The sequence below is a fragment of the Pseudacidovorax sp. 1753 genome (assembly GCF_040544975.1).
Lineage (GTDB): Bacteria > Pseudomonadota > Gammaproteobacteria > Burkholderiales > Burkholderiaceae_C > Xenophilus.
Window position 1 is genome coordinate 111709 of sequence record NZ_JBEPKY010000009.1, and the last position, 55166, is coordinate 166874.

55 protein-coding genes and 1 tRNA gene (1 of these 56 running past the window's edge) are annotated in these 55166 nt (G+C 70.4%); 34 read left to right on the forward strand and 22 right to left on the reverse strand.

What is annotated here, in order from left to right; genetic code table 11:
- Positions 1–709, reverse strand: partial view of a redox-regulated ATPase YchF gene (gene ychF / locus ABIC63_RS12940; RefSeq protein WP_294372840.1) — the 5' portion only. Its footprint begins 386 nt before the window's first position; only the first 709 of its 1095 coding nucleotides appear in the window; it begins with the start codon at positions 707–709; its stop codon lies beyond the left edge, outside the window.
- A gap of 227 nt (positions 710–936) precedes the next feature.
- Between ychF and ABIC63_RS12945 the strand changes: the two genes are divergently transcribed.
- The 6 genes from ABIC63_RS12945 to rbsD all read left to right on the forward strand — a co-directional run bounded on the left by ABIC63_RS12945 (position 937) and on the right by rbsD (position 6964).
- Positions 937–1890, forward strand: a complete 954-nt coding sequence (locus ABIC63_RS12945) for a sugar ABC transporter substrate-binding protein (RefSeq protein WP_354320043.1) — start codon at positions 937–939, stop codon at positions 1888–1890.
- Between the two features lie 16 nt (positions 1891–1906).
- Entirely contained in the window at positions 1907–3469 is a 1563-nt protein-coding gene (locus ABIC63_RS12950) for a sugar ABC transporter ATP-binding protein (RefSeq protein ID WP_354320044.1), read from the forward strand.
- Positions 3466–4461: an ABC transporter permease gene (locus tag ABIC63_RS12955; protein ID WP_354320045.1), complete on the forward strand. Its 996-nt coding sequence runs from the start codon at positions 3466–3468 to the stop codon at positions 4459–4461. The genes ABIC63_RS12950 and ABIC63_RS12955 overlap by 4 nt, the downstream gene beginning before the upstream one ends.
- Positions 4462–4489: 28 nt before the next feature.
- Entirely contained in the window at positions 4490–5500 is a 1011-nt protein-coding gene (locus ABIC63_RS12960) for a LacI family DNA-binding transcriptional regulator (RefSeq protein ID WP_354320046.1), read from the forward strand.
- Positions 5501–5609: 109 nt separating this feature from the next.
- Positions 5610–6569 carry a ribokinase gene (gene rbsK / locus ABIC63_RS12965; RefSeq protein WP_294372850.1) on the forward strand — a complete coding sequence of 320 codons (960 nt, stop codon included), beginning with the start codon at positions 5610–5612 and terminating at the stop codon, positions 6567–6569.
- Entirely contained in the window at positions 6566–6964 is a 399-nt protein-coding gene (gene rbsD, locus ABIC63_RS12970) for a D-ribose pyranase (RefSeq protein ID WP_354320047.1), read from the forward strand. Before rbsK ends, rbsD begins: the two co-directional genes overlap by 4 nt.
- Before the next feature lie 27 nt (positions 6965–6991).
- Here rbsD and ABIC63_RS12975 read toward each other — a convergent pair whose 3' ends face one another.
- Positions 6992–7891: an MOSC domain-containing protein gene (locus tag ABIC63_RS12975; protein ID WP_294372853.1), complete on the reverse strand. Its 900-nt coding sequence runs from the start codon at positions 7889–7891 to the stop codon at positions 6992–6994.
- A gap of 159 nt (positions 7892–8050) precedes the next feature.
- Here ABIC63_RS12975 and ABIC63_RS12980 point away from each other — a divergent pair, with 159 nt between their 5' ends.
- The 7 genes from ABIC63_RS12980 to ABIC63_RS13010 all read left to right on the forward strand — a co-directional run bounded on the left by ABIC63_RS12980 (position 8051) and on the right by ABIC63_RS13010 (position 15160).
- Positions 8051–9220, forward strand: a complete 1170-nt coding sequence (locus ABIC63_RS12980) for an FAD-dependent monooxygenase (RefSeq protein WP_354320048.1) — start codon at positions 8051–8053, stop codon at positions 9218–9220.
- Positions 9221–9314: 94 nt separating this feature from the next.
- The gene (locus ABIC63_RS12985; RefSeq protein ID WP_294372858.1) at positions 9315–10016 is read left to right on the forward strand and encodes a DsbC family protein; all 702 of its coding nucleotides are present in this window, start codon (positions 9315–9317) and stop codon (positions 10014–10016) included.
- Positions 10016–11899 carry a M61 family metallopeptidase gene (locus ABIC63_RS12990; RefSeq protein ID WP_354320049.1) on the forward strand — a complete coding sequence of 628 codons (1884 nt, stop codon included), beginning with the start codon at positions 10016–10018 and terminating at the stop codon, positions 11897–11899. The genes ABIC63_RS12985 and ABIC63_RS12990 overlap by 1 nt, the downstream gene beginning before the upstream one ends.
- A 132-nt stretch (positions 11900–12031) precedes the next feature.
- Positions 12032–12811, forward strand: a complete 780-nt coding sequence (locus tag ABIC63_RS12995; protein WP_017761397.1) for an enoyl-CoA hydratase — start codon at positions 12032–12034, stop codon at positions 12809–12811.
- 52 nt (positions 12812–12863) lie between these two features.
- Positions 12864–12940: transfer RNA gene (locus tag ABIC63_RS13000), tRNA-Met, on the forward strand.
- 165 nt (positions 12941–13105) lie between these two features.
- Complete coding sequence (locus ABIC63_RS13005; RefSeq protein ID WP_354320050.1) at positions 13106–13780, forward strand: response regulator; 675 nt, start codon at positions 13106–13108, stop codon at positions 13778–13780.
- A gap of 24 nt (positions 13781–13804) precedes the next feature.
- A complete protein-coding gene (locus ABIC63_RS13010; protein WP_354320051.1) occupies positions 13805–15160 on the forward strand; it encodes an ATP-binding protein in 1356 nt (451 codons plus the stop codon).
- A 27-nt stretch (positions 15161–15187) separates the two neighbouring features.
- On the opposite strand, the gene ABIC63_RS13015 is transcribed toward ABIC63_RS13010, so the two are convergent.
- The 6 genes from ABIC63_RS13015 to ABIC63_RS13040 form a co-directional block, all read right to left on the reverse strand.
- Complete coding sequence (locus ABIC63_RS13015; RefSeq protein WP_354320115.1) at positions 15188–15823, reverse strand: tetratricopeptide repeat protein; 636 nt, start codon at positions 15821–15823, stop codon at positions 15188–15190.
- Positions 15824–15987: 164 nt separating this feature from the next.
- On the reverse strand, positions 15988–16869 hold the full coding sequence (locus ABIC63_RS13020) for an SDR family oxidoreductase (RefSeq protein ID WP_294372867.1): 882 nt from the start codon (positions 16867–16869) through the stop codon (positions 15988–15990).
- Positions 16866–17558 carry an iron-containing redox enzyme family protein gene (locus ABIC63_RS13025; RefSeq protein WP_017761392.1) on the reverse strand — a complete coding sequence of 231 codons (693 nt, stop codon included), beginning with the start codon at positions 17556–17558 and terminating at the stop codon, positions 16866–16868. The genes ABIC63_RS13020 and ABIC63_RS13025 overlap by 4 nt, the downstream gene beginning before the upstream one ends.
- Before the next feature lie 40 nt (positions 17559–17598).
- On the reverse strand, positions 17599–19056 hold the full coding sequence (locus ABIC63_RS13030; RefSeq protein ID WP_354320052.1) for an AMP-binding protein: 1458 nt from the start codon (positions 19054–19056) through the stop codon (positions 17599–17601).
- Positions 19053–19706: a thermostable hemolysin gene (locus tag ABIC63_RS13035; protein ID WP_294372874.1), complete on the reverse strand. Its 654-nt coding sequence runs from the start codon at positions 19704–19706 to the stop codon at positions 19053–19055. Before ABIC63_RS13035 ends, ABIC63_RS13030 begins: the two co-directional genes overlap by 4 nt.
- A gap of 132 nt (positions 19707–19838) precedes the next feature.
- Complete coding sequence (locus ABIC63_RS13040) at positions 19839–20660, reverse strand: transporter (RefSeq protein WP_354320053.1); 822 nt, start codon at positions 20658–20660, stop codon at positions 19839–19841.
- A gap of 207 nt (positions 20661–20867) precedes the next feature.
- Between ABIC63_RS13040 and ABIC63_RS13045 the strand changes: the two genes are divergently transcribed.
- Positions 20868–21845, forward strand: coding sequence for a tripartite tricarboxylate transporter substrate binding protein (locus tag ABIC63_RS13045; protein ID WP_354320054.1), 978 nt, complete (start codon positions 20868–20870; stop codon positions 21843–21845).
- Positions 21846–21909: 64 nt separating this feature from the next.
- On the opposite strand, the gene ABIC63_RS13050 is transcribed toward ABIC63_RS13045, so the two are convergent.
- Complete coding sequence (locus ABIC63_RS13050) at positions 21910–23352, reverse strand: NAD-dependent succinate-semialdehyde dehydrogenase (RefSeq protein ID WP_354320055.1); 1443 nt, start codon at positions 23350–23352, stop codon at positions 21910–21912.
- Positions 23353–23549: 197 nt separating this feature from the next.
- On the opposite strand from ABIC63_RS13050, the gene ABIC63_RS13055 reads away from it, so the two are divergent.
- The 8 genes from ABIC63_RS13055 (at position 23550) to ABIC63_RS13090 (ending at position 31566) form a co-directional block, all read left to right on the forward strand.
- Positions 23550–24197, forward strand: coding sequence for a TetR/AcrR family transcriptional regulator (locus tag ABIC63_RS13055; RefSeq protein ID WP_017761386.1), 648 nt, complete (start codon positions 23550–23552; stop codon positions 24195–24197).
- Positions 24198–24342: 145 nt separating this feature from the next.
- Positions 24343–25419, forward strand: coding sequence for an NAD-dependent epimerase/dehydratase family protein (locus tag ABIC63_RS13060; protein WP_294372887.1), 1077 nt, complete (start codon positions 24343–24345; stop codon positions 25417–25419).
- Positions 25406–26293 carry a GNAT family N-acetyltransferase gene (locus ABIC63_RS13065; RefSeq protein WP_354320056.1) on the forward strand — a complete coding sequence of 296 codons (888 nt, stop codon included), beginning with the start codon at positions 25406–25408 and terminating at the stop codon, positions 26291–26293. The genes ABIC63_RS13060 and ABIC63_RS13065 overlap by 14 nt, the downstream gene beginning before the upstream one ends.
- A gap of 4 nt (positions 26294–26297) precedes the next feature.
- Entirely contained in the window at positions 26298–27362 is a 1065-nt protein-coding gene (locus ABIC63_RS13070; protein ID WP_354320057.1) for a dihydrodipicolinate synthase family protein, read from the forward strand.
- 22 nt (positions 27363–27384) lie between these two features.
- Positions 27385–28155, forward strand: coding sequence for an ABC transporter permease (locus ABIC63_RS13075; RefSeq protein WP_114802329.1), 771 nt, complete (start codon positions 27385–27387; stop codon positions 28153–28155).
- A gap of 64 nt (positions 28156–28219) precedes the next feature.
- Positions 28220–29236 carry an ABC transporter substrate-binding protein gene (locus ABIC63_RS13080; protein WP_017757526.1) on the forward strand — a complete coding sequence of 339 codons (1017 nt, stop codon included), beginning with the start codon at positions 28220–28222 and terminating at the stop codon, positions 29234–29236.
- 98 nt (positions 29237–29334) lie between these two features.
- The gene (locus ABIC63_RS13085) at positions 29335–30114 is read left to right on the forward strand and encodes an ABC transporter ATP-binding protein (protein ID WP_476347803.1); all 780 of its coding nucleotides are present in this window, start codon (positions 29335–29337) and stop codon (positions 30112–30114) included.
- A 12-nt stretch (positions 30115–30126) separates the two neighbouring features.
- A complete protein-coding gene (locus ABIC63_RS13090) occupies positions 30127–31566 on the forward strand; it encodes an enolase-like domain-containing protein (protein ID WP_354320059.1) in 1440 nt (479 codons plus the stop codon).
- 5 nt (positions 31567–31571) lie between these two features.
- Here ABIC63_RS13090 and ABIC63_RS13095 read toward each other — a convergent pair whose 3' ends face one another.
- From ABIC63_RS13095 to ruvB, 5 genes are all read right to left on the reverse strand, one after another.
- Positions 31572–32381: an HAD-IIB family hydrolase gene (locus tag ABIC63_RS13095; protein ID WP_354320116.1), complete on the reverse strand. Its 810-nt coding sequence runs from the start codon at positions 32379–32381 to the stop codon at positions 31572–31574.
- Positions 32382–32395: 14 nt separating this feature from the next.
- Complete coding sequence (locus tag ABIC63_RS13100; RefSeq protein WP_354320060.1) at positions 32396–34030, reverse strand: peptide chain release factor 3; 1635 nt, start codon at positions 34028–34030, stop codon at positions 32396–32398.
- Positions 34031–34121: 91 nt separating this feature from the next.
- A complete protein-coding gene (locus ABIC63_RS13105) occupies positions 34122–34997 on the reverse strand; it encodes a UDP-2,3-diacylglucosamine diphosphatase (protein WP_294370428.1) in 876 nt (291 codons plus the stop codon).
- 136 nt (positions 34998–35133) lie between these two features.
- Entirely contained in the window at positions 35134–36114 is a 981-nt protein-coding gene (gene dmeF / locus ABIC63_RS13110) for a CDF family Co(II)/Ni(II) efflux transporter DmeF (RefSeq protein ID WP_354320061.1), read from the reverse strand.
- A 36-nt stretch (positions 36115–36150) separates the two neighbouring features.
- Positions 36151–37215, reverse strand: a complete 1065-nt coding sequence (ruvB, locus tag ABIC63_RS13115) for a Holliday junction branch migration DNA helicase RuvB (protein WP_294370431.1) — start codon at positions 37213–37215, stop codon at positions 36151–36153.
- 109 nt (positions 37216–37324) lie between these two features.
- On the opposite strand from ruvB, the gene ABIC63_RS13120 reads away from it, so the two are divergent.
- From ABIC63_RS13120 to ABIC63_RS13145, 6 genes are read left to right on the forward strand one after another with little or no spacing between them, the layout of a single operon-like run.
- On the forward strand, positions 37325–37933 hold the full coding sequence (locus ABIC63_RS13120; protein WP_354320062.1) for a CDP-alcohol phosphatidyltransferase family protein: 609 nt from the start codon (positions 37325–37327) through the stop codon (positions 37931–37933).
- A 45-nt stretch (positions 37934–37978) separates the two neighbouring features.
- Positions 37979–39736, forward strand: coding sequence for a bifunctional alpha/beta hydrolase/class I SAM-dependent methyltransferase (locus ABIC63_RS13125; RefSeq protein WP_354320063.1), 1758 nt, complete (start codon positions 37979–37981; stop codon positions 39734–39736).
- A complete protein-coding gene (locus tag ABIC63_RS13130) occupies positions 39733–41061 on the forward strand; it encodes a phosphatase PAP2/dual specificity phosphatase family protein (protein ID WP_354320064.1) in 1329 nt (442 codons plus the stop codon). Before ABIC63_RS13125 ends, ABIC63_RS13130 begins: the two co-directional genes overlap by 4 nt.
- The gene (locus ABIC63_RS13135) at positions 41058–41543 is read left to right on the forward strand and encodes a hypothetical protein (protein WP_354320065.1); all 486 of its coding nucleotides are present in this window, start codon (positions 41058–41060) and stop codon (positions 41541–41543) included. The genes ABIC63_RS13130 and ABIC63_RS13135 overlap by 4 nt, the downstream gene beginning before the upstream one ends.
- Positions 41540–42244: a lysophospholipid acyltransferase family protein gene (locus ABIC63_RS13140; RefSeq protein WP_502935871.1), complete on the forward strand. Its 705-nt coding sequence runs from the start codon at positions 41540–41542 to the stop codon at positions 42242–42244. Before ABIC63_RS13135 ends, ABIC63_RS13140 begins: the two co-directional genes overlap by 4 nt.
- A complete protein-coding gene (locus ABIC63_RS13145) occupies positions 42241–43188 on the forward strand; it encodes a phosphatidate cytidylyltransferase (protein WP_354320066.1) in 948 nt (315 codons plus the stop codon). Before ABIC63_RS13140 ends, ABIC63_RS13145 begins: the two co-directional genes overlap by 4 nt.
- A 141-nt stretch (positions 43189–43329) precedes the next feature.
- On the opposite strand, the gene ruvA is transcribed toward ABIC63_RS13145, so the two are convergent.
- A complete protein-coding gene (ruvA, locus tag ABIC63_RS13150; RefSeq protein ID WP_017761470.1) occupies positions 43330–43911 on the reverse strand; it encodes a Holliday junction branch migration protein RuvA in 582 nt (193 codons plus the stop codon).
- Positions 43912–43959: 48 nt separating this feature from the next.
- On the opposite strand from ruvA, the gene ABIC63_RS13155 reads away from it, so the two are divergent.
- Both ABIC63_RS13155 and ybeY read left to right on the forward strand, forming a co-directional pair.
- Entirely contained in the window at positions 43960–44916 is a 957-nt protein-coding gene (locus ABIC63_RS13155; RefSeq protein ID WP_294370447.1) for a PhoH family protein, read from the forward strand.
- Positions 44916–45377 (forward strand): rRNA maturation RNase YbeY, encoded by a 462-nt coding sequence (ybeY, locus tag ABIC63_RS13160; protein WP_354320067.1) that lies wholly within the window; start codon positions 44916–44918, stop codon positions 45375–45377. Before ABIC63_RS13155 ends, ybeY begins: the two co-directional genes overlap by 1 nt.
- 62 nt (positions 45378–45439) lie before the next feature.
- On the opposite strand, the gene dtd is transcribed toward ybeY, so the two are convergent.
- Positions 45440–45880, reverse strand: coding sequence for a D-aminoacyl-tRNA deacylase (gene dtd, locus ABIC63_RS13165; RefSeq protein ID WP_354320068.1), 441 nt, complete (start codon positions 45878–45880; stop codon positions 45440–45442).
- Positions 45877–46839: a cation diffusion facilitator family transporter gene (locus ABIC63_RS13170; protein ID WP_354320069.1), complete on the reverse strand. Its 963-nt coding sequence runs from the start codon at positions 46837–46839 to the stop codon at positions 45877–45879. Before ABIC63_RS13170 ends, dtd begins: the two co-directional genes overlap by 4 nt.
- 91 nt (positions 46840–46930) lie before the next feature.
- On the opposite strand from ABIC63_RS13170, the gene ABIC63_RS13175 reads away from it, so the two are divergent.
- Both ABIC63_RS13175 and ABIC63_RS13180 read left to right on the forward strand, forming a co-directional pair.
- Positions 46931–47404, forward strand: a complete 474-nt coding sequence (locus ABIC63_RS13175) for a FecR domain-containing protein (RefSeq protein WP_294370455.1) — start codon at positions 46931–46933, stop codon at positions 47402–47404.
- Positions 47404–48021 carry an OmpA family protein gene (locus ABIC63_RS13180; protein ID WP_354320070.1) on the forward strand — a complete coding sequence of 206 codons (618 nt, stop codon included), beginning with the start codon at positions 47404–47406 and terminating at the stop codon, positions 48019–48021. Before ABIC63_RS13175 ends, ABIC63_RS13180 begins: the two co-directional genes overlap by 1 nt.
- A 102-nt stretch (positions 48022–48123) precedes the next feature.
- On the opposite strand, the gene tyrS is transcribed toward ABIC63_RS13180, so the two are convergent.
- Positions 48124–49356: a tyrosine--tRNA ligase gene (gene tyrS / locus ABIC63_RS13185; RefSeq protein WP_354320071.1), complete on the reverse strand. Its 1233-nt coding sequence runs from the start codon at positions 49354–49356 to the stop codon at positions 48124–48126.
- 164 nt (positions 49357–49520) lie between these two features.
- Between tyrS and ABIC63_RS13190 the strand changes: the two genes are divergently transcribed.
- A complete protein-coding gene (locus ABIC63_RS13190) occupies positions 49521–50873 on the forward strand; it encodes a M23 family metallopeptidase (protein ID WP_294370763.1) in 1353 nt (450 codons plus the stop codon).
- 104 nt (positions 50874–50977) lie between these two features.
- Positions 50978–52093, forward strand: coding sequence for an anhydro-N-acetylmuramic acid kinase (locus ABIC63_RS13195; RefSeq protein WP_294370460.1), 1116 nt, complete (start codon positions 50978–50980; stop codon positions 52091–52093).
- An 87-nt stretch (positions 52094–52180) separates the two neighbouring features.
- On the opposite strand, the gene mdtD is transcribed toward ABIC63_RS13195, so the two are convergent.
- From mdtD to rplM, 4 genes are all read right to left on the reverse strand, one after another.
- The gene (gene mdtD, locus ABIC63_RS13200) at positions 52181–53608 is read right to left on the reverse strand and encodes a multidrug transporter subunit MdtD (RefSeq protein WP_294370462.1); all 1428 of its coding nucleotides are present in this window, start codon (positions 53606–53608) and stop codon (positions 52181–52183) included.
- Positions 53609–53698: 90 nt separating this feature from the next.
- The gene (erpA, locus tag ABIC63_RS13205) at positions 53699–54073 is read right to left on the reverse strand and encodes an iron-sulfur cluster insertion protein ErpA (RefSeq protein ID WP_294370464.1); all 375 of its coding nucleotides are present in this window, start codon (positions 54071–54073) and stop codon (positions 53699–53701) included.
- Between the two features lie 113 nt (positions 54074–54186).
- Positions 54187–54579, reverse strand: coding sequence for a 30S ribosomal protein S9 (gene rpsI, locus ABIC63_RS13210; protein ID WP_017761458.1), 393 nt, complete (start codon positions 54577–54579; stop codon positions 54187–54189).
- Between the two features lie 11 nt (positions 54580–54590).
- Positions 54591–55019, reverse strand: coding sequence for a 50S ribosomal protein L13 (gene rplM / locus ABIC63_RS13215; protein WP_114802320.1), 429 nt, complete (start codon positions 55017–55019; stop codon positions 54591–54593).
- Between the last annotated feature and the right edge of the window lie 147 nt (positions 55020–55166).

The following is a 55166-nucleotide window of genomic DNA, read 5'->3' on the forward strand; positions in this document are numbered from 1 at the left end:
TGGCCACCACGGGCGCGTTCTGGCTGGCGGCGTACTCTTTCAGGCGGTCCAGCAGCGGGTTGTTCTCGAAGCCGTCCTCGCTCACGTTGCCGACGAACATGGCCGGCTTGGCGGTGATCAGGCACAGCGGCTTGAGCAGCAGCTGGTCGTCCGCCGACAGGCCCAGCGCGCGTGCCGGCTTTCCTTCGTTCAGCGCCGCCTGCACCGGGCCCAGCAGCTTGACCATGGCGATGGCTTCCTTGTCGTTGCCGCTCTTGGCCGCCTTGGTGTAGCGCTGCAGGGCCTTGTCCACGGTGCCCAGGTCGGCCAGGCACAGCTCGGTCTGGATCACCTCGATGTCGGCGATGGGGTCGACCTTGCCCGCCACGTGGATGACGTTCTCGTCCTCGAAGCAGCGCACCACATTGACGATGGCGTCGGTCTCGCGGATGTGGGCCAGGAACTGGTTGCCCAGGCCTTCGCCCTGGCTGGCACCCGCCACCAGGCCGGCGATGTCCACGAATTCGACGATGGCCGGCAGGATGCGCTCGGGCTGGACGATCTGCGCCAGCTGCGCGAGGCGCGGGTCGGGCACCTCGACCACGCCCACATTGGGCTCGATGGTGCAGAAGGGATAGTTCTCGGCGGCGATGCCGGCCTTGGTCAGCGCGTTGAACAGGGTGGATTTACCGACGTTGGGCAGGCCGACGATGCCGCATTTCAAGCTCATGGGGGTCCTCTGGATTAGGCGCGGGATTTTAGGCGGGCACCCCTGAGGGCCCGAAGACTCGCTTTCATGGCCCCGCCGCGGGACCGTGCGCTCAGGGAAAAACCTAGGTCAAACGATGCCGCAAACGTTTGCGCAAACGTTTGCGGCCCCACTATCATCCGCCCCGCTTCGCGCCGGGCAGGCCCTGATGCCGCCCCGATCCATCCATCCACATCCGGAGACTCGCCATGACCTTCACCCGCCGCACGGCCCAGGCCGCCGCCGCCCTCGCCGTTCTGGGCGCCTTCGCCCTCGCGCCCGCCCATGCCCAGGACAAGCCCAAGGTGGCGCTGGTGATGAAGTCGCTGGCCAACGAGTTCTTCGCCACCATGGAAGACGGCGCCAAGACGCACCAGAAGGCCAACGCCGGCCAGTACACGCTGGTGGCCAACGGCATCAAGAACGAGACCGACACCGCCGCCCAGATCAAGATGGTCGAACAGATGGTGGCGCAGAAGGTCAATGCGCTGGTGATCGCACCGGCCGATTCGAAGGCGCTGGTGCCGGTCATCAAGGCGGCCGTCGACAAGGGCATCCTGGTGGTCAACATCGACAACCGCCTGGACGCCGCCGCGCTCAAGGAAAAGAACATCCAGGTGACCTTCGTCGGCCCCGACAACCGCGCCGGCGCCAAGCTGGTCGGCGACTACCTGGGCAAGAGCCTCAAGTCCGGCGACAAGGTCGGCATCATCGAAGGCGTCTCCACCACCTTCAATGCGCAGCAGCGCACCCTGGGCTACCAGGACGCCATGAAGGCCGTCGGCGCCAATGTGGTCGGCGTGCAGTCTGGCCAGTGGGAAATCGACAAGGGCAACACCGTGGCCGCCGGCATGCTGCGCGAGCACCCCGACCTGAAGGCCCTGCTGGCCGGCAACGACAGCATGGCCCTGGGCGCCGTGGCCGCCGTCAAGGCCGCCGGCAAGACCGGCCAGGTGCAGGTGGTGGGCTACGACAACATCGGCGCCATCAAGCCCATGCTGGCCGACGGCCGCGTGCTGGCCACCGCCGACCAGTTCGGCGCCAAGCAGGCCGTCTTCGGCATCGAGACCGCCCTGAAGGCCCTGGCCGAGAAGAAGACCCAGGCCCAGATGCCCGCCGAGATCAAGACCGACGTGGTCCTGGTCACCAAGGACAGCAAGTAAGCCTGCGCGCCCTGCCATGCACGCCCCGCGCACTGCCCTGCTCTCGCTCGACGACATCGGCAAGGACTACGCCGCCACGGTGCTGGACGGCGTGAGCCTCACGCTCGCGCCGGGCGAGGTGCTGGCCCTGACGGGCGAGAACGGCGCGGGCAAGAGCACGCTGTCGAAGATCGTCTGCGGCCTGGTCTCGCCGACGCGCGGGCGCATGCAACTGGCCGGCCAGCCCTTCGCGCCGACCTCGCGCCGCGATGCCGAGGCGCAGGGCGTGCGCATGGTGATGCAGGAGCTGGGCCTGGTGCCCACGCTCACCGTGGCCGAGAACCTGCTGCTGGACCGCCTGCCGCAGCGTCTGGGCTGGCTGCGCCGCGGCGCGCTGCACGAGGCGGCGCGGGCGCAGCTGGCCAAGATCGGCATGGACGGCATCGACCCGGCGCTGCCGGTGGCCGCCCTGGGCATCGGCCAGCAGCAGATGGTGGAGATCGCCCGCAACCTGCAGGACGACACCCGGGTGCTGATCCTGGACGAGCCCACGGCCATGCTGACGCCGCGGGAGACGGCGCATCTGTTCGGGCAGATCGAGCGGCTGAAGTCGCGCGGCGTGGCCATCGTCTACGTGTCGCACCGGCTGGAGGAGCTGCAGCGCATCGCGGACACCGTGGCCGTGCTGCGCGACGGCCGGCTGGTGGACGTGCGGCCCATGGCCGGCGTGCGCGAATCCGAACTCGTCGAACGCATGGTCGGCCGCGCGGTGCACGAGCACGAGGGGCGCCCGCGCCGAACGGCTGGCGCACGCCTGCTGAGCGCCCGCGGCCTGGGCCGCGGCCAGGTGGTGCAGGACGTGGACATCGACCTGCATGCCGGCGAGGTCATGGGCATCGCCGGCCTGGTGGGCGCGGGCCGCACCGAACTCATCCGCCTGCTCTTCGGCGCCGACCGGGCCGACCGCGGGCGCATCGACCTGCACTGGCCCGGTGCCGCCTCGCCGCCCGGTGGGCGCTGGCGCTCGCCGATGCAGGCCATCCGCGCCGGCATCGGCCTGGTGACGGAGGACCGCAAGTCGCAGGGCCTCTTGATGCCGCAGTCGACCCGCGTCAATGCCACGCTGAGCGACCTGGGCGCCATCTCGCGCGGCGGCTGGCTGCGCTTCGCGCATGAGCGCGGCATTGCCCGCCGGCTGGTGCAGACGCTGCGCATCCGTTCGCGCAGCGAGGAGCAGGCCGTCGCCACCCTGAGCGGCGGCAACCAGCAGAAGGTGGTGTTCGCCCGCTGGCTGCACCGCGAATGCAAGGTGCTGCTGCTGGACGAGCCCACGCGCGGCGTGGACGTCGGCGCCCGTGCCGACCTGTATGCCGAACTCGACCGCATGGCCGCCGCCGGCCACGCCATGCTGATGGTCTCCAGCGATCTGCGCGAACTGATGGCCATGTGCGACCGCATCGGCGTGATGCATGCCGGCCGCCTGGTCGCCGTCTTCGAGCGCGGTGCCTGGAGCGAGCAGTCGCTGCTGGCCGCCGCCTTCGGCAATGCACCGGTCGCCGAGGCCGCCGCTGCACCCACCTCTTCCCCGATTCCTGCATGAACCCGCCCGCCCAATCCCCAGCCGCCGCCGCGCCGGCGCCCACCACCCGGCCGCTGCGCGGCCAGCTCGGCACCTACCTCGGCCTGGCCGCGGTGCTGATCGGCATGGTCGTGCTGTTCAGCAGCCTGTCCGAATACTTCTTCACGGCCGAGACCTTCATCACCATCGCCAACGAAGTGCCGGCGCTGACGGTGATGGCCGTGGGCATGACCTTCGTGCTGATCATCGCGGGCATCGACCTGTCGGTCGGCTCGGTGCTGGCGCTGAGCGCCGCCGTCACGGCCGCCGCCATCCTGCAGTGGAAGCTGGCCGTGCCCGCCGCCGCGGCGCTGGGCCTGGCCACGGGCCTCTTGTGCGGCGCCGTCACCGGCGCGGTGTCGGTGGCCTGGCGGCTGCCGAGCTTCATCGTCTCGCTGGGCATGCTGGAAGCCGTGCGCGGCGGCGCCTACCTGGTGACGGATTCGCGCACGCAGTACGTGGGCGATGCCATCGCCGGCCTGGCGGCGCCCTGGATCGGCGGCGTGTCCTCGGCCTTCGTGGTGGCGGTGGCCATCGTGATCGTGGGCCACCTGGTGCTCACGCGCACCGTGTTCGGCCGCCATGTGGTGGGCATCGGCACCAACGAGGACGCCATGCGCCTGGCGGGCATCGACCCGCGGCCGATCCGCATCGCCGTGTTCGCCGTCACCGGTCTGCTGGCCGGTCTGGGCGGGCTGATGCAGTCCGCCCGCCTCGAAGCCGCCGACCCCAATGCCGGCGCCGGCATCGAGCTGCAGGTGATCGCCGCCGTGGTGATCGGCGGCACCAGCCTGATGGGTGGGCGCGGATCGGTCATCAACACCTTCTTCGGCGTGCTGATCATCGCGGTGCTCGAAGCCGGCCTGGCCCAGGTGGGCGCCAGCGAACCGGCCAAGCGCATCATCACCGGCGCCGTGATCGTGGCCGCCGTGATCATCGACACCGTGCGCCAGCGGCGCGCCGGCGCCGCCTGACCGGCGCCACCGCTTTCGCACTGCCGCCATGGCCACCATCAAGGACGTCGCCCTGCGTGCCGGTGTGTCGGTGACCACCGTGTCGCACGTGGTCAACGGCACGCGCGCCGTCAGCCCCGAAGGCCGCGCGCGCGTGGAGGACGCCATCCGCGCCCTGGGCTACGTGCCCAGCGCCGTCGCGCGCAGCCTCAAGAGCAACAGCACGCGCACCGTGGGCATGCTGATTCCCAACAGCTCCAACCCCTACTTCGCCGAGATCGTGCGGGTGGTGGAAGACCGCTGCTTCGGTGCCGGCTATGCGCTGGTGCTGTGCAACACCGACGACGAGCCGCAGCGCCAGGGCGTGTACCTGCAGGTGCTCGCGCAGCGGCGCATCGACGGGCTGATCGTGGTCTCCAGCGGCGGCGACGCGTCGCTGCCCGCGCTGCTGGCCGGCCTGCGCATGCCCACCGTGCTGGTGGATCGCGAGGTGGAAGACCCGGCCTGCGACCTGGTCGAGACCGCCCACATGCAGGGCGGCCTGCTGGCCACGCGGCACCTGCTGTCGCTGGGCCACCGGCGCATCGCCTGCATCGGCGGGCCGACCGGGCTGGCGCCCAGCGAGCAGCGCATCGACGGCTGGCGCATGGCGCTGGCCGAAGCCGGCCATTCGGCGACCAGCGCGGCGCTGCTGTGGCACGGCGGCTTCACGCCGCAGGGCGGCTACGAGGCCATGCACGCCATCCTGCGCACGGCCGAGCGGCCCTCGGCCGTGTTCGTGGGCAACGACCTGATGGCGATGGGCGCGCTGCGTGCCGCCCACGAATGCGGGCTGCGCGTGCCCGACGACATGTCGCTGGTGGGCTTCGACGACATCGAGCTGAGCGCCTATGCCAGCCCGCCGCTCACCACCGTGGCCCAGCCCAAGGCCCGCATCGGCGCGCTGGCGGTGGACATGCTGCTGGAGCGCATCGACGGCCGGCGGCAGATCGGCCGCAAGGTGCTGCTGCAGCCGGAGCTGCGGGTGCGCGACTCGACCGCCCGCTTCGGGCCGTCGTGACGCCAGCACCGCGGCCCGTCATCGCGCTCCACCGCTTCGCCCTCCCATCGCCTTGTCCGCGTCTTTGCCTGTGAGTGCCCTCTCTTTCCCCTTGCCCGAGTCCGACGCCGTGAACCGCTCTTCCGCCCCCGCCGATGCCCCGCTGCTGGTCGTGCTTGGCAGCCTCAACATGGACGTGGTGGTGCGCGTGCCGCAAGCGCCCGCCGCCGGCGAGACGCTGCATGGCCGCTCCATCGACCACCTGCCCGGCGGCAAGGGCGGCAACCAGGCCGTGGGCTGCGCCCGCCAAGGCGGCGCGGTGCGCATGCTGGGCTGCGTAGGCGCCGATGCGCACGGCACGGCCCTGCGCGATGCGCTGGCCCGTGACGGCATCGACACCCGCGGCGTGCGCGTCGAGGCGGCCACGCCCACGGGCGTCGCGCTGGTGATGGTGGAGGACAGCGGCCAGAACCGCATCGTCGTGATCCCCGGCGCCAACGCCGCGGTGCAGGTGGACCCGGCCGCGCTGCGCACGCAGCTCGCTGGCGCGGCCTTCCTGATCCTGCAGTTCGAAACGCCGCTGGACCAGGTCGGCCTGGCGATGGAGGTCGCGGCGCAGGCCGGCTGCAGGGTGCTGCTGAATCCCTCGCCGATGCAGGCGCTGCCCGAATCCTTCTGGCCGCGCATCGACACGCTGGTGGTCAACGAGCTGGAAGCGCAGATGCTCTCGGGCCTGCCGGTGACGGGCTTCGCCGAGGCGGCCGTGGCCGCACGCGCCCTGCTCTCCCGCGGCCCGGTGCGCGTCGTGGTCACGCTGGGCAGCGAAGGCGCGGTGGCCGCCGATGCCGACGGCTGCCGCCATCACCCCGCCCTGCGCGTGAAGGCGGTGGACACCACCGCCGCCGGCGACACCTTCCTGGGCGCCCTGGCCGTGTCGCTGGCGCGCGGCGAGACCTTCGACGCTGCCGTGCAGCTGGGCATCCGCGCCGCAGCCCTGTGCATCGGCCGGCCCGGCGCCCAGCCCTCCATTCCTTCGCGCGACGAGGTGCTCGCCAGCCCCGTTCCGCCCGCACCGGTCGCCCTGCCATGAAACGCACCCACCTTCTTCACGCCGAACTCTCCCAGGTCATCGCCGCCATGGGCCATGGCGACATGCTGGTCATCGGCGATGCCGGCCTGCCCATTCCCGACGGGCCGCGCCGCATTGATCTGGCGGTGGCGCGCGGCGTGCCCCGGCTGGATGATGTGCTGGCCGCCGTGTTGAGCGAACTGACGGTGGAAAGCGCCGTCGTCGCCTGCGAGGCCCTGCCGGCGGACCAGGACCGGCCGGCCTGGTACCCCACCGCGCTGCCGATGGCCCCGCTGGCCGTCTCGCACGAGGAATTCAAGCAGCGCAGCGCCAAGGCCCGCGCCATCGTGCGCACGGGCGAGTGCACGCCTTACGCCAACATCCTCTTGATTGCGGGCGTCAGCTTCGAGATCTGAGGCCGCGCCGATCAACGGGACCCCGCGTCAGTCGAAGCGCAGGTCCGCACCCACCGGCTGGCCCACCTTGAGCAGGTGGTCGATGCCCTGGCGCACGATGAGGTTCATGCCGAAGGTGGTGGCACCTTCCATGCGCGGATCGGCGCGGTAGCTGCGCAGCGTCTCGCCCACCACGGGTTGCGTCTGAGCCGTGGCCGGATCGATGTCGGGAATGCTGCAGCGCACGCAGGGCTTGACGGGCTGCAACTGCACCTCGCCCTGCTCGGTGGGGATGTGCAGCATCGCCACACGGTCCTCGTCGTGCGCTTCCATGCGGTCCAGCACGAGGTTGGGGCGCAAGCGGATCGCGTCGATGCTCGGACCGCCATTAGCTGCGAGCCGCTCGTTGAACTCATCCACCGCCGCCTGGCTGACCACCAGCAGCGCATAGCCGTCGGAGAACTGCGTCTGCGCCTCCACGCCACCCGTCCACTTGGGGCTGGAGAGGCGCTTGTGCTCCGGATCGAAGCGCACCATGCGCAGCCGCTGCGGCCGGTCGGGTTCGGAGAGGAAGTCGCTGAACCACTGGGCCGCCACGTCGCCCATGTCGTAGGCCGCCACCTCGTCCTTCCAGATGGTGGCGCGGACCGGTTCCTCCACGCGGTCGTAGGCGATGTGCAGCGCCAGCATGCCGGGGGCGCGCAGGATCATCTCGTAGTGCTTCATCTGCGGCCGGATCAGCGCCATGCGCGGCAGCTCGCGCTGGCTGACGAAGCGGCCGGCCTCGTCCACCAGCATCCAGGCGCGGTCGAATTCCAGGCCGGTCTCGGTGAGCAGGGCCTCCTGCACCTCGACCCCGGCGCAGGACTTGACGGGGTAGACGATCAGCCGCGCGATGCGGGCCTGGAGGTCGAAGCGCGAGAGGTCGGGAGTGGCGGCAGCGGTCACGGCGATGAGGGGCGGCAAGCCCTGGACGGTCAGAGAGAGGAAGCGGCGGCAGGTGGCGACATGCCGCGCGCTTCACGAGCACAAAGCGGGCCGCCCGCGGCGGCGGGCCGCATTGTCGAGCCATCGCCGGGGCGCAGGGGCGCTCCCTACAATGTTTCGATGGCTCTTCCCCCCGAGGTTTGCATTCGCGGCGCCGGCATCGTCGGCCGCACGCTGGCGTTGCTGCTGGCCCGAGAACGGGTCCGCGTGGCCCTGGTGGCCGAAGCCCCTTCCACCCCCTCCCCTGACCGCCCGGACGTGCGCGCCTATGCGCTCAACGCGGCCTCGCGCAGCCTGCTCGAATCGCTGCGGGCATGGCCCGACGCGGCGCAGGCCACGCCGGTGCGCGAGATGCAGGTCTTCGGCGACGAGGACGGCCGGGTGCGCTTCGAAGCCGCCGAGCAGAAGGTCGACGCCCTGGCCTGGATCGTCGACGTGCCCGCACTGGAAGAGCAGTTGGCGGCCGCCGTCCGCTTCTCGCCCCAGGTCGAGGTCGTGACTACCCCGGTCAAGGCCGCGCTCACCGTGGTGTGCGAGGGCAAGGCCAGCCTCACACGCGAGACGCTCGGCGTGCAGTACGCGGTAACCCGCTATCCGCAGATCGCCATCGCCGCGCGGCTGGAGGCCGAACGCCCGCATGGCGGCGCGGCGCGCCAGTGGTTCAGTGCCCAGGGCGACGTGCTGGCCCTGCTGCCCATGGGCGGTGCCGAAGGCCGGCAACTGGCCCTGGTATGGTCCGTGGGCCAGTTGCGCGCGCCCGAACTGCTGGCGCTGGAGGCCGACGCCTTCTGCGCCCGCCTGCGCGAAGCCAGCCACGAGGCGCTGGGCGGCTTCACGCTGTCCAGCGAGCGGGCTGCCTGGCCGCTGCAGCGCGCCACGGCCGACCGCTGGGCCGGGCGCTTTGCGGAAGGTGGTGCCTGGGTGCTGGCCGGCGACGCGGCGCACACCGTGCATCCGCTGGCCGGCCAGGGGCTCAACCTGGGCCTGGCCGATGCCGCCGAACTGGCCCGCGTGATCCGCGAACGCGACTACTGGCGCAGCGTGGGCGACGCCCGCCTGCTTCGCCGCTACGAGCGCGCCCGCCGTGCCGACGTGCTGGCCATGGGCCTGGCCACGGACGGCCTGCAGCAGCTCTTTGCACCGGGCGTCGAGCCGCTCGCACGGCTGCGCAACTGGGGCATGCTCGGCTTTGACCGCAGCCACTTGCTCAAGAGCTGGGTGGCCCGCCGCGCGATGGGCCTGGCCTCTGGTATTTCTTCTCCCTCTCCCTCTGGGAGAGGGTTGGGGTGAGGGCCTTGGGCCCCCCCATCGTTCCTGCCCTGATCCAGGCGCAGGCCCCTCACCCAACCTCTCCCCAGGGGGGAGAGGAGCAACACCCCGCACCATGAAGTACATCCTCCCCCTCCTCCTGGCCGCCACGCTGGCCACCGCCCATGCCGGCGAAGCCGAGATCCGCAAGAACCTCGGCGGCAGCTTTCCGCAGCTCGCGCAGATCGACGAGGTGCGCAAGGCCGCCATGCCCGGCCTGTGGGAAGTGCGCCAGGGCTTCGACCTGTACTACACCGACGAGCAGGGCAACTTCCTGATCCAGGGTCACCTGATCGACGTGAAGAACCGCCGCAACCTCACCGAGGAGCGCGTGGACAAGCTCACCGCCGTCGACTTCGACAAGCTGCCGGTGCAGGACGCCATCAAGATCGTGCGCGGCAACGGCAAGCGCAAGCTGGCCATCTTCGAAGATCCGAACTGCGGCTACTGCAAGCAGTTCGAGCGCGAGCTGCGCAAGGTGGACAACGTGACGATCCACCTCTTCCTGTACCCGGTGCTGGGTCCGGACTCGGCCGTGAAGTCGCGTGACATCTGGTGCTCCAAGGACAAGGCCAAGGTCTGGAGCGACTGGATGATGGACGGCGTGAGGCCCGCCACCGGCGAATGCGACACGCAGGCGCTCAAGCGCAACGTCGAGTTCGGCCGCAAGTACAACATCACGGGCACGCCCACCCTGCTGTTCGCCAACGGCACGCGCACCCCCGGCGCCGTGCCGGCCGCGCAGGTGGAGCAGCAACTCTCGGCCACGAGCAACTGATGGCCGGCGCCCCGGCCGGCCTGCGCTACCGCATCGCGGTGGCGGACCTGAACGCCCACCTGTACGAGGTCACCCTCACCATCGACGAGCCCGCGGCGGACCAGCAGGTCTCGCTGCCGGTGTGGATCCCCGGCAGCTACCTGGTGCGCGAATTCGCACGCAACCTGCAGGGCGCGCCCAAGGCCACGCAAGGCCGGCGCGCCGTGGCCGTCACGCAGTTGGACAAGGCCAGTTGGCGCGTCGCCGCCAGGGCCGGACAGCCGCTCACCCTGCGCTACCAGGTCTGCGCCTTCGACAACTCGGTGCGCACCGCCTGGCTGGACCGGACCCGCGGCTTCTTCAACGGCACCAGCCTGTGCCTGCGCGTGGACGGCCAGGACGGATCGCCCTGCCAGATCGAGATCGTGCCGCCCGCCCTGCCCGAGGGCGAGGCGCCCTGGCAACTGGCCACCGCGCTGCGCCCGCTCAAGACCGACCGCCGCGGCTTCGGCATCTACCAGGCCGCCAACTACGACGAGGTGGCCGACAGCCCGGTCGAGATGGGCGCCTTCTGGAGCGCCGAGTTCGACGTGCTGGGCGTGCCGCACCGCTTCGTGGTGGCCGGCGCCCCGCCCTCGTTCGACGGTGACAAACTCATCGCCGACACGCGCGCCATCTGCGAGACGCAGATGCGCTTCTGGCATGCGGATGACGCCGGTCTTCCTCCTCTCCACCCTGGGGAGAGGCCGGATGAGGGGCCAGCAGCCTCCGCCAAGGCGAAGCGCCCCGCCAAGGCCCGCGCTGCCACCCAGCACCCCGCCCCCCACGACCGCTACGTCTTCATGCTCAACGCCACCGACGACGGCTACGGCGGCCTGGAGCACCGGCACAGCACCGCGCTGATCTGCACCCGCCGCGACCTGCCGCGCCGCGGCGCCACCAAGCAGCCCGAGGGCTACACCACCCTGCTGGGCCTGATCAGCCACGAGTACTTCCACACCTGGAACGTCAAGCGCCTGCGGCCGGCGGAGTTCGCCCGCTACGACTACACACGCGAGAACTACACCCGGCTGCTGTGGTTCTTCGAAGGCTTCACCAGCTACTACGACGACCTGCTGCTGCGCCGCGCCGGCCGCATCGACGACGCCACCTACCTCAAGCTGTTGAACAAGACCCTCAACCAGGTGCAGCAGACACCGGGGGCCGCCGTGCAGTCGGTGGCCGAGGCCAGCTTCGACGCCTGGATCCGCTACTACCGCCCCGACGAGCAGACACCCAACACCACGGTGAGCTACTACACCAAGGGCGCGCTGGTGGCGCTGTGCCTGGACCTGACGCTGCGGCGCGAGGGCCAGGGCTCGCTGGATGCGGTGATGCGCGAGCTGTGGCGCGCGAGCGAAGGCGGCCCCATCGACGAGGCCGCGATTGCCGCGACGCTGGCCCATGTCGGCGGCCGGGCCTACACGAACGAGCTGTCGCGGTGGGCGAATGGCACGGCTGAACTGCCGCTGCGCGACCTGCTGCCGGCGCACGGCGTGGCCATCCACGACGACCCGGCGCAGCTGGCGCAGGCCCTGGGGCTGCGGGTCGACGAGAGCGGCGGCACCGTCAAGGTCAAGATGGTGCTGCGCGGCGGCGCGGCCGAGAAGGCCGGCTTCGCCGCCGGCGACGAATGGCTGGCCGTCGAGACCGCCACCCACGGCGCCAAGGCCGCGGAAGGCTGGCGCATCGGCAAGCTCGACGACATCCCGCTGTACCTCGGCGCCGCCAGGAAATGCGTGGCCCTGGTGGCCCGCGACCGCCGACTGTTGCGCCTGCCGCTGGCCTGGCCGTCGGGCGACGCGCGCACCTGGCGCCTGGCCGGCAGCGACGCCGAGCTGCTCAAGCGCTGGCTTCAGGGCTGAGCGGCGGCCGGTCGCCTGACGGCATCGACGTCTCCGGGCGGACAGCCGCCCACCACGTCGGCCGGGTGGCCGTCGGTATAGTGCGCGAGGGCCTCGCCGGCCCGCCCTGTCCGTTCATTCCAGGAGACCCCCGTGAGCTACGAGAACATCGAAGTGCGCGTCGAAGCCGGCAAGGTCGGCATCGTCACGCTCAACCGCCCCAAGGCCCTCAATGCGCTCAACGATGCGCTCATGGACGAGCTGGGCGCCGCGCTCAAGGCCTTCGATGCCGACGAGGCCATCGGCTGCATGATCATCACCGGCAGCGAGCGCGCCTTCGCGGCGGGCGCCGACATCGCGCTGATGGCCAAGTACACCTTCGTCGACACCTACAAGGGCGACTACATCACCCGCAACTGGGAGTCGGTGCGCTCCATCCGCAAGCCGGTGATCGCCGCCGTCAGCGGCTTCGCCCTGGGCGGCGGCTGCGAACTGGCCATGATGTGCGACTTCATCATCGCCGCCGACAACGCCCGGTTCGGCCAGCCCGAGATCAAGCTGGGCGTGATTCCCGGTGCCGGCGGCACCCAGCGCCTGCCCCGCGCCGTCGGCAAGGCCAAGGCCATGGACATGGCCCTGACCGGCCGCATGATGGACGCCGCTGAGGCCGAGCGCGCGGGCCTGGTCAGCCGCGTGGTGCCCTACGACAAGCTGATGGACGAGGCCCTGGGCGCCGCATTGACCATCGCCGACTTCTCGCAGATCGCCGTGATGGCCGCCAAGGAATCGGTGAACCGCGCCTTCGAAGGTTCGCTGTCGGACGGCGTGATGTTCGAGCGCCGCCTGTTCCACGCCCTCTTCGCCACGGCCGACCAGAAGGAAGGCATGGATGCCTTCCTGAACAAGCGCAAGGCCGAGTTCAAGAACCAGTGACGGCAAAGGGGCTTGCGCCTGCCGATTTTTGCCCCCTATAATCGTGGGCTTCGGCGCTTTAGCTCAGTCGGTTAGAGCGATGGAATCATAATCCACAGGTCCGCGGTTCGAGTCCGTGAAGCGCCACCAAAACCTCAAAAGGGACCCCGTGCAAACGGGGTCCCTTTTTCTTTTGCGCGAGGCAGGGTGCGATATCCTGACTGCGACCTGAACCACTCTCGGCAACTGCAGGCGCTGCAGGCCGGCCTCCCTCGCGGGGATTGGCCTGCCACCCTGCCCCCGTCGCCGCCTGCCATGCGCCTCATGATCGTGGAAGACGACACCCTGCTGGGCGACGCCCTCGCCCAGGGCTTGCGCCAGCGCGGCCATGCGGTGGACTGGTTCCGCGACGGGACGCAGGCAGATGCCGCCCTGGCCGGCGCCCCCTTCGACGCCGTGGTGCTCGATCTGGGGCTGCCGGGCGGCGATGGCATGAGCTGGCTGCGGCGCTGGCGGCAGGCCGGCCGCGTGCTGCCGATCCTGGCGCTGACGGCGCGCGACGGCGTCGAGCAGCGCATCGACGGCCTGGACGCCGGCGCCGACGACTACCTGATCAAGCCCATCACCATCGACGAACTGGCCGCGCGCCTGCGCGCCCTGGTGCGGCGCACCGCCGGCCATGCGCAGGCGGTGTGGCAGCACGGCCAGCTCAGCTATGACCCGGCCAGCAAACTCGTGCACTGGCGCGGCGCGCGTGTGGAGCTCACCGGCCGCGAGCTGGCACTGCTGGAGATCTTCCTGAGCCAGCCGCAGCGCGTGCTGTCCAAGTCCACGCTGCTCGAAAAGCTCTACGACTGGAGCGGGGGCGAGCCGGAGGGCAATTCGCTCGAAGTCCATATCCACCACCTCCGCCGCAAGATCGACCCGGCCATCGTGCGCACGGTGCGCGGCGTGGGTTACGCACTGGGCACGGGCGAGGCATCTTCCTGAGCCCATGCAGCACGGAAGTCCCGCATGAGCCTGCAGCGCCGCCTGCTGCTGTACCTGCTGATCTGCGCGCCGCTGGTGTGGGGCCTGGCGCTGTACTTCTCGACCCAGCGGGCCCGCCACGAGGTCAACGAGATGTTCGACACCGAACTCGTGCGCCTGGCGCGGCAGGTGCAGGCCACCCTGGGCCACGGCTATCCGGGTTCGTCAGCCACGCTGCCGCCCGCACCCAGGGAGGGTGCACCCGACGCGGGCGACTCCGATGTGCGCGACCTGGCGATTGCCGTCTGGTCGGCCGACGGCAAGCTGGCACTGTCCGACCGCGAGGGCGTGGATTTGAACTTCCGCGCCGACGCCCAGGGCTTCATCGATGACGAGGTGGACGGCCGGCCCTGGCGCGTCTACTACATGCGCTCGGTCGACGGCCAGTGGCTGGTCGCGGCCGGCCAGGGCGCCTACGAACGCGACGAACTGGTCTATGGCCTGACGGTCACGCAGGTCGTGCCCTGGCTGCTGGTGCTGCCGGTGCTGCTGGCCGTGATGGCCTGGGCGGTGCGCGCCGCCCTGACGCCGATGCGCCGGCTGACCAGCGAACTCGCGCACCGCGATGCGCAGGACCTGCGTCCCGTGCCGAGCGCCCGCGCGCCGGCCGAGCTCAAGCCCCTGCTGGTGGCGATGAACGGCCTGTTCCAGCGCATCGAGCAGTTGCTGGTGCGCGAACGCCGCTTCACCGCCGACGCCGCGCACGAACTGCGAACCCCACTGGCCGTGCTGGCCGCTCAGTGGGACGTGGTGCGCCACGCCGGCACCCCGGCCGAGCGCCGGCAGGCGGAGGAAAAACTCAGCGCCGGCCTGCGCCGCATGGAGCGGCTGGTGACGCAGATGCTGTCGCTGTCGCGCGTGGAATCGGGCGTGCTGCCTTCGCTGGATGCCGAGATCGACTGGCCGCCCATCGTCGAGCAGGCCATGAGCGACTGCCTGCCACTGGCCGAGCGCCGCCGCATCGACCTGGGCTGCGAATGGCCACCCGCCGGCACGCACCCGATGCCGCTGCTGGGCGATGGCCACCTGATGACGGTGCTGGTGCGCAACCTGCTGGACAACGCCGTGCGCTATGCGCCCGAGGGCAGCAGCGTGGTGCTGCGCATCGGCCGCGAACAGCTGGAGGTGGAGAACGACGGGCCGCCGCTGTCCGCCGGTCAGCTCGCGCGCATGGGCGAGCGCTTCTACCGGCCCGAAGGCCACCACGAGGTGGGCAGCGGCCTGGGCGTGTCGATCGTGCGGCGCATCGCCCAGCTGCACGGGCTGGAACTGCAGTTGGGCCCGCGCGCCGATGGCCACGGGGTGCGCGCCGTGCTGCAGTTCGACGCGGCGCATCGCTGAGCGGCGCCGCGCGGCCGAAGACGCCGCTCAGCGCGCCTTGATCTTGTCCATCAGCGCCTTGACCTCCTCGCGGCGGCCGGTGTCGGCGATCTGCCGGCCGGGCCGTGCGGGCGCCTGCAGGGCGCGCTCCAGGTAGGTCATCGCCTGGTCGGGCTGCTTGGTCTCGACCAGGTATTCGCCGTAGAAGAAGTTGGGGTCGATGCCCTTGGGGTTGAGCGCCAGCGCCTTCTGCAGCAGCTCCTTGGCCTTGGCCTTGTCGCCGAAGCCCACGGGCCAGCCGGGCACCTTGTAATAGAGCACGCCCAGGCTGTTGTAGGCCGAGCCTTCGAGCACGTCGCCGTTGATGGCGATGGCCGACTCGTACAGCGCCTTGGCCTGCTTGACCAGACCCAGCGCGCCCAGGCCGCCCTTCTCGCCGGCCACGGAACTCACGATGATGCCCTCCCACACCAGGGGCTCGGCCCGACCGGGATTGGCTTCGCTCAGCTTGCGCGCCTTGGCGGCCAGCGCCTCGAAGCGCTTCTCGCGCTCGGCCGGCGGCGCCTGGTAGCGGATCACTTCCCAATCGTGCTGCAGTTCGGCGACGCCGTCGTCGACCGGCGCGGCGCGGCTGATCAGCGGCGTGACTGCCGCCAGCACGCCGGCACCGGCCAGCAGGGCCATCGACAGCCAGACGCGGCGGCGCAGCCCTGCATCGGCGGGCCTGGCGGCAGCGATGGCACGGGAGGAGAAGGTGGCGGGGGTGGTCTTCATGGGATTCGCAAGGAAGGTGGAGGGGGTCGAAGGCGGGCCGGGGTCCGGGGCTCAGCGCTGCAGGGCCTGCAGCCTCAGAGCTGCGGCGCCTGCAGCGAATGCGCGTCGGCGGACTCTGGCCGCTGCGACTCGAAATGCTCGAGCGTGAGCGGCGCGGGCGGCTGCACCGGCGGCAGGCTGTTGCGGTGGGCGGCGAAGGCGCCGTCCAGCAAGGCGGGCGCCATGCCGTTCAGGCGGACCGCCAGCTTTTCGGGAAAGCCCAGGAAGCGCTCGGCCGCGCCGCGCTCCAGCAGTTGCACCAGGGCCTGGGCGACCGTGTCGGCATCGTCCATGGCGGTCTTGGTGGCCTGGTTGTAGCGCTCGACGGCTTCGCTGTTGAACTCGGTCTTCGTGCTGCGCGGTCCGAGGTACTGCACCTTGACCGACGTGTCGGCCAGTTCCCGGCGCAGCGATTCGGCAAAGCCGCGCAGGCCGAACTTGCCGGCGCTGTAGACGCTGAAGCCCGGCAGCCCCAGCCGGCCCAGCACCGAGCCCACGAAGAGCACGCTGGCCTGCTTCTGCTGGCGCAGATGCGGCAGCAGCGCCTGCGTGAGCAGCATGGGCGTGAACAGGTTCAGTTGCAGCACCTGGGCGACGGCGCCGGCATCGAAGGATTCCAGCCGGCCGAACGCGGGCGTGCCAGCGCCATGGACCACGGCATTGCACTGCCACTGCGCCGCCACCTGCACCAGCGGATCGAGGCTGTCCACCCGGGTCAGGTCGGAGGCATACCACTCGACGCGATGGCGCTCCACGCCCAGCTCACGCACCAGGGCACGGGCCTGGGCCGCCAGCCGCGCGGGCGAGCGGCCAGCGAGCATCACGCTGGCGCCCGCCTGGATCAGCCGACGCGCGGCGGCGGAACCGATGCCGCCGCTGGCGCCGGTGAGCAATACCCGGCTGTCGGCCGCCTTCATGCCGCCACTCCCGCGGCAGACGTCGCCGCTGTCTGGCCCTGCGGCAGCGGCAGGCTGCGGAAGACGTCGCCATAGAGCCGGTAGAAGGCCTTGGCCGCGTGGACGATGGCGTCCTGGTCGGCCGGGTCCTCGATCTGCTCCATCAGCAGCGCGAAATGGGCGGTGTGCTCCTGGTCCAGCGTGCCGTGCGAGCGCAGGTAACTGAAGGCCGAATCGGGCAGGCCCAGTGGCTTCTGGATCTGGTCGGCGGCCATCAGCGCGATCGACACGCTGGTGCCTTCCAGCACATGCACCATGCCGAAGAAGCCCAGCGGATTGCGGCGGGCGATGGTGTCGTAGGCATAGGCCACCATGACCTCCGTCGCATGGCCCGGCGGGCCGCGGCGCACGGCCTCGGCATCGCCGCCACAGGCGCGGATGTCGTCGAGGATCCACTCGTCGTGGCCCTGCTCTTCCTCGATGTATTCGTCGAGCGCACCTTCGAGCCAGGCATGGCCGGCATCCAGCCTCGCCTTGAAGGCCCGCATCAGCGGCACGGTGTGGCTGACGTGGTGGTACGCCTCGCGCAGGAAGGCCAGGTAGCTGGGCAGGGACACGTCGCCGCGCAGGCAGCCCTGGATGATGGGGGTGCCGAGCAGGCCGACGCGCTCGGTGGCGGTCTCGGCGACAAGGCGGGCATGGAAACTCATCGGAAGCTCCGTGAAGGGATGAGAAAGAAGAAGGTGGGGCTCAGGCAAGGGCAGGCGCGGGCAGTTCCAGCGCCTGCGCATGGCGGGCCAGCACGGCCGCGCGCTGCGGCCGGCCGTTGGCAGTGGCCATGCCGGACTCGGCCGTGAATGGGGCGACGGCGCGGGCCCAGCGCTGGACGCGCGCGTAATCGGGCAGGTGCGCATTGGCGGCATCGACGGCCGCCTGCAGCCAGGCATCGTCGGCATCGGCCGCCAGCGGCCAGAGCACCGCCGACAGCGCCGGCTGTCCATCGCCGAAGACCACCGCCTGGCCGATGGCGGGATGGCCGCGCAAGGCGGTCTCCACCCACTCGGGCGAGACGTTGCGGCCGAAGGCGGTGATCAGCAGGTTCTTCTTGCGGCCATCCACGTGCAGGAAGCCGTCGGCATCCAGATGCCCCAGATCGCCCGTCGGCCACCATTCGCCGGGCGCGCGCGCATCGCCCAGGTAGCCGGCGAACAGGCTGCCGGCCACCTCGATCTCGCCATCGGCCGCGATGCGCAGGCGGGCATGGGGCAGCGCAGCGCCGGCGCTGCCCGGCCGGTCGCAGCCGGGCAGGTTGAGTGTCTGCACCGAGGCACCTTCGGACAGGCCATACCCCTCGTAGGCCGGGATGCCCAGCGAACGCGCAGCCTGCACCAGGCCCACGCCGACCGCGGCGCCGCCCACGGCCACCAGCTTGAGCGACTCGGGTGCGCGCTGCCGCGTCTGCGCCAGATAGCCCGCCCAGGCCCGCAGCATCTGCGGCAGCAGGATCAGGCTGTTCGGCTGGTGCCGGACCACGGCGGCGTGGAAGGCGGCGACATCGAAGCTGGACGAACCCGTGAGTCCCACATCCTGCAGGGGCAACACGATGCAGCTGGCACCGGCCGTCAGGGGCGCCATCAGTCCGGCGATGTTCTCCAGCAGCACGGCGAAGGGCAGCGCGCACAGGTGGCGTTGCACCTGCAGCGGCGCCATGGCCACCACCAGGCCATCGGCCACGCGCTGCATGGACGCGGCCGTCAGGCACACGCCCTTGGGTGCGCCCGTGGTGCCCGAGGTGAAGGTGATCTTGGCCGTGCCCGGCGGCATGGGCACCTTGCGCGCGGGCAGGCGCAGCATCGTGAAGGGCTGGCCGGCGATCTCGCACGGCACGGCCGGCGCCTGCGGCCAGCGGGCGGCCACGGGCGGAAGGGTGAGCACGGTGTCCACGCCCGACGCGCCGATGGCATGAGCGATCTGCTCCGGCGTGAAGAAGGCGGGCAGCGGCACATGCACGATGCCGGCCCGCAGCGCGGCCCGGTCGGCGATCACCCAGGCGGGCGAGTTGTCCATGAGCGTGGCCAGCACGCGGGTGCCCTGCGCGGCCAGTCGCTGCGCGAGCGAGGCGGCCTGGGCATCGACGTCGGCCGCGCGCCAGGTGCGGATGCCGTCGTCGAGGGCGATGGCCTGCGGGTCATGCGAAGTGGCGGTCATGCGCGGCCTCCGGCGGCAAGGCGGGCGCGGCGCGTCATGAAGTGCCGCAGGGCGCGCCGCAGGTGGATGGCCATCACCACCGGCTCGTGGTCGTAGTAGCTGCCCCAGCAGCGGGCCTGGTCGCCCAGCGCATCGGGCACGGCGCGGCCCAGCGTGAGCGGGGCCACGCCCAGGCGTACGAGCATCGCGCGCAGTTCCTGCGTGACGGTGCCCACGACCCAGTCGAAGCCCTCGCCGATCAGGTAGGGCCCGAGCAGCTGCACCAGGCGGCGGCCTTCGCCACCACGCGGGGCGGCGAGGTTGCCGACCTCCACGATGCCCGCACGGTCCACGGGGCGGCCGGCATGCGCGGCAATGAGCGACTCGACGGGCGCGTCAAGGTACTGCTCCAGGAAGAGCGGACCTTCATCCGCCCGACGGTAGCCCACCGCGGCAAGCACATGGCTGCCCTCGCGCAGAGCCAGCAGCATGGGCGCGAAGGCCGGCACCAGGGCGCCATAGCGCTGGGCATACATCTCGCGGATGCTCTGCTCCACCGCGGCACGTTGCGGGTCGGCCTCCGGATGCCGCGTGAGATGGCCCGCCACGGGAAAGGCGGAGGGGATCGGCGATGTCGGCATGGCATCGCCCAGAGGAGAGAACAGGCGCATGGGTGGTCCGTGTCGCGGCGGCAGAAAAGCCACTGCGCAGGTTGACGAATGGCCGTGATGGTCTGCGGACGCGCTTAACGCCAAATTAAGTGCGGGGCGGCGTTCCGCGCCCTTTGCTGACCGGCAGATGACTCAGAAATGGCCCGTGAGGCCCAGCGTGCCGGTGATGGTGCGGACCGCCGGCTGCTGGTCGTCCCGCGCGCGGACCACCCCGGCCGCCAGGTCCCAGCGCGGGCCCAGGCTGTAGACCACACCGAGCTCGGCATAGCGCGTGCGCTGGCGCGTCGCGTCGACGCCCTGGCGCTGCTGCAGGCCCACATCGGCGGCCAGCTTCCAGTCGTCGGCGATGTTCCAGACCAGCGCCATGGACAGGCGCCGGTTGATGGCGCCGGCCGTCGGATCGATGTCGCGCTGGCGGCCCCACGCATAGTTGACGTGCAGGGCGCCGAAGGGCAGCTGCTGGCTCAGCAGCAGCGTCACTTGGCCCGAGCTGCGGCCGTCGCCCAGGCCTCGCGCCTCGCGGCGGCTGCTCACGGGCGCGACGAACTCGGGCTTGAGGCCGAGGCTGGTGCCGGTGGCCTCGTTCTCGTAGAAGCGCCACTTGAGGCCCAGGGCCGTGTTGCCCCAGCCGCTGGTGCGGCTGCCGTCGGCCTGCATGCGCAGGAAGGTGGGCGCGGCATAGAGGTCGACGGTGTCGGTGACGCCATAGGTGTAGGTGGCCGAGAGGCTGTCGCCGGCCTGGCGCGCCGGGCCGGTCGACCGACGGGCGCGTGCAGCGGCCATTTCGATCTGCTGCACGCCGGCGCCCTGGGTGCCGGTGTCGTCGGTGATCAGCGGCTGCATGGCCTGCGCGGCCAAGCCGGGCAGCAGCAATGTCAGCGCCACAAGGCTTGTGCGCCGCCCTGGCGTCGATCGCAGCGGCGAGGCCGCCGGCAGGTTCTGGGTGTTCTTCATCGTGGTCGGGACAAGCGCTGCGCATTGGACGCAGGAGGAGTGAACTCTTCATGAATCCGGCTTCTGCGACATGGCCGCGCCTGCCCAGGAGGGCGCGTCACCTTGGCTACAGCAAAGCCCCTTCGACGGGGCCTCCACCGATTGCCGCGCGGCCCCGCGTCCCGCCTAATGGCCGGCCTTACGAAGCAAGACCCGGAGACCTCTTCCATGCACCGTCGCCCCCTCCTCGGCGCGCTCATGCTCGCCGCCCTCGGCACTGCCGCCCTGAGCGCGCAGGCCCAGCAGGCCACACGCGCCTTCCCCGAGAAACCCATCCGCCTCGTCATCGCCTTCCCGGCCGGCGGTCCGACCGACATCACCATGCGCCAGCTGGCCGAGAACGCCAGCAAGGTGCTGGGCCAGCCGGTCATCATCGACAACAAGCCCGGTGCCGGCGGCACGCTGCCCGCGCAGCAGCTGCAGACCGTGCAGCCCGACGGCTACACGCTGGCGCAGATTCCGCTGGGCGTATTCCGCCTGGGCTACACCACCAAGATCAACTGGGACCCGATCAAGGACATCAGCTACGTGCTGAACGTCACCGGCTACGCCTTCGGCATCGTGGTGCCCGCCGACAGCCCGTTCAAGAACTGGGCCGACTTCGTGGCCTATGCCAAGGCCAATCCGGGCAAGCTCACCTACGGCTCCACCGGCACGCTCACCAGCCCGCACCTGACCACCGAGCTGGTGGCGCAGCGCGCCGGCATCCAGCTGCAGCACGTGCCCTACAAGGGCAGCGCCGACCTCACGCTGGCGCTGATGAGCGGCCAGCTGATGGCCGGCGCCGACAGCACCGGCTGGGCGCCCTATGTGGAGTCCGGCAAGATGCGCGTGCTCAACACCTGGGGCGACAAGCGCCTCGCGCGCTTCCCGGATGCGCCCACGCTCAAGGAGCTGGGCTACGACATCGTGCAGAACTCGCCCTTCGGCATCGGCGCCCCGCGCGGCACGCCACCCGAGGTGGTCAGGAAGCTGCACGACGCCTTCAAGCAGGCGATGGAAGAACCCAGCTACCTGGCCTCGCTCGCCAAGTACGACATGGTGCCGATCTACATGGGCAGCGCCGACTACACCCGCTTCGCCCGCGAGACGGTGGAGCGCGAGAAGGCCGTGATCGACAAGCTGGGGCTGGGCAAGCCGCAGTGAGCGTGACGCCATAAACAGAAAGGGCCGCGATGCGGCCCTTTCTGTTGCTGAGCGATGGGGTCGCTCAGGCTGCCATGATGGTCACGGACTTGGTGTTGAGGTAAGCCTCCACGGCCTCCGGGCCGCCCTCGGAGCCGTAGCCGGAATCCTTGACGCCACCGAAGGGCATCTCGGGCGTGGGCGTGGCGGGCTGGTTGATCCAGACCATGCCGGCCTCGATGCGCTGCGACAGCAGGTGCGCGTTCTTGATCGAGCGCGTGTACGCATACGAGGACAGGCCGAAGGGCAGGCGGTTGGCTTCGGCGATGGCGTCCTCGAGCGCGTCGAAGCCGCGGATGGCCGCCACGGGGCCGAAGGGCTCGTCGTTGAACACCGAGGCGTCCAGCGGCACGTCGTCCAGCACGGTGGGCGCGAAGAAGTTGCCTTCGCTGCCGATGCGCTCGCCGCCGGCCACCACCTTGGCGCCCTTGGCGCGTGCGTCCTGCACCACGTTGGCCATGGCCGTCAGGCGGCGCGAATTGGCCAGCGGGCCCATCGACGTGCCTTCGGCGAGGCCGTCGCCGACCTTCAGGCCCTGCGCATGCTTGACCAGCGCGGCGGTGAACTCGGCCTTGATGCTGTTGTGCACCAGGAAGCGCGTGGGCGAGATGCAGACCTGGCCGGCATTGCGGAACTTGGCGGCACCGGCGGCCTTGACGGCCAGGGCGATGTCGGCGTCGTCGGCCACGATCACCGGCGCATGGCCGCCCAGTTCCATGGTGGCGCGCTTCATGTGCTGGCCGGCCATCGCGGCCAGTTGCTTGCCCACCGGGGTGGAGCCGGTGAAGGTGATCTTGCGGATCACCGGATGCGGGATCAGGTAGCTGGAGATCTCGGCCGGATCACCGAACACCAGGCCGACCACGCCGGCCGGCACGCCGGCGTCGACGAAGGCCTTGATCAGGGCGGCGGGCGAGGCGGGCGTCTCTTCGGGCGCCTTCACCAGGAAGGAGCAGCCGGCGGCCAGCGCGGCGCCCAGCTTGCGCACCACCTGGTTGATGGGGAAGTTCCAGGGCGTGAAGGCCGCGACGGGGCCGACCGGCTCCTTGATGACCAGCGACTGCGCGGCCAGGTTGCGCGAGGGCACGATGCGGCCGTACACGCGGCGGCCTTCGTCGGCGAACCATTCGATGATGTCGGCGGCGGCCACGACTTCGATGCGGGCCTCGGCCAGGGGCTTGCCCTGTTCCTGCGTCAGCAGCGGCGCGATCTCGTTGGCGCGCTCGCGCACCAGGCCCGCGGCCTTGCGCATGAGGGCGGCGCGCTCGTGCGCCGGCATGAAGCGCCAGGCCTCGAAGCCCTTCTGCGCCGCGGCCAGGGCGCGGTCCAGGTCCTCCTTGCCCGCATGGGCCACCTTGCCGATGGGCTGGCCGGTGGCCGGGTTGATCACGTCCAGCGTCTTGCCGCTGGCGGCATCGACCCATTCGTTGGCGATCAGGAGCTGGGTGTTGGGATAGGAAGCGGTCATGCGCGTCGTCGTCCTTGGTGGTCGGTCGGGAGGAGCGGCAGGGGCCAGGGCCGAGAGGCTCGGCGAAGTGCCGCAAGGCGGGAGAGAACGAACAATGCTACCCGCTCGCCACGCCGGTCGCAGGGCCGCGCGCGCAAGTCCGGGCGGCACGAGGCCCCGCGGATAATCGCCTCCCCCTTCTTCCCGCCCCCTTCGCCATGACCGCACGCCGCGCCGCAGCCCCCGTCGCCGACGACAGCTCGCACAACGCGGCCCGGCAGGCCATCCTGGAGGCAGCCCGCGCCGAGTTCGCGGCCAAGGGCCTGGCCGGTGCCCGCGTCAACGAGATCGCGGCACGGGCGGGCGTGAACAAGCAGCTGCTGTACTACTACTTCGGCAACAAGGAAGACCTCTACCGCACCGCCCTGGAAGCGGTCTACGCCGAGATCCGTTCGCTGGAGCGGGACCTGCACCTCGGCGACATGGAACCCACCGCCGCCATGGCGGCGCTCATCGGCTTCTCCTTCGACTACCTGGCCCGCCACCCCGACTTCATCGGGCTGCTCAACCACGAGAACGCGCACGGCGCCGCCCATGTGCGCGACTCGGCGGCGATCCGCGACACCAACTCCCCGCTGATCGAGCTCATCGCCCAGACGCTCGCGCGCGGCATGGCGGCGGGCGTCTTCCGCGCCGGTATCGATGCGGTGGAGCTGTACGTGTCGGTTGCCGGCATGTCGTACTTCTTCTTCTCGAACCGGTTGACCCTGTCCTCCATCTTCGGCCGCGACCTGTGCGAGGGCGGCGCCGTCGAGTCCTACCGCGCCCATGTGGTGAGCTTTGCCATGGCCGGGCTGCGCCCCTGAAGGTGCCCCCTGCTGGCGGGGCCCCGCGGGCCTGCAGCCGGCCCCACCTGCCATTCGCCCATTTTCAACCAAACGGTTGACAGCATCGGAAGCGGTGCCTACAGTGCATCTCCAAGGCGCCGGAACCGGTGCCGCGGAGTCACCCATGAGCCCAAGCCTTTCCCCCGCGGCGCCTGCGTCCGCGGCCCTGCTGGACCCCACGCAACTGCCCGAGCGCTTCGATTCGGTGGAGGCGCTGGATGCCTTCCTGGCCCGTCCGACCCAGGCCCTGGTGGACGATCTGGCCGCGGTCGAAGGCGACCTGATGATCCTGGGCGTGGCCGGCAAGATGGGCCCGACGCTGGCCCGGCTGGCCCGCAACGCCGCGCCGCACAAGCGCGTGATCGGCGTGGCCCGCTTCAGCGACCCGGCGGTGCGCGAACAGCTGGAGGCCTGGGGCGTGCACACCATCGCCTGCGACCTGCTCGACCGCGACGCGCTGCAGGCCCTGCCGAAGGTGCCCAACATCGTCTTCGCCGCCGGCCACAAGTTCGGCGCCAAGGACAACCAGGCCCTGACCTGGGCCATGAACACCCATGTGCCGGCGCTGGTGGCCGACACCTTCCGCGAATCGCGCATCGTGGCCTTCTCCACCGGCAACATCTATCCGCTGACGCCGGTCGGGCGCCAGGGGGCCTCGGAGCTGACCCCGCCGGCGCCCATCGGCGAATACGCCCAGTCCTGCATCGGCCGCGAGCGCATGTTCCAGTACTTCGGCGCGCGCCATGGCACGCCGGGGCGGCTGTTCCGCCTCAACTACGCCATCGACATGCGCTACGGCGTGCTGCACGACATCGCCGCCAAGGTGCACCGGGGCGAGACCATCGACCTGGCCATGGGCCATGTGAACGTGATCTGGCAGGGCGACGCCAATGCCCAGGCGCTGCGCAGCCTGCGCCACTGCACCACGCCGCCCTCGCCCATCAACTGCACCGGCCCCGAGACCCTCTCCGTGCGCTGGCTGGTCGAGGAATTCGCCCGCCGCATGGACGTGCCGGTGCGGGTGAGCGGGCAGGAGGCGCCCACCGCCCTGCTGTCGGACACCACGCAGGCCACCCGCCTCTTCGGCTATCCCGTCGTGCCGCTGGGCGCGATGCTCGACTGGGTGGCCGACTGGGTGATCCAGCAACGCCCCAGCCTGCACAAGCCGACCAAGTTCGAGGTGCGGGATGGCGCCTTCTGAGGCGACCCGCGCCGATGCCGAGCCGACGCGCGCGGTGCGGCTGGGTGACGCGGACGTGTTCGCCGGCGTGGCGCTGTCCGATGCCGCGGGCTGGAACCAGACGGCCGACGACTGGGCCTTCTTCGCCCGCCACGGCGTCGCGTTCGGCCGGCGCACGGCACGCAGCGAGCTGGTGGCCACCGCGGCCGTGCTGCCCTATGGGCCACTGGCCTGGATCTCCATGGTGCTGGTCGACCGCGAATGGCGCCATCGGGGCCTGGCCAGCGACCTGCTCCGTGAGGCGCTGGCACACCTGGGCGAGCGCCGGCTCACCCCCGTCCTCGACGCCACGCCGGCCGGCCAGGCGGTGTACGAGCGCCTCGGCTTCCGCCCCGGCTTCGGCTTCTGCCGCTGGGCGGGCGAGGCCGGCCGACATCCTGCCTCGGTGGTGGACAGCGCGGTGCGGCCCGCCAGCGGCGACGACGAAGACGCATTGACCACCCTCGACCGCAACGCGAGCGGCCTCACGCGCGGCCTGCTGCTGCGCGACCTGCTGGCCCGCCGCGGCACGCGGACGTGGCTGCGGGCGGGCGACGGCGGCCCTTCGGCCTTCGTCATCGCGCGCGAAGGCCGGCGGGCCTGGCAGATCGGCCCCCTGGTGGCGCCCACGAGCGCCCAGGCCCAGGCGCTGCTGCAGACCGCCCTGACCGAACTGGACGGCCCGGTCTTCATCGACGTGCCGGATGCCCACACCGCCCTGCGCGCATGGCTCGGCGCCCAGGGCTTCACCGTGCAGCGGCCCTTCGTGCGCATGGCGCGGGCGCAGACCCTGCCCGACTGCGTGACCCAACCCTCGGCCGCTCTCTTTGCCGTGGCCGGCCCCGAATTCGGATGACCCCATGCCTCTTGCCGACGACGCCGTGACCCATGCCCGCCAGCTGCTGCAGCGCGGCCTGGCCATTCCTGCCCACCCGCTCGCCCTGGATGCGCAGCGACAGCTGGACGAGCGCCGCCAGCGCGCCCTCACCCGCTACTACCTCGACGCCGGCGCGGGCGGCCTCGCCGTGGGCGTGCACACCACGCAGTTCGCCATCCGCGAGCGGGGGCTGTACGCGCCGGTGCTGAGGCTGGCGGCCGAGACGGCCCGCGACTGGATGGGCTCGCAGCGGGAACTCGCGCTCGTCGCCGGGCTGTGCGGCCCGACCGCCCAGGCCCTGGCCGAGGCCCGGCTGGCGCGCGACCTGGGCTACCACGCCGGCCTGCTGAGCCTGGCCGCCCTGAGCGACCGCAGCGAGGACGAACTCATCGCCCACTGCCAGGCCGTGGCGGCCGAGCTGCCGCTGGTGGGCTTCTACCTGCAGCCGGCGGTCGGCGGCCGAGTGCTCAGCGCAGGCTTCTGGGCCCGCTTCGCGGCCATCGAGCAGGTGGTCGCCATCAAGGTGGCGCCCTTCCACCGCTACCGCACCCTGGACGTGGTGCGCGGCCTGGTGGCGGCACGGGCCGAGGAACGGGTGACGCTCTACACCGGCAATGACGACCACATCGTGCTGGACCTGCTCACGCCGTTCACCGTGATGCGCGACGGCGCACCGGTCACAGTGCGCTTTCACGGCGGGCTGCTGGGGCACTGGTCGGTCTGGACGCAGAAGGCCGTGCAGCTGCTGCAACGCTGCCAGGCCACGGTCGCGGCCGGCGCCGTGCCGGCCGAGCTGCTGGCACTGGACAGCCGCGTCACCGACTGCAACAGCGCCTTCTTCGACGTCGCCAACGACTTCCGCGGCTGCATCGCCGGCTGCCATGAGATCCTGCGCCGCCAGGGCCTGCTCGAAGGCATCTGGTGCCTCGATCCGCAGGAGGGTCTGAGCCCCGGCCAGGCCGACGCGCTGGATCGCGTGTGCCGCGAGCACGCCGACCTGTCCGACGACGAATTCGTGGCCGCGAACCGCGACCGCTGGCTCCGCTGAAACCCCACTCCAGGAACGCCGCATGCACCGTCTGCGCCAGGCCCTCGCCCACTACCTGCCGGCCGTGGGCATCTTCGTCGGCTTCGTGCTCCTGTGGCAGCTGGCGGTGTCGGTCTTCGACATCCGCGAGTACCTGCTGCCCAGCCCGGGGGCCGTGCTGCAGGCCATGGTGAGTCAGGAGATCCCGTGGCTGCAGCATGCCTGGATCACCGCGGTGGAGATCCTCGGCGCCTTCGTGCTGGCCGGCGCTTCCGGCGTGCTGCTGGGCATGGCCATCGCGTGGTCGCCCGGGCTCTCGCGGGCCCTCACGCCCTTCCTGGTCTTCGTCAACACCCTGCCCAAGGTGGCGATCGCGCCGCTGTTCCTGATGTGGCTGGGCTACGGCATCCTGCCCAACATGCTGATCGGCGCGCTCATCGGGTTCTTCCCGGTGGTCATCAACACCGCTGTCGGCCTCACGCAGATCGACCAGGACCTGGTGGACCTGGGCCGCGTGTTCAGCGCGCCCAAGTGGAAGGTCTTCCTCAAGATCCGCATTCCCAATGCCTATCCCTACATCCTGAGCGCGCTGAAGGTCACCGCCACCTCGGCCGTGGTGGGCGCCATCGTGGGCGAGTTCGTCGCCTCGCAGAAGGGCCTGGGCTACGTGATCATCACCACGCAGAGCAGCATGAACACGCCGGCCGCCTTCGCCGCGCTGGTGTGGATCTCCCTGCTGGGCCTGCTGCTGTACGGCCTGGTGGCCGGCCTGTCGCGCCTGCTCGCGCCCTGGGCCGAGGACCGCGCCGGCTGAGGCGCCGCCCATTCCCGAATCCTCCTTCACCGCTTCGTCCTCCCTCCCCAGAAAGGAAGCTGCCATGCCTCTTCGTTCCGCCGCCCTGCAGGCCACCGTGGCCGGCCTCGCGCTGCTGTCGGCCCACGGCCCGGCTCTCGCCCAGCCCAAGGAGAAGTTCACGCTGGCGCTCAACTGGTTCGCCGTGGGCGACCACGCGGCCTACTGGGTGGCGCTGGACAAGGGCTACTACGCCCAGCGCGGCCTGGATGTGAGCATCGAGGCCTCCAAGGGCTCGGGCGACGCCATCGCCAAGGTGGACACCGGCCGCGCCGACGCCGGCCTGGCCGATGCCGTGCCGATCATCTCGGCCGTCTCGCGCGGCGCGCGGGTCAAGATCGTGGGCATTGTCTTCGACAAGACGCCCATGACCTTCTTCAGCCGCAGCGACGCACCGCTGGTGAAGCCCGCCGACCTGGAGGGCAAGACCGTGGGTGCGCCTGCCGGCGACAGCCAGCGGCTGGCCTTTCCGGCCTTCGCGCGGCTGAACAGGATCGACCCGCAGAAAGTCACCTGGGTCAACATCGAGCCCACGGCCAAGGTGGCGTCCATCGCCGAGAAGCGCATGGATGGGGTGGCCGACTACACGACGGGCCAGCCCTTCTACGACAAGGCGATGGGCGAGGGCAAGGTGGTGCGCATGGCCTGGGCGGACCATGGCTTCGACCTGTATGCCATGTCGCTCATGGCCAGCGACAAGACCATCGCCGACCGGCCCCAGCAGCTGCGGGCCTTCCTCGAAGCCTCGTATCAGGGGTGGCGCGACGTCATGAGCAACCCGGAGGAGGCCCTGGCCATCTACAAGAAGCGGGTGCCGGAGATCGACGTGAACGTGATCCGCGCCAACATGCTGCTCGGCTTCGATCTGATGCGCACCCGCAATTTCGCCGACAACGGCCTGGGCGCCATCGACGACAAGAAGATGTGCGCGTCGGTCGACATCGTCAACACCTACATGGGGCTGCCCCGCAAGGTGGACTGCCAGGCCGTCTACACCAAGGGCCTGCTGGCCAAGGTGGCACTGCCGCTGGCCGCGAAGTGAGCGCGCGTCACGAAGGCGGCATCGGCATGGCCTCCACCGCTTCCCCGCCGCCCGGCCCCGGCACGGCGCGGCCGCTGATCGAGGTCGACCATGCCGGCATGGTCTACCCCGCTGAAAGCGGCCCGGTGGAGGCGCTGCGCGACATCTCGCTGTCCATCCACGAGGGCGAGTTCGTCGCGCTGGTCGGGCCGAGCGGCTGCGGCAAGTCCACGCTCATGCGCGCCATGGCCGGGCTGCGGCCGGTGACCAGCGGGCAGGTGCGCGTGCAGGGCGTGCCGGTGGACAAGCCCATTCCACAGGTGGGCATGGTCTTCCAGGCGGCGCTGCTGCTGAAGTGGCGCAGCGTGCTGGACAACGTGCTGCTGCCGGTGGAGCTCGCCGGCCTGGACCGTGCCCGCTACCGCGAACGCGCGCATGAACTGCTGCGGCTGGTCGGGCTCGGCGACTTTGCCGGCAAGCGGCCCGGCGAACTCTCCGGCGGCATGCAGCAGCGCGCTGCGATGTGCCGCGCACTCATCCTGGACCCACCCATCCTGCTGATGGACGAGCCCTTCGGCGCGCTCGACGCCATGACGCGCGACGACATGAACCTGGAACTGCTGCGCATCTGGGGCCAGGACCAGCCCCGCGCCGCGCGCAAGACCATCGTCTTCGTGACGCACTCCATTCCCGAGGCCGTGTTCCTGGCCGACCGGGTGGTGGTGATGTCGCCGCGCCCGGGCCGCGTGGCGGAGATCCACGACGTGTCCATCGCCCGCCCACGCACCGCCCGGACGCGGGCCACGCCCGAGCTGGGGCAACTGGCCTTCCGCATCTACACCGAGCTGTCCGGCAGCGCCGGCCGCGGCGACGAAGGCCGCGACGGGCCGCACTGGTAGGCGGCGCATCCAATGGACGCGCCGCGCCTTCGCGTCACGGCGGTGGACCTGTTCGAGTCCACCTACCGCATGCGCCTGCCCTTTCGCTTCGGGGCCATCACGGTCACGGGCGGCCAGCAGGCCATCGTGCGGCTGCGCATCCGGCTACCGGACGGCCGGGAAGGCGAAGGCTTCGCGGCCGACGCCCTGGCCGCCAAGTGGTTCGACAAGGATGCACGCCTGTCGGACGAGGACAACCAGCACCAGCTGCGCGCCTCGCTGCAGCAGGCGCGCGAGGCCTACCTGGCCGCGCCGCCGCTGAGCGCCTTCGCCCTGTTCGCGCAGCACCACGGCCCCTTGCAGCAGGCCGGGGCACGCCGGGGGCTCAATCCGCTGGTGGCCAGCTATGGGCCGGCCCTGCTCGACCGGGCGGTGCTCGACGCGCTGTGCCGGCTGGAAGGCGTCGGGCTCTGGCAGGCGCTGCACGCCAACCTGCCCGGCATCGAGGCCGCCTCCGTGGCGCCCGACCTGGCGCGACTGGACCTGCCCGCCTTCCTGGCGGGCCAGCAACCGCTGCGGCGCCTGGCCGCTCGCCACACGGTGGGCCTGCTCGACCCGATCACCGCCGCGGATGTGGCCGCCGACGCCCAGGTGCACGACGGCCTGCCGCAGACGCTGGAAGAGGTGATCGCCGCCTACGGCAACCGGCACTTCAAGATCAAGCTCTCCGGCCAGCCCGAGGCCGACCTCCCACGCCTGGGCCGCATCGCGGCGCTGCTCGACACCCAGCCGCCCGGCTGGGCCGTGACGCTGGACGGCAACGAGCAGTTCGAGGACGCCGCGGCCGTGCTCGCGCTGTGGCGCCAGATGCGCGCCGATCCCGCGCTGGTGTCGCTGTGCGCCGCCGTGCGCTTCATCGAGCAACCCATCGCCCGCGGCCGTGCGCTTACCGCGCCGCTGCCGGACCTGCAGGGCCTGCCGCCGCTGCTCATCGACGAGTCGGACGGCGAACTGGACGCCTTCGTGCGCGCCCGTCAACTGGGCTACCGCGGCGTCTCGACCAAGGCCTGCAAGGGCTTCTACAAGTCCATCCTGAACCGGGCGCGCTGCCTGCTGTGGAACGCGGCGAGCCCGGCCGACCCCTGCTTCATGTCGGCGGAAGACCTCACCACACTGCCGGGGCTGGCCTTGCAGCAGGACCTGGCCCTGGTCGCCTGGCTGGGCATCGGCGACGTGGAGCGCAATGCGCACCACTTCGTGGACGGGTTCCAGGGCCGGCCGGCGGCCGAGGCGCAGGCCTTCCTCGCTGCACACCCCGACCTGTACCAGGCCACGCCCGCCGGCCCGCGGCTTCGGATCGTGGGCGGCGAACTGGCCGTCGGCTCGCTCGCGGCGGCCGGCTTCGGCACAACGGTGTCTCCTACGCTGGACGAGACGCCGGCGATGCCCGCGTCGGCCTGGCCGGCCGGCTGATCCGATCAGCGCCGGGCCACCAGCGCGTCGCGCGCCGCCTGCGCGAAGCCGGCGCCGCGCTCGCCCTCGGCCACGTAGTGCGGCAGGTGCGACAGATGCGGCACGAAGCGCGCCACGTTGGCCACGCCGATGCTGTGGTCGAAGGCCTGGAACATCAGCGCGTCGTTGGTCGAATCGCCCACGTAAGCCCAGCGCTCCATCTCGGCGCCCAAGTCGCGGCCCCAGAGTTCGCGCACGATCCAGCGCGCGCCCGACAGCTTGTTGTGCTCGCCGTACCAGCCGTTGATGTGGATGCTGCTCACGGTGGCGTGCATGCCCTCGTGCCGCATGGCCATCACCACCTTGTCGATCTGCGCCTCGGACAGCTGCGTGAACTCGCTGTGGTCGATGGCGATGTCGCATTCGCGGCCCGCGCTGTCGGTGGCGCGGCGCGCGCCCGGGATGCTGGCCTCGATGTGCGCCAGCACGGCCTGCATGCGCGCGAAGTTGGCGGCGCGGGTGGCGGCGTCCTGCTGGTAGCGCTTGTGCAGCATGCGCACACCGCCCGGCTGCCAGGTGCCTTCGGGCACCAGCGCCACGGCGCCGTTCTCCGCCACGATGGCGTCGAGCGGCCAGCGGGCCGCGAAGGGCTCGCTCCAGCCCACGGGCCGGCCGGTGATGGCCACCACCTGCAGGCCGGCGGCCTGCAGTGCAGCCAGCGCATCCAGGGCATCGGGCGTGATGGCGCCGTCGGTGGTCAGCGTGTCGTCGATGTCGGTGAACACGCCCACCAGACCGCGGCGGGCGGCTTCGGGCCAGTCGGCCAACGGCCGCATCGTCTCGTGCCCCATCAGCCGGCCGTCTGCAGCGCCAGGCCGGCGTGCTCGCGCAGGGGATGGAAGTGGATCTTGGGAAAGCGCTCCTGCGCCAGTCGCACGTCGTAGGGGCTGGTGCAGAGGAAGGCCAGCGTGTCGGCCGCGTCGCGTGCCATGCGCATGGGGTAGGCGTTCTCGAACTCGCGCAGCTCGGCTGGCGTGTCGGCCGTGATCCAGCGCGCGCCGGTGTACTGGCAGCCTTCGAGGCGGATGTCGCAGTCGTACTCGGTGTTCAGGCGGTGCTGAACCACTTCGAACTGCAACTGGCCCACGGCACCCAGCAGCATGTTGCCGCCGGCCTCGGGCTTGAAGACCTGGATGGCGCCCTCCTCGCCCAGCTGCATCAGGCCCTGCTGCAGCTGCTTGGTGCGCAGCGGGTTCTTGAGCACCACGGTCATGAACATTTCGGGCGCGAAGAAGGGCAGGCCGGTGAACTGCAGGCTGGCGCCGTCGGTGAGGGTGTCGCCCAGCTGCACGCCGCCATGGGTGGTGAAGCCCACGATGTCGCCGGCATAGGCCTCTTCCACCGCCTCGCGGCGCTGGCTCATGAAGGTCACGACACTGGTGGGCCGCAGCTCCTTGGCGGTGCGCTGCACGCGCAGCTTCATGCCCGGCTGGTACTTGCCGGAGGCGATGCGCACGAAGGCGATGCGGTCGCGGTGGTTGGCGTCCATGTTGGCCTGCACCTTGAAGACCACGCCAGCGAAGTCCTTGTCCTCGGGCTGGATCTCCTTGACCACCGGCTGGCGGTTGACCAGCGTGGTGCTGGTGCGCGGGCGCGGCGCGGGCGCCAGGTCCACCAGCGCGTCCAGGACCTCCATCACACCGAAGTTGTTGACGCCGGAGCCGAAGAACACGGGCGTCTGCTTGCCGGCGAGAAAGGCCTCGTGGTCCCACTCGGGCGAGGCGCCGGTGGCCAGTTCCATGCTCTCCAGGGCGCTGTCGAACTCGGCGCCGAAGCGGGCGCGCAGCTTGTCGGTGTCGCGCAGCGGGATGGTCTCGAAGTCCTGCGGGCGGCGCTCGCTGCCGGACTCGAACACGGTCATGGCCTGCGTGCGCAGGTTGATGATGCCGCCGAAGCTCTTGCCCTGGCCCACGGGCCAGGTCATGGGCACGCAGGGCATGCCCAGCTCGCGCTCCACCTCGTCGAGGATGTCCAGGGGCTCGCGCACCTCGCGGTCCATCTTGTTCACGAACGTGATGATGGGCGTGTCGCGCTGGCGGCAGACCTCGATCAGCCGGCGGGTCTGCGATTCCACGCCGTTGGCGGCGTCGATGACCATCAGGGCCGAGTCCACGGCGGTGAGCACGCGGTAGGTGTCTTCGGAGAAGTCCTTGTGGCCGGGCGTGTCGAGCAGGTTGACCACGTGCTCGCGGTAGCTCATCTGCATCACCGAGCTGGCCACCGAGATGCCGCGCTGCTTCTCGATCTCCATCCAGTCCGAGGTGGCGTGGCGGCTGGCCTTGCGGCCCTTGACGGCGCCAGCGATCTGGATCGCGCCCGAGAACAGCAGCAGCTTTTCCGTCAGCGTGGTCTTGCCCGCGTCGGGGTGGGAAATGATGGCGAAGGTGCGGCGGCGGCGCGTTTCGGCGGCGTAGGGAGAGGACACAGGCGGGCTCCAGGGCAACCCGCCATTTTCGCAGACGGCAGCGCGCCCGCCGTGCGGACCGGGGCTTTGGGGCGGCGCTCGCGCCGGGCGATCAGCCCAGGGCCGGCACGGGCTGCGCCGCGCGGCGGCCCTGCTGGCGCACGCGGGGCGTCCAGTCGAGCAGCTCCAGCCGGCCGTCGGCATGCTCGGCCAGCGCCGTCAGGCTCTCGACCCAGTCGCCGTCGTTGCAGTACAGGATGCCGTCGATCTCGCGCATCTCGGCATGGTGGATGTGGCCGCAGACCACGCCCTGCATGCCGCGGCGCTCGGCCTCGCGGGCCACCGCCTGCTCGAAGTCGCCCATGTAGCTCACGGCGCGCTTGACCTTGTGCTTGAGGTACTTGGACAGCGACCAGTACGGCAGGCCGATGCGCGCGCGCAGCGAATTGAAATGCCGGTTCAGGCGCAGCGTGAATTCGTAGAGCGAGTCGCCCACGTAGGCCAGCCACTTGGCGCACTGGATGACGCCATCGAACAGGTCGCCGTGGATGACCCAGAGCTTGCGGCCGTCGGCCGTCTCGTGCACCCACTCGTCGGCGACCTCGATGCCGCCGAAGTTGTGGTGCAAGTACTTGCGCGCGAACTCGTCGTGGTTGCCCGGGATGAAGATCACCCGCGTGCCCTTGCGCGCCTTGCGCAGCAGCTTCTGCACCACGTCGTTGTGGGCCTGCGGCCAGTACCAGTGGCGCTTGAGCTGCCAGCCGTCGACGATGTCGCCCACGAGGTACAGCGTCTCGCACTCGGTGTTCTTCAGGAAGTCGAGCAGGGCGTTGGCCTGGCAGCCGGGCGTGCCCAGGTGCAGGTCGGAAATCCACAGCGTGCGAAAGCGCAGCACGGGGCGCTCGCCCCCGCCTTCGTCCTCGCCGGCATCGGACAGGCGACCGGCGTTGTCTTGCCAGGCGCGCAGGAAGGCGTCGTCGCGTTGCATGGGCCGTCAGCATCGGCGGCCTGCGTGACGCCCTCGTGGCGTTCGCGTGAAGAAGGCGTGACGGTGGTCGGGCCGTACGCACCACCGTCGGTGGGCGCGGAGCCCCGCGGTTGGCACGCCGTTCAGAGACGGGCGCTCAGGCGCTGCAGCGCTGCACTTCGACGGTGGAGTGCCGGATTTCCTCGTGCATCGAGAAGCAGGCGCGCACGCCGTCGGCGTCCAGTGTGGGCGAGTGCGTGACGACCGTCACCGCGCAGGCATAGGCCCCGCGGCCCACGCGCCAGACATGCAGATCGGCCACACGGGTGTGCGAATCGGCCAGGCCGGTCTCGATGCCCTCGCGGATCTCCTCGGTGACCGGATGGTCCATCTCGCGGTCCAGTAGCACCGCGCTGGTCTGGCGCAGGAGGCTGCGCGCCCAGTTGGCCACCAGCACCGCGCCGACCACGCCCATCACCGGGTCGAGCCAGGCCCAGCCCAGGAACCAGCCGCCGAGCAGCGCGGCGATGGCCAGCACCGAAGTGGCGGCATCGGCCAGCACGTGCAGGTAGGCCGAGCGCAGGTTCAGGTCGTGGTGGTGGCCATGGTCGTGTCCGTGCACATCGTGACCGTGCCCATGCCCGCCGTGTGCATGGCCATGGCCGTGTCCGTGGTCATGCCCGTGCGCGCCCGCCAGCAGCCAGGCACACAGCAGGTTCACCGCCAGGCCCAGCGCGGCCACGATCACCGCCTCGCGGTAATGGATCGGCTCCGGCGACCACAGCCGCTCCAGCGAGCCGAAGACCATCAGGCCCGCGACCACCAGCAGGAAGACCGCGCTGGCAAAGCCGCCCAGCACCTCGATCTTCCAGGTGCCGAAGGCGAAGCGCCGGTCGCGCGCCAGGCGGCGCGCCGCGGTGTAGGCGAAGGCACTGACGCCGATGGCCACCGCATGCGAGCTCATGTGCCAGCCGTCTGCCAGCAGCGCCATGGAGTTGAACCACCAGCCGGCGGCGATCTCCATGACCATCGCGGCGGCGGTGATGGCGAGCACCCAGCGGGTGCTGCGCTCGGCGGCGGGGTTGCCGGTGTCGAACTGATGGCTGTGCTGCCAGGGGCTGAGGTCGTGGGTATGCATGGCGGCGGCGATTCTGGCAGCCGCCCCGCCGTCCGGCTAGCTGCCGAACAAGTCCCCGTCGGCGCTGCGGCTGCTGGGCGCCGCCACGCCGAGGTGGCGGTAGGCCGCCAGCGTGGCGATGCGCCCGCGCGGCGTGCGCTGCAGGTAGCCCTGCTGGATCAGGTAGGGCTCGATCACGTCTTCGATGGTGCCGGACTCCTCGCCAATGCTGGCACCGATGTTGTCCAGGCCCACAGGACCGCCGTCGAAACGGTGGATCACCGCTTCCAGCAGCTTGCGGTCCATCAGGTCGAAGCCTTCGGGGTCGACGTCGAGCATGGCCAGCGCCTTGTGCGCGATGGACTGGGTGATGCGGCCATCGCCCTTCACGTCGGCATAGTCGCGCACACGGCGCAGCAGCCGGTTGGCGATGCGGGGCGTGCCGCGCGAACGACGGGCGATCTCGAAGGCGCCCTCGGGGTCGATGGGCGCGTTGAGCAGGCCGGCGCTGCGGGTGACGATGAGCGTGAGCTCCTCGGCGGTGTAGAACTCCAGCCGCGCCACGATGCCGAAGCGGTCGCGCAGCGGGTTGGTCAGCATGCCGGCGCGCGTGGTGGCGCCCACCAGCGTGAAGGGCTGCAGGTCGAGCTTGATGCTGCGCGCCGCCGGCCCCTCGCCGATCATGATGTCGATCTGGTAGTCCTCGAGCGCGGGGTACAGGATTTCCTCGACGACCGGCGAGAGCCGGTGGATCTCGTCGATGAAGAGCACATCGTTGGGCTCGAGGTTGGTCAGCAGCGCCGCCAGATCCTTGGGCTTCTCGAGCACCGGGCCGCTGGTCTGGCGCAGGTTGACGCCAAGTTCGGCCGCGACGATGTGCGACAGCGTGGTCTTGCCCAGGCCCGGCGGGCCGAAAAGCAGCACATGGTCGAGCGCCTCGCGCCGCTTGCGGGCGGCACCGATGAAGATCTCGAGCTGCTCGCGCACCTTGGCCTGGCCCACGTATTCCTGCAGCAGCTTGGGCCGCAGGGCGCGTTCGATGGCTTCTTCGTTGGGCGAGGCGGGGGCCGCGGACACCACGCGCTGCGGTACCGGGGCGAAGTCGTCGGTGTGGATGGACATGTCGCGGGGTGAAGCGGCGGATTGTAGGCGGCGCCTGCCGCGGCCGGGACGCGGTCAGCCTGCATTCAGGCGGCAGAATCGACCGCTCCTGCCGCTCACCGTCAACACCTTGTCCATCTACCAGCTCAAGCCCCGCTTCCAGGCCCTGCTCCGCCCCCTGGTCCAACGCCTCGCCCGGGCGGGGGTCACGGCCAACCAGGTCACGATGGCGGCCTGCATCGTCTCCGTGACGCTCGGCCTGTGGCTGTTCTGGGCCGCCCCCTCACACGCGGCCTTCGCGCTGGTGCCGCTCTGGATGCTGGTGCGCATGGCCTTCAATGCCGTCGACGGCATGCTGGCGCGCGAGCACGGCCAGCAGAGCGCGTTGGGCGCCTTCCTCAACGAGCTGACGGACGTGGTGTCCGACGCGGCGCTGTACCTGCCCTTCGCGCTGGTCGCCCCCTTCTCGGGCTTCTGGGTGGGCATGGTGATCGTGCTGGCGGGCCTGTCCGAATTCGCGGGCGCACTGGGGCCGACGGTCGGTGCCAGCCGCCGCTACGACGGGCCGATGGGCAAGAGCGACCGCGCCTTCGTGTTCGGCGCAGTGGGGCTGTACGTGGCCCTGGGCTGGCCCCTGCCGGCCGCGGCGGCCTGGCTGATGCCGCTGCTGGCCCTGGCCGTGGGCTGGACGGTGGTGCGCCGCGTGCGCGCCGCCCTGGCCGAACGCACCGCCGGATGAGCCGGCGCCGATGAGTTTCACAACAACCCCGGGGACGAATCACGCATGACGGCCACACCACGCATCGCCGAGGAACGGCACTTCCAGACGCACGACGGCGAATCGCTCTTCTATCGCCATTGGCCTGCCACCGGCAGCGCGCGCCGTGGGGCGGTGCTGCTCTTCCACCGCGGCCACGAGCACGGCGCCCGCATGGCGCATCTGGTGGACGAGCTGGACCTGCCCGACTTCCACTTCTTCGCCTGGGATGCCCGCGGCCATGGCCGCTCGCCGGGCCAGCGCGGCCACAGCCCCAGCTTCGCGCACTCGGTGCGCGACGTGCAGACCTTCGTCGAGCACATCGCCGCGCAGCACGGCGTGGCCGAGCAGGACATGCACGTCGTGGCCCAGAGCGTGGGGGCCGTGCTGATCTCGACCTGGGCCCACGACTACGCGCCGAAGGTCCGCGGCCTCACGCTCGCCTCGCCGGCCTTCAAGGTCAAGCTCTACGTGCCCTTCGCGCGGCCCGGTCTCGCACTCATGCACAGGCTGCGCGGGCTGTTCTTCGTCAACAGCTACGTCAAGCCGAAGTTCCTCACGCACGACCCGGCGCGCATCGCCAGCTACCAGTCCGATCCGCTGATCACCCGGCCCATCGCCGTCAACATCCTGCTGGACCTGTACGAGGCCGCCGAGCGCGTGGTCGACGACGCCCAGGCCATCGTGCTGCCGACGCAGTTGCTGATCTCCGGCGCCGACTGGGTGGTGCACCACGGGCCGCAGCATCGCTTCTTCGACCGGCTGGGCAGCCGCGTGAAAGAGAAGCTGGAGCTGCCCGGCTTCTTCCACGACACGCTGGGCGAGCGCGACCGGGCCGGCGCCGTGGCCGCGGTGCGCGACTTCATCCTGCGGCTCTTCGACGCTCCACCCGCGCCGGTCGACCTGCGCACGGCCGACCGCCAGGGCTTCACCGCCGACGAGGCGCGGGCACTTGCGGCCCCGCTGCCGGCGCTGTCGCCGCGTGGGCTGTACTGGGCCGCCACGCGCGCCGGGCTGCGCCTGGGCGGCCGGCTGTCCCGCGGCATCGCCCTGGGCCACGCCACCGGCTTCGATTCCGGCAGCACGCTGGACTACGTCTACCGCAACGAGCCGGCGGGCGCGCCGCTGGTGGGCCAGCTGGTGGACCGGACCTACCTCGACTCCATCGGCTGGCGCGGCATCCGCCAGCGCAAGCTGCATGTCGAAGAGCTGCTGCGCGAGGCCATGGGGCGGCTTGCCCACGAAGGCCGGGAGGTGCGGCTGATGGACATCGCGGCCGGCCATGGCCGCTATGTGCTCGATGCCGCGGCAGGCAGTGCCGTCGCGCCCGTGTCGATCCTGCTGCGCGACTACAGCGACATCAACGTGCGCGATGGGCAGCGGCTCATCGCCCAGCGTGGCCTGCAGGAAATCGCACGCTTCGTGCAGGCCGATGCCTTCGACCGCGCGAGCCTGGCCGCCGTCACGCCGCGGCCTACGCTGGCGGTGGTGTCCGGCTTGTACGAGCTCTTCCCCGACAACGAGATGGTCGCCCGCTCACTGGCGGGCGTGGCTGACGCGGTGGAGTCCGGCGGCTACCTGGTCTACACCGGCCAGCCCTGGCATCCGCAACTGGAGATGATCGCGCGGGCACTGACCAGCCACCGCCAGGGCCAGGCCTGGGTGATGCGTCGGCGCACACAGGCCGAGATGGACCAGCTGGTGGAAGCCGCGGGCTTTCGCAAGATCGCCCAGCGCGTGGACCGCTGGGGCATCTTCACCGTCTCGCTCGCGCAGAAGGCATGACGAAGCGCCCCTGGAAGCGCGCCCTCGCCTGGCTGGCCCTGCTGGGGCCCTTCTTCTACCTGAGCTACGGCCTGGCCAACTGGTGGGCCGGCACGCGGCCGCAGGTGCCGTCGGTCGTGTTCGACTGGGAACGGAGCCTGCCCTTCTGGGCCTGGACCATCTTTCCGTACTGGTCGATCAATGCCTTCTATGCGCTGTCGCTGTTCCTCGGCCGCACGCGGCATCTCGTGGACCGGCATGCGGCGCGACTGCTGACGGCGCAGGTCGTGGCCGTCAGCTGCTTCGTGCTCTGGCCGCTGGGCTTCAGCTTCGGGCAGCCGGCGGTGGAAGGTGCGCCCGCCTTCCTGTTCGAGGCGCTGCGCGGCTTCGACAAGCCCTTCAACCAGGCGCCCTCGCTGCACATCGCGCTGGCCGTGATCCTGTGGGACTGGTACCGGCAGCTCATCCGCCCGCGCTGGGCGCGCGCGGTGCTGCACGTGTGGACGCTGCTGATCTGCGCCTCGGTGCTGACCACCTACCAGCACCACTTCATCGACATCCCGACCGGCGCACTGCTGGGCCTGCTGTGCGTGTGGCTCTGGCCGCTGGAGCGGCAGGTGGCGCTGCCGCGCGCCTGGCGGTGGGCGCGGGACGGCGGGCGCTGGCGGTTGGCCGGGGCCTACGCGGTGGGAGCCCTGCTGTGCCTGGCCCTGGCGCGGCAGTGGGGCGGAGGGTTCCTGTGGCTGGGCTGGCCCGCCGCGTCGCTGGCTCTGGTGGCGCTGAACTACGCCGGCTTCGGCGCGCGCGGCTTCCGCATGGACCGGCACGGCCGGATGCATTACGCCGCGCGCTGGCTCCTGGGCCCCTACCGGGCCGCGGCCGCCGTCAACGCGTGGGCCTGGACGCGCAAGCTGCCGGCCCGCGTGGAGGTGGCGCCGGGTCTGTGGCTGGGACGCCTCCCCTCCCAGGCGGAGTGGCAGGCCGCCGGCCGGCCGCGGCTGCTGAGCCTGTGCGCCGAACTGCAACTGCCACGCGTGCCGGGCGCCCGCTGCGTGCCGATGCTGGACCTCGCCACGCCCTCGCCGGCCCGGCTGCGTCGGGCCGTCGCGGTGCTGGAAGGCCAGCGGGGCTCCGGCGATGGCGCCGTGTGGGTCTGCTGCGCACTGGGCTTTTCGCGCAGTGCTGCGACAGTCGTGGGCTGGCTGCTGCGGCACGGCGGTGCGTCCGAGCTGGCCGCCGCGGAGGCGATGGTCCGGCGCGCGCGGCCGCAGATCGTGCTGCGTGCGCCGTGGCGGGCGGCGCTGTCGGCCATGCAGAGCCCCGAGCCATTGCCGCGCCATCCATGACCTTGCCGTCGCCACCCCCTGATCCGCTGGCACGCAGCCGCTGCGCCGCCCTGGCCGCGCGACTGGCCGCCCAGCGGCCCGTGGCCGCCTGGAGCCTGTTGCTGTCGGCCGCCTGCCTCCTTGCCCTGACGGCGGTGGCCTCCGGTTGGGCCGTGCCGGCGAGCCGCCTTTGCCTTCCCGCCTGGGCGCTCGGCGCGCTGCTCGGCCTGGCCGAACGCTACCTCGCGCTGCGCCTGCGCCTGGACGAGGGCCTGTTCGCAGCCCTCGCCCGCGGCGTCCTGCCCGACCTGGCCGCGCTGGACGACGCGCTGGGCTGGCTGGGCCTGCGCCCCTCGTCGCCGGGCACCCCACGCCCGCTGGACGAGCGCCTGCGCGGCACGCAGGCCCTGATGCGCGGGCATCTGGGCGTCGCGCTGCTGCAGACCCTCTGCGTCCTGATCGCCCTCATCGCCGGCCTCCACGCCGGCCTGCCTTCGCCATGAACGACATCCTCGACTCCGACATGCCGCCTGCGCGCGTCCTGCTGCGGCAGGCCGGCGCCTTCGTTGCCGCCCGGGCCATCGTGCTGGTGGCCAACCTGCTCACGGGCGTGCGCGCCATCTGGAGCGGCACCACGCCGGTGGCCGAGACCACGCTCTACTTCGCCAACCATTCGAGCCACGGCGACTTCGTGCTGGTGTGGGCCACGCTGCCGCCCGACCTGCGGGCGATCACGCGGCCTGTCGCCGGGCAGGACTACTGGCTGGCCTCGCGGCTGCGCCGCTTCATCGGCCAGGACGTGTTCAATGCGCTGATGATCCGCCGCGACGGCAGCGGTGCGGCGGGCGGCGCGGCCACCAATCCCGTGGAGCAGATGGTGCAGGCGCTGGAGGCCGGCGATTCGCTGATCATGTTCCCCGAGGGCACGCGCAACACCGGCGATGCGGTCATGCTGCCGCTCAAAAGCGGCCTCTTCCACATCGCCCGGGCCTGCCCGCAGGTGCGGCTGGTGCCGGTGTGGATCGAGAACCTCAAGCGCGTGCTGCCCAAGGGGCAGCTGGTACCGGTGCCGCTGGCCTGCTCGGTGCGCTACGGCGCGCCGGTGGTGCTGGCCGACGGCGAGGACAAGGCCGCCTTCCTGGCGCGCGCGCAGCAGGCCATGCTGGACCTGCGGCCGGACCATGACAAAGCGGAGGAACGATGAGCCCCATCACCCACACCACCCTGATGCTCTTCGGCGGCGTGGCCGGCGTGCTCGTGCTGGCCTCGGCCATCGGCGCGCTGCTCAAGTGGCGCGTGGCCCACGGCGCGCCCCATTCGGTCATCGACAACCTCAACGCCCGGGTCAATGCCTGGTGGGTGATGGTGGTCGTGATCGGCATCGCCTTCGCCTTCGGCAAGCTGGGCGTGATCCTGCTGTTCTACCTGGTCTCCTTCTACGCCCTGCGCGAGTTCCTGAGCCTGACCTACACCCGGCGCGGCGACCACCTGGCCATGGCCGCAGCCTTCTACGTGGCGCTGCCGGTGCAGTACTTCCTGGTCTGGATCGAGTGGTACGGCATGTTCGCCATCTTCATCCCGGTGGAGGTGTTCCTCATCCTGCCCATCCTGTCGGCCCTGGGCGGCGACACGCAACGCTTCCTGGAGCGCACGTCCAAGGTGCAGTGGGGCCTGATGGTCTGTGTGTTCTGCATCAGCCACGTGCCGGCGCTGCTGACGCTGCACATCCCGGGCTTCGAGGGCCGCAACCTGCTGCTGATCGCCTTTTTGGTGATCGTGGTGCAGGGCAGCGACGTGCTGCAGTACGTGTGGGGCAAGCTCATGGGCAAGCGCAAGGTCGCGCCGGAGCTGTCGCCTTCCAAGACCTGGGAAGGGCTCATCGGCGGCGTGGCCAGCGCCACGCTGCTGGGCGCGGCGCTGTGGTGGGCCACGCCCTTCGCGCCCTGGCAGGCCGCGCTCATGGCCTTCATGATCTGCATGATGGGCTTCTTCGGCGGGCTGGTGATGTCCGCCATCAAGCGCGACGGCGGCGTGAAGGACTGGGGCACCATGATCGAAGGACATGGCGGGATGCTGGACCGGCTCGATTCGGTGATCTTTGCCGCGCCGATGTACTTCCACGCGCTCCACTATTGGTGGGTTCCTTGACCCACCCCCAGGCTTCGCACTTCGCGCTCCGCCTCCCCCTCAAGGGGGCACATCCAGCGGCCCGGCAAAGCCGGTTCCGCGGATGTCCACGCGTGGCCTGCTCCGCGGCCTTTCGAGCAAAAGTCAGCGGAACCTGAGCGCCTACTTCGCCAGCGCCTTCAGCGCCATCTTGATGCCCTCGCTCACGCCCACGTCCTTGGGCAGGGCCTTGAGGGCGGCGGCGCCTTCCTTGTCGTTGTAGCCCAGCGCCAGCAGGGCCTGCAGGATGTCGGCCTGGGCGTCGCTGGCGGGCTGCGCCGCGGCGCCGGCGGTGCCCACGGCGTCGCCCAGCTTGCCCTTGAGCTCCAGCAGCAGCCGCTCGGCCGTCTTCTTGCCGATGCCGGGAATCTTCACCAGCCGGCCCGGCTCCTGCAGCGCGATGGCCTGCACCAGCTCGCCCACGCTCAACCCGGACAGGATGCCCAGCGCCGTGCGCGGCCCCACGCCCGCGATCTTGATCAGCTGCCTAAAGGCCGCACGTTCTTCCGCCGAGGCGAAGCCGTAGAGAATCTGGGCATCCTCTCGCACGATGAAGTGCGTGAGCAGCGAGACCTTCGCGCCCACCTGCGGCAGGTTGTAGAAGGTGCTCATCGGCACGTCCACCTCGTAGCCCACGCCGCCGCAGTCGATCACGATCTGCGGCGGGTTGCGTTCGGCCAGGGTTCCGGTGAGTTTTCCTATCATGACTTGCTTGCCGATCCTTCGATTCCATCTGCCAGAGAAAAAAGCCGCGTGATTCTCCGCCACAGCTTCACCCCCGCGAACAACAGCCGCTTGTCCCACCTGTGCGGCCCCATGGACGCGCACCTGCGCCGCATCGAGGAGGCGCTGGAGGTCAAGATCGCCCACCGCCACGAGCTGTTCAAGATCGACGGCCCCAAGGCCCGCGCCGAACGCGCGCTGGAGGTGCTGCAGGCCCTCTACGAGATCGCCCGGCATCCGCTCGACGCCGCCATGGTGCAGCTCACCCTGGCCGGCGACGGCCAGATGGCCGAGGCCGAGGACGGCGCCCTCACGCTCGCCACCCGCCGCGGCGACCTGCGCGCACGCACGCCCAACCAGAGCGTGTACCTGGACAACATCGCCAACCACGACATCACCTTCGGCATCGGCCCGGCCGGCACCGGCAAGACCTACCTGGCCGTGGCCTGCGCGGTCGATGCGCTGGAGCGCAGCAGCGTGCAACGCATCGTGCTCACCCGCCCGGCGGTGGAGGCCGGCGAGCGCCTGGGCTTTTTGCCCGGCGACCTGACGCAGAAGGTCGATCCCTACCTGCGCCCGCTCTACGACGCGCTGTATGACCTGATGGGCTTCGAGAAGGTCACCAAGGCCTTCGAGCGCAACGCGCTGGAAATCGCGCCGCTGGCCTTCATGCGCGGGCGCACGCTCAACAACGCCTTCGTCATCCTGGACGAGGCGCAGAACACCACGCCCGAGCAGATGAAGATGTTCCTCACCCGCATCGGCTTCGGCAGCAAGTGCGTGGTGACCGGCGACATCAGCCAGATCGACCTGCCCAAGACGCAGACCAGCGGCCTGGTGGAGGCCGAGCGCGTGCTGCGCCGGGTGCAGGGCCTGGCCTTCACCCGCTTCGACACCGGCGACGTGGTGCGGCACCCGCTGGTGGCGCGCATCGTCGATGCCTACGACGCCTCCCGCAAGCGCAGCAGCAGCGCAAAGGCCGACTGATGGCGATGCCGCCCCTCTCCCTGTCGCTGCAGTTCGGCCACATCGACGCCCTGGCGCGCCACCGCGCCGCCCTGCCCCGCCACCGCGTGGCCCGCTGCATCCGCCATGCGCTGGAGGCGCCCGGCGAGATCACCGTGCGCATCGTCGACGCCGAGGAAGGCCAGCAGCTGAACCGCGAGTTCCGTGGCAAGGACTACGCGACCAACGTGCTCACCTTCGACTATGCGCAGTCCCCGATGGTGATGGCCGACCTGGTGCTGTGTGCGCGGGTCGTGGCCCGCGAAGCGAAGGAGCTGGGCGTGACCCTGGCCGACCATTACGCGCACCTCCTGGTGCACGGCACGCTGCATGCGCAGGGCTGGGACCATGAGACTGGCGACGAGGATGCCGAGGCGATGGAAGCGCGCGAGATCGAGATCCTGGCCGGGCTGGGCGTGCGCAATCCGTATCGGGGTCGCTGAGAGCACGCCTTTCACAGACCCGCCTGCACCACAGCACGAGGTCCGGAGAGCAATCCCGGCCTTCAGCGCATGTCGATGGGGATGGTGACCGGGCCGTCGTTGACCAGGTGCACCTGCATGTCGGCGCCGAAGCGCCCCGTGGCCACCTCGGGATGCAGGCTGCGGGCCTGCGCGATGAAGGCGTCGTAGAGCCGCCTCCCCTCGTCCGGCGGCGCAGCGCCCGTGAAGCTGGGCCGGTTGCCGCCGCGAACATCCGCCGCCAGCGTGAACTGGCTGACGATCAGCAGCCCGCCACCCATATCCTGCACGCTGCGGTTCATCTTGCCGGCCTCGTCCGAGAAGATGCGCAGCTTCAGGATCTTGGCCAGCAGGCGCTCGCCCACGGCCTCGGTGTCGCCCGGCTCGGCGCACACCAGCACGAGCAAGCCTGGGCCGATGGCGCCCGCCACCTCGCCGGCGATCTCCACGCGCGCCTCGCGCACCCGCTGCAGCAGCGCCTTCACGGCAGCACCCGGCCGACCGGATCGCGGTCCTGCGCCAGCGCGGCCCGCGATTCGAATTTCAGCGGCAGCAGCTGGATGGTCACCCGCAGGTTGGGCAGCACCGCCATCAATGCCCGCTCGACGTCGTCCCGCATCAGCGCGGCGCGGCGCAGCGTCCAGCCCCCGGGCAGGTGCATGTGCAGGTCGGCAAAACAGCGGCGGCCGGCACGACGGGTGACGAGGTGGTCGAAGCGCAGCTCGGTGTCGGCCGGTGTCTCGGCGGCGATGCGATCCAGAACCGACTGCAGCAGCGCCTGGTCGGCCGGCGCCAGCGCCTCGTCCATCAGGCCCTGGGCCGAGCGCCAGACCAGCTGCCCCCCCTCCCAGATGATGTTGATCGCCACGCCGATGGCCAGCAGCGGATCGAGCCACAGCCAGCCGGTGAAGCCCACGGCGATCACGCCGATGATCACGGCGACGGAGGTCCACACGTCCGTCATCAGATGCCGGCCGTCGGCCTCCAGCGCGATGGAGTTGTGCTTCTTGGCCGCGCGGAACATCAGCCAGGCCAGCCCGCCGTTGAAGGCCGAACTCACGGCCGAGAGCACCAGGCCCCAGCTCAACTGCTCCAGTGGCTGGGGATTGAGCAGCCGGTGCGCCGCCGCGCCGCCGATGCCCAGCGCGGCGCCGACGATCAGCACGCCCTCGAAGCCGGACGAGAAGTACTCCGCCTTGTGGTGGCCATAGGGATGCTCGTCATCGGCTGGCCGCGCCGCCACCGTCACCATGCTGAGCGCGAACACCGCGCTGGCCAGGTTGACGAAGGACTCCATCGCATCGGAGATCAGGCCCATCGAATGGGTCACGTAGCCGGCGATGCTTTTGAGCAGGATGGTGACCAGCGCGACCCCGATCGACAGCTTCAGCAGGTTGCGCGGCTGCCAAAGTGGCGAATCGTCACCGATAGGGAAATATTTCATGTTCTTTGTCAAAAACTCTACTGAACGCGCCACAGAGCGCCCCGGGGCGCGCCCTATCATGCGCGGTTTTCTTTAGCGCCAGATTAAGGTCATGAGACAGAGGACGCTTCAAGGCCTGCTCGCCGCCGCTGCCCTGTGGGCCGGCATTGTGGGCCCGGCCCAGGCGCAGGACGCCGTGAGCGGCGGACACGCCGGCTTCATCAAATCGGTCCAGGGGCAGGTCCTCATCGTGAACGCGGCCGGGCAGTCGCAGGCCGCCCAGGCGGGCAGCACGCTGCGTGCCAGCGACCGCGTCGAGACGGACGCGCAAGGCGCCGCCGGCCTCGTGCTGCGGGATGGCACCACCCTGGTCGTCGGCCCCGCCTCGCGCGTGGACCTGCGCGACTACCGCTTCGACAGCACCACGCAGGACGGCAACCTGCTGGTCGGCCTGCTGCGGGGCTCGCTGCGCATGATCAGCGGCCTGCTGGGCAAGGCCCATCCGGAAGCCGTGCGCGTGGAGACGCAGACGGCCACGATCGGCATCCGAGGGACGGACTTCATCGTGTCCGCCGAGGCCCCATGATGCGCCGCCCGCCCACCCTGCTGCGTTGGACCGTTCCCGCCGTGGCCGTGCTGCTCGCCGCCTGCGCGGCGCCACCGCCGCCCTCCACCCGCGTGGTGCTGCTGCCGCAGGACGACGGCACCCCGTCCGCGGTGGTGGTGAAGACGGCCGGCGGTCAGCAGCGCCTGGACAAGCCCTACGAACGCGCCTCGGTGGTCGCCGCCAGCCAGCCGCCGGTGGTCGACACCACCGACGCGGCGACGGTGCAGGCCCGCAACCCCAGCCTTTTCTCGATGCGGCCCGCCCGCCCGCAGCGCTACGTGCTGTTCTTCGACACCGGCGGCACGCGGCTGGCCGCGCAATCGCAGCGCGACCTCGATACGCTGCTGGGTGACGCCCTGGCCCGGCCGGGCGCCGACCTGGTCATCACCGGCTACACCGACACCCGGGGTGCGGCGGCGGCCAACGACGCGCTGTCGCTGGCCCGCGCACAGATGGTGCGGCAGATGCTGATCCAGCGCGGCTTCGCGCAGGAACGCATCGAAGCCGCCGGACGCGGCGAGCGCGAACTGGCCGTGCCCACGGCCGACGAGGTGGACGAGCCGCGCAACCGGCGCGTGGTGATCGATCTGCGCTGAAAGCCCCGGGCGTTTCTTGGCAGCGCCCGCCCGGCCGCCTGACGCGCGACTGGCGTGGCCGACGCATGGAAGCAGGCGTGCCGGTCGGCACACCTGAAACGGTCAGGCCAGCAGCACCCGCGCGAACTTGCGCTTGCCCACCTGCACCACGTAGCTGCCGGCCTCCAGCTTGAGCCCCTTGTCGCTCACGACGCTGGAATCCACACGCACGCCGCCGCCGTCGATCAGGCGGTTGCCCTCCGACGTGGACGCGGCCAGGCCCGCCTGCTTGAGCACATGGGCGATGCCCAGCGGCGCACCGCTGATCTGCACCTCGGGAATCTCGTCCGGCACGCCGCCACGACTGCGGTTGATGAAGTCCTGCTCGGCTGCGTCGGCCGCCTGGGCGCTGTGGAAGCGGGCCGTGATCTCCTTGGCCAGCAACACCTTCGCGTCCTTGGGATTGCGACCGCCCTCGACCTCGGCCTTGAGCGCGGCAATCTCCTTCAACGAGCGGAAGCTCAGCAGCGTGAACCACTTCCACATCAGCGCGTCCGAGATCGACAGGACCTTGGCGAACATGGTGTTCGGTGCCTCGCTGATGCCGATGTAGTTGTTCTTGCTCTTCGACATCTTCTCGACGCCGTCGAGGCCTTCGAGCAGGGGCATGGTCAGAATGCACTGCGGCTCCTGGCCATATTCCTGCTGCAGGTGGCGACCCACGAGCAGGTTGAACTTCTGGTCCGTGCCGCCGAGTTCCAGGTCGCTCTTGAGCGCCACCGAGTCGTAGCCCTGCATCAGCGGGTACAGGAACTCATGCACCGAGATCGACTGGCCCGCCTTGAAGCGCTTGGTGAAATCGTCGCGCTCCATCATGCGCGCCACCGTGTACTTGGCCGCCAGCTGGATCATGCCGCGCGCGCCCAGCGGGTCGCTCCATTCCGAGTTGTAGCGGATCTCGGTGCGGGCCGGGTCGAGCACCAGGCTGGCCTGGCGGTAGTAGGTCTGCGCGTTTTCCTCGATCTGCTCGCGCGTCAGAGGCGGACGGGTGCTGTTTCGGCCTGAAGGGTCGCCGATCAGGGTGGTGAAGTCGCCGATCAGGAAGATCACCTGGTGGCCCAGGTCCTGCAGCTGGCGCATCTTGTTGAGCACCACGGTATGGCCGATGTGGATGTCGGGCGCCGTCGGGTCCAGACCCAGCTTGATGCGCAGCGGCTGGCCGGTCTTTTCGGCGCGCTGCAGCTTGCGGATCCACTCGTCCTGAGGCAGCAGTTCGTCGGCGCCTCGCAGAGAAATTTCGAGCGCTTGTCCTACACCATCCGATAGTGTTTGACCAATAGGAGACTGGGGATTCATTGCGATTTTGAGGGGCGGAAACAACACACGCCGCTATACTCCGCCGGGTTTTGCGCTGTGCATTCTACGCAGCGCCTCTTTTCGCCCCGCCCTTGCATCAGCGCTCACCTACAGCGCTGCAGGGCGGCCGCCGAACCCGAGCCCTGGATCCTACGTTGTCGAAATTGATCAACGGCATTCTGGCCGCCGAGGAAGCGTTTGCGTCTCGCGTGGCCCTGGTCATCCGGACCCATCCCCGCCATCTCACCGCCGCCGTCGCCGCGATGCTGATGACCGCCGGCGGCGGCGCCTTCGCCGTCGCCTCGCTGGGCCCCGATGCCGCGGATCTGCCGATCCGCCAAGTCCTCGAAACCGTCACCCCCGTCTCTGTCGAAAGCCAGAGCCAGGCCCTCGACGGCTACAGCTTCACCCTCTTCCGCACCGAGTCCACCCGCGCCAGCGACACGGCAGACGCCCTGCTCGGCCGCCTCGGCGTGAACGACCCGGCGGCCGCCGCTTTCGTGCGCGGCAACGGCGAGGCGCGCGCCGCCATGCTCAGCCGCGTGGGCCGCACCATCTCCGCCGAGATCGGCCAGGACGGCCGCCTGCACCGCCTGTCGGCCCGCTGGGTGCCCGACAACGCAGGCGGTTTCCGGCGCATCACGATGCAGCCGGACGGCGCCAGCTTCGCCGTGCGCAGCGAGGCCGAGGCGCTGGACATCAACCAGCGCGTGGCTGGCGGCACCATCCAGAGCTCGCTCTTCGCCGCCACCGACGCCGCGGGCATCCCCGACGCCGTCGCCAGCCAGCTCGCGGACATCTTCTCGGGCGATGTGGATTTCCGCCAACTGCGCAAGGGCGACCGTTTCGCCGTGCAGTACGAAAGCCTCGAAGCCGATGGCCAGGCCATGCGTACCGGCCGCGTCCTGGCCGCCGAATTCGAGACCGGCGGCAAGGTGCACCAGGCCATGTGGTTCGAGCCGGCCGGCCAGAAGGGCGGCTACTACCGCTTCGACGGCGAGAGCCTGCGCCGCGCCTACCTGGCCTCGCCGGTCGAGTTCACCCGCGTGTCCAGCGGTTTCGCGATGCGGCTGCACCCCATCCTCAACAGCTGGCGGCAGCACACCGGCACCGATTTCGCCGCACCACCCGGCACGCCCGTGCGCACGGTGGGCGACGGCACGGTCGACTTCGCCGGCTGGCAGAACGGCTACGGCAACATCGTCATCATCAACCACCGGAACCGCCAACAGACGGCCTATGCGCACCTCAGCCGCATCGACGTCAAGGCGGGGCAGTCCGTGAGCCAGGGACAGCGCGTGGGCGCGGTGGGCTCCACCGGCTGGGCCACGGGCCCGCACCTGCATTTCGAGTTCCGCATCGACGGCCAGTACTTCGATCCGCAGCGCATGCTGGCCGAGCAGGATGGCGGCACGCCGATTCCCGCCTCCGCCCGCGCGGCCTTCGCCAAGGCCATGGGTGCGGCGCGCACGGAACTCGCCGCCGCCAGCGCGGTGCTGCAGGCACGCGCGGACTGACGACGGCACGGACCTGCGCCAGACCGGCGGCCCGGCCCTCACTCCCCTCCAAGCAGCGCCGGCCCTCCGGCGCTTTTTTTCTTGGCGACATTCGAGAACCCCGCATGACGGCGCTTTTCATCGGCCTGATGTCCGGCACTTCCCTCGACGGCGTGGACGGCGTGATCGCCGCCTTCGACGACGGCGTGACGGTGCATGCCCATGCGAGCGTCGGCTTCGACGCCGCCCTGCGCGCCGAGTTGCTGGCGCTGAACCAGCCGCAGGGCGTGGACGAGCTGCACCGGGCCGCGCTCGCCGCCAACCGGCTGGCGCGCCACTACGCCGCGGTGGTGCGGCAACTGCTCGATCGGACCAGTCCGGCCGCAGGTTCGGTCCGCGCTGTGGGCGCCCATGGCCAGACGGTGCGCCACCGGCCGGGCGCCTTCGACGGCACGGGCTACACGCTGCAGCTGAACAACCCGGCACTGCTGGCCGAACTGACGGGCCTGCCCGTGGCCTGCGACTTCCGCTCGCGCGACGTGGCCGCGGGCGGCCAGGGCGCCCCACTGGTGCCGGCCTTCCATGCCGCGCTGTTCGGTCGCCCCGGGGAGGTCCGTGCGGCGCTCAACCTCGGCGGCATTGCCAACCTGAGCCTGCTGCCGGGCGACGACGGGCCCGTACGTGGCTTCGACTGCGGCCCGGCCAACGCCCTGCTCGACCACTGGTGCCAATTGCACCGCGGTACTGCCTTCGATGCCGGAGGTGCCTGGGCCGCGTCGGGAACGGTCCGCCCCGCGCTGCTCCAGCGCCTGCTGGCCGAACCCTACTTCGCCCACCCCATCCCCAAGAGCACGGGGCGTGACCTGTTCCATCCGCAATGGCTCGCGCAGCACCTGCACCCCGACGACCTGGCTGCGGATCCGCGCGATGTGCAGGCGACCTTGGCGGAGCTGACGGTCCGCAGTTGCGCCGACGCGCTGCGCCTGCATGCACCGGACGTCCGGCGGCTGATCGTCTGCGGCGGCGGCGCCGCCAATGAAGACCTGATGCACCGCCTGGCGCTGCACCTGCCCGGGGTTGCCGTCGACACCTCCACCGCGCACGGCCTGCCGGCCCAGCAGGTCGAGGCCACGGCCTTCGCCTGGCTGGCGCAGCGGCTCTTGGCCGGCGAGCCCGGCAATCTGCCGACGGTCACGGGTGCCCGCGGCCTGCGGGTGCTCGGCGCGCTCTACCCGGCCTGACTGCCGGCGCGGCCGCGTCGACCCGACGAGGGCCGGCCCCTGGAAAGCGCCGACCATCGATCGCAGCGGCCGGGCGGCCGCCCAGCCTCAGTGGCGGCCGGCTGCGTCAGGTTCTTCGAGCTGCGGCGAGCGCGCCTCGGGCGGCACCTGCCAGAAGATGAAGGCCGAGGCCACAGTCACAAGCCCCACCGTCACGAAGGTGGCCTGGAAGGCCGGCAGGGCATGGTCGCCGAAGGTCCCGCTGAAGCCCGAGAGCACTGCGCCGGCCATGGCCACACCCAGGCTCATCGCCAGCATCTGCACCATCGAGAAGAGGCTGTTGCCGCTGCTGGCGCTGGCACCGTCCAGGTCCTTGAGCGTGAGCGTGTTCATGGCGGTGAACTGCAGCGAATTGAAAGCTCCGAACAGGGCGAACTGCAGCAGCCGCAGCCACAGCGGCTCCCCCGGCGACGCCAGCGCAAAGCTGGTCATGAGCAGCCCGATGATGCAGGTGTTGGCCGTCAGCAGGTTCCGGTAGCCGAAGCGCAGGATCAGTTGCGCGGCCACCCGCTTCATGCCCATGCCGGCCAGCGCCGTCGGCAGCATCATCATGCCGGCCTGCATGGGCGAATAGTCCAGTGACACCTGCAGCGACAGCGGAATCAGGAAGGGCATGGCGCCGCTGCCCAGCCGGCAGAACAGGTTGCCCAGCAACCCGACCGAGAGGGTCCGCACCTGGAAGAGGTGGGTCGAAAACAGCGGCGCTGGATGCCGGACCGCATGCAACCAATAGGCCACCACCGCCGAGAAGCCGAACACCGCCATCACCAGGGCGCCCGCGTGCCCCATGCCCGTGGCACCTTCAATGGCCAGCGACAAGGTGGCCATTCCGAAGGCCAGCAGCACGTAGCCCAAAAGGTCGAAGCGGCCAGGCGCATCGGCCCGCACGTCGGGCATGAAACGCTGGGTCGCTGCCAGGCCGATCAGGCCCACCGGCAGGTTGATCAGGAACACCCAGTGCCACGATGCGTACTCGACCAGCCAACCGCCCAGCGTCGGACCCAGCAGGGGGCCGATCAGGCCAGGAATCGCCACGAAGCTCATGGCTTGCAGGAACTGAGCGCGGGGAAAGGTACGGAGCACCGTCAACCGACCGACCGGCAGGAGGAGCGCGCCGCCCAGGCCCTGCAGCACCCGCGCCGCCACCAGCTCGCCCAGGTGCCGTGATGCCGCACAGGCCAGCGAGCCGAGCGTGAACAGGGCAATGGCCACCATGAACATTCGCCGCGTGCCGAAGCGATCGGCCAGCCAGCCCGAGGCCGGGATCAGCAAGGCCATGGTCAGCGAATAGGACACGACCACGGACTGCATGCGCAACGGGCTTTCGCCCAGCGCGCGCGCCATCGACGGCAGCGCCGTGTTGATGATGGTGGCATCCAGCGTCTGCATGAAGAAGCCGATGGCCACCAGCCACAGCAGGATGCGTTGCGAGGTGTCGGTGGCCGCTGGAGCGGCTTCGGGGCGGGAGGCGGTCAAGGGCGGGCTCGGGCGCAGAGGGAAACAAAAAGCCGCCCGAAGGCGGCTTTCATGGCGGCGACTGGCGTTGTTGTCGCACGGTGCGGCGGATCAGACCGAGAAGCTCGAACCGCAGCCGCAGGTGGTGGTGGCGTTGGGGTTCTTGATCACGAACTGGGCACCTTGCAGATCTTCCTTGTAGTCGATCTCGGCACCGACCAGGTACTGGTAGCTCATGGCATCGATGAGCAGTGACACACCGTTCTTGGTCATGGTCGTGTCGTCATCGTTGGTCACCTCGTCGAAGGTGAAGCCGTACTGGAAGCCGGAGCAGCCGCCGCCCTGGACGAACACGCGCAGCTTCAGATCGGGATTGCCTTCCTCGGCGATCAGGTCGGCCACCTTGGCGGCGGCGGAATCGGTGAACACGATCGGCTCAGGCATCGCCTGCACGGCGGACGCGGTGGTTTCGGCAACTGCGGTCATGGGAAATCTCCGTGGAGGGCCGAGCCCGGCGGGCGCAGCCAAGGGGAAGGATGCTAACGCAGGCAAAGAAAAACCGCCCCGAAGGCGGTTTTTCTCTGGCAGGTGCGAAACGCTTAGCGCTTCGAGAACTGCTTGCGGCGGCGTGCGGAGTGCAGACCGACCTTCTTACGCTCGACTTCACGCGCGTCGCGGGTGACGAAGCCAGCCTGGCTCAGCACCGGCTTGAGGGTCGCGTCGTAGTCGATCAGCGCACGGGTGATGCCGTGGCGGGTGGCGCCGGCCTGGCCGGACTCACCGCCGCCGTGCACGTTCACCTGGATGTCGAAGGCTTCCAGGTTCTCGGTCAGCGCGAGCGGTTGCTTCGCGATCATGATCGAGGTCTGGCGGCCGAAGAACTGCTCGATCGGCTTGCCATTCACCGTGATCTTGCCGCTGCCCTTCTTGAGGAACACGCGGGCGACGCTGGACTTGCGACGGCCGGTGCCGTTGTTCCAATCACCAATCATCTCGGGACTCCTCAGATTTCCAGCGGCTGCGGCTGCTGGGCGCTGTGCGGATGCTCAGCGCCGCCGTAGACCTTCAGCTTCTTGATCATGGCGTAGCCCAGAGGACCCTTGGGCAGCATGCCCTTGACGGCCTTCTCGAGCGCGCGGCCGGGGTGCTTGGCCTGCATGTCGCGGAAGTTGGTGGCGGTGATGCCACCCGGGAAGCCGGAGTGACGGTAGTAGACCTTGTCGAGGCTCTTGGTGCCGGTGACCTTGAGCTTGGACGCGTTGACGATGACGATGAAGTCACCGGTGTCGACGTGAGGCGTGTAGATGGCTTTGTGCTTGCCGCGCAGACGGAGGGCCACTTCGCTGGCGACCCGACCGAGAACCTTATCGGTTGCGTCAATCACAAACCACTCGTGCTTCACGTCAGCGGGCTTGGCGCTGAACGTAGACATGAGATTTCCTTGAAAACAGGAGGTTTGGAGTGAGCCCTTTTCCGCGGTCGGTCTTTCTCTGAAGGAAAGCTCTTAGGCGGGTGTCGAGCTTCGCCGCGGGGCTCGGTAAAACGCTGCGAAGCCTTCCATTATATGCACAGCCTTCAG

Coding starts and splice junctions, on each gene's coding strand:
- ABIC63_RS12945 (WP_354320043.1), top strand. CDS start 937: ATGACCTTCACCCGCCGCACGGCCCAGGCCGCCGCCGCCCTCGCCGTT.
- ABIC63_RS12950 (WP_354320044.1), top strand. CDS start 1,907: ATGCACGCCCCGCGCACTGCCCTGCTCTCGCTCGACGACATCGGCAAG.
- ABIC63_RS12955 (WP_354320045.1), top strand. CDS start 3,466: ATGAACCCGCCCGCCCAATCCCCAGCCGCCGCCGCGCCGGCGCCCACC.
- ABIC63_RS12960 (WP_354320046.1), top strand. CDS start 4,490: ATGGCCACCATCAAGGACGTCGCCCTGCGTGCCGGTGTGTCGGTGACC.
- rbsD (WP_354320047.1), top strand. CDS start 6,566: ATGAAACGCACCCACCTTCTTCACGCCGAACTCTCCCAGGTCATCGCC.
- ABIC63_RS12980 (WP_354320048.1), top strand. CDS start 8,051: ATGGCTCTTCCCCCCGAGGTTTGCATTCGCGGCGCCGGCATCGTCGGC.
- ABIC63_RS12985 (WP_294372858.1), top strand. CDS start 9,315: ATGAAGTACATCCTCCCCCTCCTCCTGGCCGCCACGCTGGCCACCGCC.
- ABIC63_RS12990 (WP_354320049.1), top strand. CDS start 10,016: ATGGCCGGCGCCCCGGCCGGCCTGCGCTACCGCATCGCGGTGGCGGAC.
- ABIC63_RS13005 (WP_354320050.1), top strand. CDS start 13,106: ATGCGCCTCATGATCGTGGAAGACGACACCCTGCTGGGCGACGCCCTC.
- ABIC63_RS13010 (WP_354320051.1), top strand. CDS start 13,805: ATGAGCCTGCAGCGCCGCCTGCTGCTGTACCTGCTGATCTGCGCGCCG.
- ABIC63_RS13015 (WP_354320115.1), bottom strand. CDS start 15,823: ATGGCCCTGCTGGCCGGTGCCGGCGTGCTGGCGGCAGTCACGCCGCTG.
- ABIC63_RS13020 (WP_294372867.1), bottom strand. CDS start 16,869: ATGAAGGCGGCCGACAGCCGGGTATTGCTCACCGGCGCCAGCGGCGGC.
- ABIC63_RS13025 (WP_017761392.1), bottom strand. CDS start 17,558: ATGAGTTTCCATGCCCGCCTTGTCGCCGAGACCGCCACCGAGCGCGTC.
- ABIC63_RS13030 (WP_354320052.1), bottom strand. CDS start 19,056: ATGACCGCCACTTCGCATGACCCGCAGGCCATCGCCCTCGACGACGGC.
- ABIC63_RS13035 (WP_294372874.1), bottom strand. CDS start 19,706: ATGCGCCTGTTCTCTCCTCTGGGCGATGCCATGCCGACATCGCCGATC.
- ABIC63_RS13040 (WP_354320053.1), bottom strand. CDS start 20,660: ATGAAGAACACCCAGAACCTGCCGGCGGCCTCGCCGCTGCGATCGACG.
- ABIC63_RS13045 (WP_354320054.1), top strand. CDS start 20,868: ATGCACCGTCGCCCCCTCCTCGGCGCGCTCATGCTCGCCGCCCTCGGC.
- ABIC63_RS13050 (WP_354320055.1), bottom strand. CDS start 23,352: ATGACCGCTTCCTATCCCAACACCCAGCTCCTGATCGCCAACGAATGG.
- ABIC63_RS13055 (WP_017761386.1), top strand. CDS start 23,550: ATGACCGCACGCCGCGCCGCAGCCCCCGTCGCCGACGACAGCTCGCAC.
- ABIC63_RS13060 (WP_294372887.1), top strand. CDS start 24,343: ATGAGCCCAAGCCTTTCCCCCGCGGCGCCTGCGTCCGCGGCCCTGCTG.
- ABIC63_RS13065 (WP_354320056.1), top strand. CDS start 25,406: ATGGCGCCTTCTGAGGCGACCCGCGCCGATGCCGAGCCGACGCGCGCG.
- ABIC63_RS13070 (WP_354320057.1), top strand. CDS start 26,298: ATGCCTCTTGCCGACGACGCCGTGACCCATGCCCGCCAGCTGCTGCAG.
- ABIC63_RS13075 (WP_114802329.1), top strand. CDS start 27,385: ATGCACCGTCTGCGCCAGGCCCTCGCCCACTACCTGCCGGCCGTGGGC.
- ABIC63_RS13080 (WP_017757526.1), top strand. CDS start 28,220: ATGCCTCTTCGTTCCGCCGCCCTGCAGGCCACCGTGGCCGGCCTCGCG.
- ABIC63_RS13085 (WP_476347803.1), top strand. CDS start 29,335: ATGGTCTACCCCGCTGAAAGCGGCCCGGTGGAGGCGCTGCGCGACATC.
- ABIC63_RS13090 (WP_354320059.1), top strand. CDS start 30,127: ATGGACGCGCCGCGCCTTCGCGTCACGGCGGTGGACCTGTTCGAGTCC.
- ABIC63_RS13095 (WP_354320116.1), bottom strand. CDS start 32,381: ATGCGGCCGTTGGCCGACTGGCCCGAAGCCGCCCGCCGCGGTCTGGTG.
- ABIC63_RS13105 (WP_294370428.1), bottom strand. CDS start 34,997: ATGCAACGCGACGACGCCTTCCTGCGCGCCTGGCAAGACAACGCCGGT.
- dmeF (WP_354320061.1), bottom strand. CDS start 36,114: ATGCATACCCACGACCTCAGCCCCTGGCAGCACAGCCATCAGTTCGAC.
- ruvB (WP_294370431.1), bottom strand. CDS start 37,215: ATGTCCATCCACACCGACGACTTCGCCCCGGTACCGCAGCGCGTGGTG.
- ABIC63_RS13125 (WP_354320063.1), top strand. CDS start 37,979: ATGACGGCCACACCACGCATCGCCGAGGAACGGCACTTCCAGACGCAC.
- ABIC63_RS13130 (WP_354320064.1), top strand. CDS start 39,733: ATGACGAAGCGCCCCTGGAAGCGCGCCCTCGCCTGGCTGGCCCTGCTG.
- ABIC63_RS13135 (WP_354320065.1), top strand. CDS start 41,058: ATGACCTTGCCGTCGCCACCCCCTGATCCGCTGGCACGCAGCCGCTGC.
- ABIC63_RS13140 (WP_502935871.1), top strand. CDS start 41,540: ATGAACGACATCCTCGACTCCGACATGCCGCCTGCGCGCGTCCTGCTG.
- ABIC63_RS13145 (WP_354320066.1), top strand. CDS start 42,241: ATGAGCCCCATCACCCACACCACCCTGATGCTCTTCGGCGGCGTGGCC.
- ruvA (WP_017761470.1), bottom strand. CDS start 43,911: ATGATAGGAAAACTCACCGGAACCCTGGCCGAACGCAACCCGCCGCAG.
- ybeY (WP_354320067.1), top strand. CDS start 44,916: ATGGCGATGCCGCCCCTCTCCCTGTCGCTGCAGTTCGGCCACATCGAC.
- ABIC63_RS13170 (WP_354320069.1), bottom strand. CDS start 46,839: ATGAAATATTTCCCTATCGGTGACGATTCGCCACTTTGGCAGCCGCGC.
- ABIC63_RS13175 (WP_294370455.1), top strand. CDS start 46,931: ATGAGACAGAGGACGCTTCAAGGCCTGCTCGCCGCCGCTGCCCTGTGG.
- ABIC63_RS13180 (WP_354320070.1), top strand. CDS start 47,404: ATGCGCCGCCCGCCCACCCTGCTGCGTTGGACCGTTCCCGCCGTGGCC.
- tyrS (WP_354320071.1), bottom strand. CDS start 49,356: ATGAATCCCCAGTCTCCTATTGGTCAAACACTATCGGATGGTGTAGGA.
- ABIC63_RS13195 (WP_294370460.1), top strand. CDS start 50,978: ATGACGGCGCTTTTCATCGGCCTGATGTCCGGCACTTCCCTCGACGGC.
- erpA (WP_294370464.1), bottom strand. CDS start 54,073: ATGACCGCAGTTGCCGAAACCACCGCGTCCGCCGTGCAGGCGATGCCT.
- rpsI (WP_017761458.1), bottom strand. CDS start 54,579: ATGATTGGTGATTGGAACAACGGCACCGGCCGTCGCAAGTCCAGCGTC.
- rplM (WP_114802320.1), bottom strand. CDS start 55,019: ATGTCTACGTTCAGCGCCAAGCCCGCTGACGTGAAGCACGAGTGGTTT.